Genomic DNA, 56653 nt, shown 5'->3' on the forward strand with positions numbered 1-56653 from the left:
CACGCGATCGCGCCATTTCCCTGGCCGTTGCCAACGCCCGCGAGGTAGCCCTGAAAATCGCCGGCGCGGCGGGACTGCGTATCGCCGGCATTAAGAGCATGGATTACGGCGGCGGACCGATCGAGCCGCAAACGATCGTGATGGCGCGAGCCATGCCGGCGCCCGCCCCAACCCCGCCGACCGAGCTCGATCAGTCGAACGTCAGCGTGACCGTCAACGTCAACGTCGTCTTCCTGGCCGTGCCGTAGGACGCGCGTTCCGAAACTTCCAAGCCGCCCCCGGGGTAGAGTTGGTACGACTATGAGCGCAAAGACTTGTGAAAGCTGCGGGCAACGGCCCGCTACGACGTTTGAGGGCGCGCGCGGAATCTGTGCCGGCTGCGCGCAACGCCACGCGCTGACGAGCGCACTTCCGTTTTTCGGGGCGGCAATCGCCGCCGCCGGTCTCATCGCCGGCAGCGCGCTGCTGGCCGAACGCATGCAGCGTCAAAACGAGGGCGGAAACACGCCGCTCGACGAGCTGAGCAAGCGTTTGCGCGGCGGTACGCCGACCTTGGCGAACTATTCGCGCGATCTCACCGAACTGGCGCGCAACGGAAAACTCGATCCCGTCATCGGGCGCGATGAAGAAATCGATCGCGTCGTCTCCATTCTCGCGCGCCGCAGCAAGAACAATCCGGTTCTCGTCGGCGAACCGGGCGTCGGCAAGACGGCCGTGGTCGAAGGACTCGCGCAGCGAATCGTGGCCGGGAAGTGTCCGGTCGCCTTGCGCAACAAGCGGGTGCTGGCGCTCTCGCTCGGCCCGCTGGTCGCCGGCACGAAGTATCGCGGTGAGTTCGAAGGCCGTGTCAAACGCATCGTCGACGAAGTCAAACGTGCGACGCGCGACGTGATTCTGTTTATCGACGAGCTGCACACGCTCGTCGGCGCCGGAGCCGCCGAAGGCGCGCTCGATTTGAGCTCGATGATCAAGCCGGAACTCGCGCGCGGCGATCTGCAGTGTATCGGGGCCACGACGTTCGACGAGTACCGCAAGTACGTCGAGTCCGATGCCGCGCTCGAACGGCGCTTCCAACCCGTAATGGTCGAGGAGCCCACCATCGAACAAACGATGGAAATTTTGCGGGGATTGCGCGATGGTTACGCGCGCCATCACCGTGTCACGATTACCGAGGAGGCGATCGAGGCCGCCGCCCAGTTGTCGGCGCGCTACATCGCGGACCGGTTCTTGCCCGACAAGGCGATCGACCTCATGGACGAAGCCGCTGCATCGGTTGCGCTGCAAAACAAAGGCGCCGTCGAGTTCCCCGCGGTCACCGCCGATCACGTGGCGGGGGTCGTCACGCGCTGGACAGGAATCCCGCAGGCTTCGTTGAGCGAATCGCAGGCCAACGCACTGCTCGATTTGGAACGCGTGCTTGCCAAGCGCGTCGTCGGACAGGAACGCGCCATCGCGTCGGTCAGCGACGCGATTCGCCGCGCTCGCGCGGGGTTGCACGACCCGCGCAAGCCCTTGGGAAGCTTTCTGTTCAAGGGTCCCAGCGGCGTCGGAAAAACGGAACTGGCCAAAGCGCTCGCCGAGGCGCTGTTTGGCAGCGAGGCGGCCCTCGTTCGGGTCGACCTATCGGAGTTCACCGAAGCCCATTCCGCTTCGCGTTTGCTCGGCGCGCCCCCGGGATACGCCGGCCACGACGAGCCCGGACAGCTGACCGAACCGGTGCGCCGCCGTCCGTATTGCGTCGTGCTGTTCGACGAGCTGGAGAAAGCGCACCCCGACGTTGCGGCCATCCTTCTGCAGATCCTCGACGACGGACGAGTAACCGACGCGAAGGGACGCACCATCGATTTTCGCCACACGCTCATCATTCTCACCACGAATCTCGAGGACGACGAGGTCTCGTTCTCGCTGCGTCCGGAGCTGCTCAACCGCATCGACGACGTGGTGTCGTTCGCCGAGCTGCGCTTGCCGCAGATCGAAGCGATCGTTACGATTCACGTCGACGCCCTCGCGAGCCGGCTCGGCGCGCGTAACGTGACGTTACGATTGAGCGACGAAGCGAAAAGCTACTTAGCTCGCGTTTCGATGGCAGCCGGAAGCGGTGCGCGCTACGTCGCGCGTACCGTCTCGCACTACGTCTCGACGCCGCTCTCCACGTCGATATTGCGAGGCGAGCTGCGCGAAGGCGGCTGCGCCGACGTCACGCTCGACGGCGACGAACTCCGAGTAAAGGCGGCCTGAACCGCGCGTCAGAACGTCTAGGGGATGCCCCGGACCTTCCATCTGCTGAGCGCGTGCTCGCTCATCGCGCTGAGTGCGTGCAACGCTGCGTCGACCTTTTCACCGCCCAACGCGCGGTCCGCCGCATTTTCCTACGGGCCGGCGGCGGCGACCGCTTCGAGCCGTCTCAAGCACGTCGTCATCATCATTCAGGAAAATCGCAGCTTCGATAATCTCTTCCACGGATTCAAAGGCGCCACGTACGCGACATTCGGTAAAACCAGCACCGCCGGCAAGGTGCCGCTGCACGCGATCTCGCTAAGCGGTGTCGACGTCGCGCACCATTGGAACGACGCCATGACGTCGTGGGATCATGGGGCGATGGACGGCTTCGATAAGTTGCTGCTGGCCAACGGCCAAAAGGCGAGCGCCTATCCGTACGCGTACGTCGCGCCGAAATACATCGCGCCGTACTGGACCATGGCATCGCGATACGTCCTTGCGGACCACATGTTCCCGACGATGTTCGGTCCCAGTTTTACGGGACACCTCGATCTGATCGCCGGTACGACCAACCTCAATCCCTCGAGCGCGGAAGTCGACAACCCCAGCGCGTCACCGTGGGGCTGCGACGCTCCGTCGGGAACGTTTACCTACGTGCTCAACGTTGCGCGGGTCATATCGCGCGGGCCGTTTCCATGTTTCACGCAGTTTCACACATTAGCCGACGTGCTGGACGACGCGCACGTTTCGTGGCGCTATTACGCGCCGCCCGTGAGCTCGCCCAACGGCGGCATTTGGTCGGAGTTTGACGCCATCCACAACGTGCGCTACGGAAGCGATTGGAAGAACGTCATCTCACCGCAAACCCGGGTCATCACCGACGCGCAGAGCGGAAATCTACCCTCGGTGGCGTGGGTCGTTCCCGACGCGGTCGATTCCGACCACGAGAGCCAAAACGACAATGGCGGACCGTCTTGGGTGGCGGCCGTCGTGAACGCGATCGGTCGAAGCCGCGACTGGAAGTCGACCGCAATCGTCGTCGTTTGGGACGACTGGGGCGGATGGTACGACAGCGTGCCGCCGCCGCAGCGCGACTTTCGCGGACTCGGCATACGCGTGCCCTGCATCGTCATTTCGCCGTACGCAAAGGCGCATTACGTGTCGCACACGGTGTACGAGTTTGGAAGCATCGTCCGGCTCGTAAAAGAAGTCTTCGGTTTGTCGCCGTTGGGAACGCGCGGCGCAGGCTACACCGATACGCGCGCCGCCAGCATGTTGGACAGCTTCAACTTCAACCGAAAACCGCGCCCGTTCCACGTGATTCCCGCAACGCAGCCGGCGTCGTTCTTCCTCCGTCAGGCGCCGTCATATCAACTGCCTGACGAAGAGTAACCGTCAGAGGCTCGTAGCCGGTGAAAGCGCCAGCGCCTGCGGGTTGACGATGCCGTTGTTGATCGTCAGCCACGAAACGCCACCGTACGGCGGCGCGTACATCGTTACCGAGTTGTTGCCGTAATTGGCGACGAATAAGTTGCCGGTCGCATCGATCGCAAGCGCGATCGGCTGGCTTTGACCGCCTTTGATCGTCGTCGGAGCCCCGCCGTAGGGCGCGGCATACTCCGTTACCGAGTTGGCGCCTTGGTTTGGAACGAACAAATTCGCGACGGCGTTGACCGCGATCGCGCCTTGCTCGCTGACGCCGTTGGTGATCCACGCCGCGGGCACGCTGCTTTGCGCCAACGGCGCAGTGTATTCGAGCACCGCGTTGGGCGTGCTGTTGAGATTCGAGACGAAGAGGTTGCCGTGCTGGTCGAGCGCGACCGAGTTGGGGCCGTTGAGCCCGTTGGAAACCGTCGTTGGGGCGGTCACGTACGGCGGCCCGTACACGGTAACGGTATTGGCGGCGGAGTTTGCGACGTAGAGAGCGCCATTGGCGTCGATGGCCAGGCTCACCGGATCGTCGATGCCGGTCGAGATGGTCGCCGACGGACCGCCCGTGTACGGCGCGACGTACTCGGTTACCGTGTTGCTGCCGTTGCCGTTTGCGACGAAGAGATCGTTACGCGCGTCGACTTCCAACGCTTGCGGATGATTGACGCCGACGGCGATGGTCGTCGGTAAGCCGGTGTAGGGCGGTGCGTACTCGACGACGCTGCTGGGTTCGCTTGCGATGAAGAGATCGCCGTTGGCGTCGAAGACGAGGCCTTGCGGATTAACTAAACCGTTGGTCAGCACGAGAATCGGCGCGTTCTGCGTTCCCGCATAGAGCGTCACGGTGTTCGCGCTGGAGTTCGCGACGGCTAGCAGCTGCTTGACGTCGGCGGTCACGGAATCGGTGCAAACGGCGCCGGCTTGCGCGCAGGGGTTCGGTCCGGGTCCCGCCTGCGTCACCGCCAAATGGAACGCCGCGGTTGCCGTGGGGTTGGCCCCACCGGAATACGCAATCGTAAAAAGGTTTGGTTGCGAGGGCAGCGGCGGCGTTACCGTAAACGCGAGTTGTCCCCCGGCCGGCGCAACGTTATAGTTCATCGGCGGCCCACCGACGATGGCGTTTTGATTGGCGTCGAGCATCTCGAAGACGAACTGATGTTTTCCAGCGCCGTAGACGTCGATATTGCCCGACGCGTTCTGCACGGCCATGGCCGACGCCGGAACGAGCGCGAGGTCCGTGGGCGTCGTTCCGACCGCCAGATTGACGGCATTATTCGCTCCAGGCACGACCGTGAACGCGACCGTTTGCGCGGGTCCGATCGCGCTGAGCGGCGATGCATTCGCATTGTTGTAGAGCGTTATGCTCGCGGTGTACGTTCCCGCACCAAGTCCCAGCGCGGCTTGGCAGACCGAACCGGTCGCAGCCGCGACGCACGACGTAGAACTCGCCGACAGATTGATCGTCGCATTGGCCGGCGTCGGGCCGCTCACGTTGAAGCTCAACGCTTGAACCGGCGTGGAACTCGAGAGCGGTGCGGCGCTCAACGGCATCGGTATAGGCGTCGAGATGGCGGACGCGACCGGAGGCAGGACGCCGTTTCGCGCGGGCGACGGCGCGTTCGGAAGCGTCCAGGGTAAGTGCACCTTCACGACCGTGGCACCGCCGGGAACGCCGGGTACCGTCATCGCGCCGTTCCCCGGAAGCGAAGAGAACATCTGGCCCGCGCCTCCACAGCCCGCGAGCAGCGTGGCGGTGAGTACGAGCGCTAAGCGTTTGTTCAACGGAGCAGTTTCAAGACGTGGTCGCGCATGTCGGTCGCCGAGAGCTCGCCGACGACGACGTCGCGCACGACGCCGCTGCGGTCGATGAAGACGTGCACGGGCAAACCGTTGACGTCGTATTGATTGCGCAACGTTCCGTCGTCGACGACGGCCGGGTACGCAAGCTTGTGATCCGAGCGAAACTGCTCGGCCTTACGAGCGTTTTCCAAAACGTCGACGCCGACGACTTGCAAGCCGCGGGGCCCATATTGTTTCTGTAATGCATTGAGCGTGGGCGCCTCTTCGTTGCACGGCGGGCACCAGCTTGCAAAGAAGTTTAAATAGACCGCTTTCCCGTGGAGCGAGGCAAGCGACAGGGTTCCCGAAGGCACGGCCGGTTCGCTCCAGGCGGGGGCGGGCCGCCCCACGTGCGCGACGCTCGGGGGCGCGGATTGGCTCGAAGCGCCGTGCGCCGTCGAGGCGCACCCCGTCAAGAGGGCCGCCGCTGCCAATGTCGTGAGGCCGGCTCGTAACATCACACGTCCTTGTTTAGCCGTAACTGGGGAAGGCCACTGCCTGAAGATCCCTTCGCATCTGCTCCATCAATTCGTCAACGCTGCCGAAGCGCGCTTGGTCGCGCACGAAACGCAGTTCCCGCAACGCGACCTCGCGCCCGTAGATGGTTCCGTGAAAATCGCGCAGCCACGCTTCGACCGTCCGCTGCTTTCCGTCGAACTGCGGGTTGGTTCCGATCGAGACGAGCGCCGCGTAATCGCGTCCGTCGTAGCGCGCCACCGCCGAATACACGCCGTCCTTGGGCAACAACTTCGCCGGCGGACGAAGGTTTGCAGTAGGGAACCCCAGCGCGTGCCCGCGTCCCGCTCCGATTTCAACCGTACCTCGGATGCCGTACCCGGTGCCCTCCAGGAGGCGATCGGCGATGCCGAGTTCGCCCGCGGCGACGAGCCCGCGAATTCGCGTGCTCGAGATGCGCCCGTCGTCGTCGACTACGTTGGGCACCGAAACGAAGCCCACGTTGCGACGGCGAAAGTATTCTTCCATCAGGAGCGTGTCGCCGGCGCGCTTGTGACCGAAACGGAATGTCGAGCCCACCGCTACCGCGCGCGCGCCCAACTCGTCGACGAGCACGTCGAGAAAGGCCTGCGGCGAAAGGTGCGAGACGCGCTCGTCGAAGCGAATCCAAAAACATTCTTCAAAACCCGCCTCGCCGAACAACGCGATGCGTTCTTCGGGCGTGCATAAGAGCGGCGGCTCGTTTCCCGGACGCAACACCGACGACGGATGATTTGCAAACGTCAGGACGCCGCTGCGCCATCCCGGCTTGCGCGTGCGCAGCGTCTGTCGCGCGATCTCGCGGTGTCCCCGATGAAACCCGTCGAAGAAACCGATTGCCAGCGCGAGCGGCCGCTCTCCGCTGCGCGAAAGCTGATGGAGCACTTCCATCACACGAATACCTTGCGCGGAGCCAGCAGCGCCCCGTGCGCTTCGCCCACGCCGACGAGCGTTCGCGACTCGTCGCGAACGAAGACGTGGCGAGCCGCCGCACCGTCCGGGAGCGGGACGACGCGTCCGGCGCGAAAATCGGCGGAGCCCCGCAGATCGAGAACGATCGTCGGAAACGGAATGATGTGTTCGGGCGCGATCAAGGCGCGCTGCGGTTCGGCGGCGATCTCTTCCAGGGTGCGCGCTTCGTAGAGCACGAACGGACCCGATGCTTCGCGCACCAGCGAGCTCATGTGCGCCGGAACGCCCATCGCCTCACCGATGTCGTGGCAGAGCGTTCGGACGTACGTTCCTTCGCCGCAGGCAACGCGCAGGCGCGCGGTGGCGGGTTCTTCGGTACCGAGCACGGTGACGGCGTAAACGGTCGCTTGCCGAGGGCGACGCTCGACGGTTGCGCCTTGACGAGCCAGTTCGTAGAGACGCTTCCCCTCGTGATGCACGGCCGAAAACATCGGCGGGATCTGCTCGATTTTGCCGACGAATCGCGGCAACACGGCCTCGAGGCGCTTGCGCCAATCGCTCGGCACGTTCGCCGCCTCGAGCGTTTCGCCCAGCGCGTCCTGCGTTGTCGTCGAGCGCCCGAACGTTAGCGTACACGCGTACATCTTACGCTGGTCGGTGAGCATGGGTATCAAACGTGTGGCTTTGCCGACCGCAATCGGGAGAACGCCGGCCGCCTGCGGATCGAGCGTGCCGAGATGTCCGACGGCGATCTTACGATCGCGCGCGTAAATTCCGTACATTCGGCGCAGCCGTGCGACGACGTGCGCCGAGGTCGGGCCCGCGGACTTAAAGACGTTGACGAAACCGAGCATCGGCGCGTTCCGCCGCTATCCGAGCCGCAACTCGCGCCGCAGCGCCCCGACGATGCCGATGGCCGCTCCGGCACCGAGCAGCGCCGCACCGGCAACGCCGATTGCGAGAACCTTCAGCACGCTCCAGATTAAGAACAGCACGCCGCTGGCCGACATCACCGCGTAACCCACGCGCAAGAATTTCGCCGACGGAAAGCGCGTGGTCAAAAACCACGCGCCGGCCGCACCAAATACCGTCAGAAAAATGCCGGCTAGTATCGTCGCCGTCACAACCCTTCGGCGGTCAGCGCCGCATCGACGTCTGCGATTCCCTGCTGCAGCGTTCCGCGACACGTTAGGCCCGACGCGCGGAAGTGGCCGCCGCCTCCTAGACGCGCGGCTGCGGCCTGCACGTTCACGCGGCCGCTCGATCGCAGGCTCACGCGAATCTCGCCGTCGATCGCTTTAAAGAGTGCGGCGACTTCGACGCCTTCTTGCCCGCGCAGCACGTTGACCACGTCCTCGGTATCCTCACCGTCGGCGCCCGTCTGTTCCAGCATCGCGTCGTCGACGTACGAGTAACAATAGCGTCCGTCGTGACCGAACTGCATCGCATCGACGATGCGGCCGAGGAGCCGCGTTGCGGCAACGCGTTTCTTGAGGAATACCTCTTCGGTGATCTCTTCTTTGTTCGCTCCGGCCCGCATGAGCTCGGCCGCCAGCTCCAGCGCGTCGGGGGTCGCGTTGGAGTGCATGAATCCGCCCGTATCGGTCATGATCGTCGTAAGGATGCACGTCGCGATATCGCGATCCATCGGAACGTCGAGAGCCCGAAGGAGGTGCATCACGACCGTGCCGGTCGAACACTCTTTTTCCAGCACGTAGTTGAGCTTACCGAACATCGAGTTTCCGAGATGGTGGTCGATGTCGAGCATGTTCTCGCGCTGCATCGCCGGCAAGAACTCACCGGCTCGCTTGTAGTCGCTCATATCGCAAAAAACGTAGAGCGTATCGGGCGGCAAGTCGGCCGGCAGCTCGCGTGCGACGAGCTCGCTATCCGGAAGGAAGCGCAAATTCCTCGGCACGGGATCTTGCTGGAAGTACGCAACGCGTTTGCCGATTTTCTTGAGCACCAGCCCGAGCGCGAGTCCCGCGCCCAGCGTGTCGCCGTCCGGCTTCACGTGACTCACCATCACGAACGCCGGACGCGCGCGCAGCTCGTCGACGACCTGCTGCGTAGTGGAGGCGTTGGCTGTGCTTTCGATCATTGGTGCGCCTCGGCGTCCTCGCGCAGCGTCTTCGCCAATGCGATGGCGCGTTCCGCGGAACGATCTTCAACGAAGTTCAATTCGGGCGTGTGGCGTAAGTCGATCTTGCGGCCCAGCTCGCCGCGCAGAAACCCGCTCGCGTGCGTAAGCGCGTCGAGCGACTTGCGCGCCGCGTTGCGGTCGCCGATCACGGAGACGAACACCTTGCAATGCCGCAAATCGTCGGTCACCTCGGCGCGCGTCACCGTGACGAACGCGAGCCGCGGATCCTGCAGCTCCTGCGAAATCAGCGTCCCGAGTATCCGCTGAATTTCGTGATCGATCTTCGCCAATCTCTGCTGCTTCATTTTAAAGGCGCTCCGGCCCAGCCTCCGCGCCCCCCACGCTTCGCGCGGGGGCCCCCAACCATGGGGCGCAAAAACACACTGGCTGGCAACGATTCCCCTAGGGCGCCCCAAACAAACTCGGGTAGCGCTGCAGCGGTTCCGCGGGACCACGTCGACGCTGTCATGCTCTAACCAGTTCCGGAGCGACGTGCTCCATGGCGTAGGCCTCGATGACGTCGCCTTCTTTGAGGTCTTGGAAGCGCGCGATTTGGATGCCGCACTCGAAGCCCTCGGCGACCTCGCGAACGTCGTCCTTGAAGCGGCGCAGGCTTTCGACCTCGCCGTCGAAGACGACCGCCGCATCGCGAATCACGCGCGCCTTGGCGTTGCGCGTGATCTTTCCGCTCGTGATGTAGCAACCGACGATCGTGCCGACCTTGCTGACCTTGAAGACTTGACGCACTTCCGCGCGACCGAGCGTGACTTCGCGCTCGATGGGCGCGAGCATGCCGCGCATCGCCTTTTTGAGATCTTCTTCGATTTCGTAGATGACCTGATAGAACCGCAGATCGACGCCTTCGTTCTCGGAGAGACGCCGCGCCGTTTCGTCGGGCCGGATGTTGAAGCCGATGAGTACGGCGTTGGACGCACTGGCCAGATTGACGTCGTTGGGCGAGATCGCACCCACGCCGCCGTGAATGACGCGAATGTCCACGTCGTCGTTGCTGAGCGATTCCATGCGCGCGCGCAACGCTTCGAGCGAACCTTGCCCGTCGGCTTTGAGGATGAGGTTGAGCGTCTTGCGGCCTTCGACCGGCATCGACATGAACGTCTCGAGCGAAACGCGCTGCGAACCCGTCGCGGAAATACGCACGTCGCGGCGCCGCGTCGCGCGCTTCTCGGCGGTTTCGCGAGCGACGCGGTCGTCGCTGACGACCGTCATCGTGTCCCCCGCCGACGGAACGTCGGAAAGACCCATGATCTCGACGGGAATCGACGGACCCGCCTTCTTGACTTGCTTGCCTTTGTCGTCGATGAGCGCTCGAACTTTGCCGTAGGTGCCGCCCACCACGACGATGTCGCCGACGCGCAGCGTGCCGTTCTGCACGAGTACCGTGGCAACGGCGCCGCGCCCACGGTGGAGCGCCGATTCGATGACCACTCCGGTCGCGCGGCGATTCTTGTTCGCGCGCAGCTCCCGAATGTCGGCTTCGAGCAGCACGGTATCGAGCAAATGGTCGATACCTTCGCCGCTCCTGGCCGACACCGGAACCATTTCGATGTTCCCGCCCCAATCGACCGGCTGCAGACCCTGTTCGACGAGTTGCTGCTTGACGCGGTCGGGTTGCGCGTTGTCTTTGTCGATCTTGTTGATCGCGACGACGATCGGAACGTTCGCGGCCTTGACGTGCGCGATCGCTTCCTTCGTTTGCGGCATGACGCCGTCGTCGGCGGCGACCACGAGGATCGCGACGTCGGTGACTTTCGCACCGCGCGCGCGCATCGCGGTAAACGCTTCGTGACCCGGCGTATCGACGAAGGTGATCTTACGATCGTTGCGCTCGACGGTGTACGCGCCGATCTTCTGCGTGATGCCGCCCGCTTCGCCGGCGGCCACGTTCGCGACACGAATCTTGTCGAGCAGCGACGTCTTACCGTGATCGACGTGACCGAGCACCGTAACGACGGGCGGACGCGCCGTCATCATCTCGGGCTTGTCTTCCTCTTGCTCGACCGTGACTTCTTCGCCGGCCTCTTTGACGACCGCGTTGAAACCGAATTTCTTGGCGACTTGCGTGGCAACGTCGCTCGAGATGTTTTGGTTGATCGTCGCCATCGTGCCCATCTTGATGAGCTCGGTAATGACGTCTTTAACCGGAACGATCATCGACGTCGCGAGCTCTTGCACGGTGAGCAGGTCGGGAATCTCGATGGTCTCGAGCGCCCGCGGCGGCGCGGCCGGCGCGGCGTGTTCGCCCTTCTTCTTACGGTGGCGCTCTTTTTCGAGCAGCAGTTCTTTTTCGCGATCCTTTTTCGCCGCCGCCTTGTCTTCGTGCGTGCGTACGTGGCCGCCGGGGCGGCCGCCGGTCGACGGGGCGGGCGCATCGGTTGCCGCAACGCCGGGATGGGGCGCAATCGGACGCGCGCCGGGAGCCAGCGGCCGGAACGGACCGTTGCCGGCATGGCGACGGCCGGGTGCGACCGCCGGAGGCTGTGCCGGACGCAGCGGGCCGGCCGGAGCTTTGCCGCCCTGTCCGGGCATGGCTTGCCCGGGGCGCGGAGCGACGCCGGGACGGCCGGGCAATCCGGTTCGCGGACCGGGCGAAGCGGAAGCCGTGGTGGTCGGCGGCGGGGGCTGACGCCGGGCAATACTGGACTGGCCGGCCGGAACCGGACGTAACTGCGGAATCGGCACCTCGGGTGCGGCAGGCTTCGGCGGAGCACGTCGCGGCGCAGGCGGCGCGGCAATGGCGGCCTCCGGAGGCGCGATCGAAACGGCAGCCTGTTCGGGAATCGGAGCGGCCGCCGGCGTCGCGGCCGGGCGCGCTGGCCGGGCTGCGGGCGTTCCGGTCACGGGACGAAGCCGGGGAATCGGCGCTTCAGGTGCGGCCGGCTTACGCGCGGGCGCCTTCTTAGCGGGCGGATGCGGGGCTTCGACCGGAGGCTCGGCAACGGCGGCTTTGGCCGGCGCCTTCTTCGCGCCGGCAGTGGGTTTGAGTAAAACGCTGCGAACCAGATCGGCGATCTGGTCCGGGACGACACTAAGCTGATTCTTGGCTTCGAAGATGCCGCCAAGACGCTGATTGAAGAGCTCGATAAGCTCTTTTGACGTGAGGTTCAGCTCTTTGGCGAGCTCGAAGATCCGTACTTTTGCCGTAGCCAGTTTTCTCCACAGCGCGCAGTGCGCACCGAGGGCTCCATCAAGTGGTGGGCGGAGCCCCCAACTTGACGGAAGTTGGCCCCGCTAAAGGATCAATTGAGGGTCCTCATGCTAGAGGACATGATTTCTACGCATCATTTTTCATAGTTTTCGAACTACTTATTAAACCATATTCCGCGGCCGCCGTTGCAAGCCCCGGGTACCGTTTGTTTTTGGCAACCGCCGCGAAGCACCGCTCCGAGCAGAGGTACGCTCCCCTACCCGGTTGCTTGTGCCGCCCCGGCGGATCGGGCTTCCAGCCGTCCCGCCCCCGAACGAAACGAGTTTGGTCGCGCTGGGGCAGCCGCTTGCGGCAACCCGCGCACTGCCGGATTGGGGCCCCCATTAGGCTTCGTCGGTGGTGAGCCGTTCGCGGCGGAACTCCTCGAGTTTGCGGATGAGCTCCGGATCGATGTCGACGTCGAGCGCCGAAACCGGTTCGGCCGTCTCTTCGCCCGGCGTTTCGGCCATGCGTTCCGCGCGCTCGGCCATGTAGCGCTCGCGCGCTTCGGCCGATTCGGTCTCGCTGGTGATGTCGAGACGCCATCCGGTCAACCGCGCTGCTAAGCGAACGTTTTGACCGTCGCGGCCGATCGCCAGCGACAACTGATAATCGGGAACGATTACCAATGCGACGCCGTCGTCTTCAAACAACTCGACGCCGATGACCTTGGCGGGCTGCAGCGCTTGCATGATGAAGTTCGACGGATCGGACTCGTAGCGAATGATGTCGACCTTCTCCCCGCGCAGGTTGTCGGTAACGTTGGCGATGCGGCTCGACTTCGGTCCGAGACACGCGCCGAGCGGATCGACTTCGGGGCGATTGCTCTTCACCGCAACCTTCGAGCGGCTGCCCGCGTCGCGCGCGATTGCCATGATTTCCACGGTACCGTCGGCGATCTCCGGAACTTCGAGCTCCAGCAAGCGCTGCACGAGCCCCTCGGCCGAGCGTGACAGAATGACTTGCGGTCCCTTCGGCGATTTCTTGACGTCGAGAACGTACGCGCGAATGAAGTCGTTGATCCGGTACGACTCTCCGGGAACTTGCTCGTCGAGGTACATCACGGCTTCGTCGCGGCCTTCGAGCGTGATGTACATGTTGCGCTGCTCGTACCGCTGCACCGTTCCGGTGACCAGATCGTTGAGCTTACGCACGTACTTGTTGTACACGGTGTCGCGCTCGGCCTCACGGATCCGCTGCACGATGACTTGCTTGGCCGTCTGCGCGGCGATGCGGCCGAAATCTTTGGGCGTGACCTCTTCGTCGTAGAAATCCCCGACTTGATACGGCGCCTTCGCCTTTTTTACCGCGATCTCGAGTTTTGGATCGGCGACCTCCTCGACGACGGTGCGGCGGTGGTAGACGCGATAGGCGCCGGTCTGACGATCGACCATGACGATCGCGTTGGACTCGGTGCCGAAGTGCCGTTTGTACGCCGTTAACAGTGCCGCTTCGAGCGCCTCGAGCAGCATCTCGAACGAGATGTTGCGCTCTTTGGCGATCGAGTGGAGAACGTCGATGAGTTTCTCGTCAGTTGCCGTGTCTGTTGCCATGTGCTTTCCGTTCGCGTTTATCGCGCTGTAAGTCGGCGCGAGGATCGTATTCCAAGTTGGCCGATTTGATGGTGGTTAGCGGCAGGGGAAGTTCGCCGCCCTCGGTTTCGAGAATCACCGCGTCGCCGCGCACGCCGCGCAACGTACCGCGATGCGTCTTCCCGCCGTTGACGGTAAGCGTCGTAACGACGCGCACGCGATTTCCTCGAAAACGCTCGTAGTCGCCCGGACGCACCAGCGGGCGCTCCAATCCGGCCGATTCGACCTCCAGCGTGTACGGGTCGTCGAACGTCTCGAGTTGGGCGTTGATGCGCGAGGCGACGCTTTCGCAAAGCTTCACGTCGACGCCGCCGGGACGATCGACCGTCACGCGCAGCTCGGTAGTACGGCGCGCCGTACGCGCGTGGTGCGCGACGATCTCTACGCCGTCGAACGCCGCATCGTGCGCGATCGCATCGAGTTCGCGCTCAAAAGCCAGCTGCAAATCGCTTGCCAAAGATCTCCCCTACAACAACGAAGCGCGGGACCTGCCCACGCTCCTTGTAATGACCGACACTAAGGATACAGAAAATAGCGACGGGCCGCAACCCCACGTGGACGCGACCCCTCGCTCTGCTTTACGTATTTTGCGATTTTGCGCACCGCCGGTTGTTCGTCCGGCTCCGTGGGCGCGCTGCAGGCGCCCGTTACTCGGCGCGACTATCGCGGGCTCTCTGGCCCGGTGGATCTTGCGGTTCCAACCGCCCTCCTTCGTTTTTGACGAAGATGCCGTTATCGGCACAATTGAATTCTAGTGCGACGTAAGTCGGAGTTCAAGCGGGAATGCAGGAGGGTCATGGCGACGAAGCGGGGGACCCAGCGTACGGCTCGAGCAGACGGCCTTCGCACGCCTCGGTAACGATGCCGTCGACCACCGGCGGCAGGTAACCGCGGCCCGCGGCGCCGCCTACCGACATCGACATCCCGTTAGCCGGCCCGATATCCGTCGGGTGAAGCGTCCCGGCGCCCGCAAGCTGCGGCGTCGCGTTCACCGGATACCGAACGAGCCAGCCGGTGCAGGTGGTGGTGACGCCGGTTCGATGCGCGTCGGTCACCCACATCACGACGCGCTCGTTTCCCCGGTCGGAACGGTAGATGAACTTCGTCCTGGCCAGCACGTCGGCGGGTGGCGTCGGCTCGACGTGCAGGCTGAGGTTCGGGCGGTATTGCTTGGTCGTCGGATTGACCGGATTGTTGGGCAGCAGCGCGCGCAGCTTTGCGTTGAGGTTTCCAAGCCCGGATTTCGGTGACGGCGTCGGTCCCGGCGTCGGCGTCGGGAGCACGCGAATCGGACGCGCCGGCGCGGCCTGCGCCTTGGGTCCCTTCCCCGCCTGCGGCCCTGGAGAACCCTGACCCTTGGGGCCCGGACTCGGCGCGGTCCCCTGGGCCTTCGCCGGAGCGTTGGTGGGACTCGGGCTCGGCACGCCGGGCGACGCGGTCGGAGCCGCGCTAGCGTGGACCGCGATCGCGGCCGCCGTCGGGGCGGCACTGGGCACGGCCGGACCTGGTGTCGCCGGGCGCGCGCTCGGAGACGCCGTCGGCGCCGGCGGTTTCGGCGAAGCCCGCGCGGTCGCCGCCGCAGTCGGCGCCGGCGACGGAGCCGCCGTAGCGAGGGGCTTTATGGCAACCGCGATCGGCGCGACGGTCGGCACGCTCACCGGCGCGGCGGGCTGCTCGTTTTGCGGCCGCACTTCATAGACGTTTTGCGTCGGTTGCGGATTGGGTTGCGGCGTCTGCTGCGGAATCGGACGCGGATTGGGCGGCGCGCTCGGCGCGACGCGCGCCAGCTCGTGACGGTTCTGCGGCAACCGCTGCGCTTGCGGCTGCACGAGCGGTGCGTGACGAATCGGCGCAATCACCGGCGCGTGCGGAACGGGCGGTGCCGGCTGCGGAGCGGCCGGAGCGTTCGCAATGGTAACGGGAGCGCGCCGTTCGATCGTCACGATTTCGCCCGTCGTCGTTTCGGTCGCGCCTTCTTCTGAAGAACTCGTGAGAACGGAAAAGAAGAGCAATGCGAAGAGCGCGTGCAACAGCAGCGATACCAGACTGCTTGCGGCCAGACGCTCCGGGTAGCGCCGGTCGCGGGGATCGCGCTCCCAACTCATGCGACGCCTTAACTGCGCTTAAGGCAGCGCAGGAGCCTGCAAGCGCTATGCTGACATAGTTTTCGGTAATGGAACCGGTTCTTCAAAAACGCACCAAAATCGTCGCCACCATCGGGCCGGCCTCGCGCGATCCGGAGATCATGCGATCGCTGTTCGTCTCGGGTGCCAACGTGCTTCGCCTCAACTTCTCGCACGGCACACCCGACGAGCACGCCGAGGTCATCGCGAACGCCCGCGCAATCTCCGACGAACTCGGCATTCATACGGCGGTTCTGCAAGATCTGCCGGGTCCCAAGGTGCGCACCGGGGCGTTTGCGGACGGAATCGGGTCCGTGGTGCTCGAGCGCGGCGCGCGCTTTGAGGTCACTACCGAAGAACTGCCCGGAACTGCCGAGCGCGTCAGCACGAGCTACCGCGACTTGCCCGCCGACGTGGCAATCGGGCACCGCCTCTTCTTGCAGGACGGACAGATCACGCTGCGCATCGTCGACAAGAGCGCCACGCTGATTTCCACCGTCGTCGAGTTCGGCGGCGAGCTGCGCGGCAAACAAGGCATCAGCTATCCCGACGGCACGCTCAACCTCCCGTCGGTCACACCGCGCGATCTCGAATTCTTGGCATTCGGTCTCGACCACGGTGTCGATTACGTCGCGGTGTCGTTCGTGCGATCGGCCGAAGACGTGGAGCGGGTCAAGACGTTTATCAGCGAACGCGGCAAACGCGTTCCGGTCATTGCCAAGATCGAGAAGCACGAAGCGCTCGCGGATCTCGATCGCATCGTCGCGGCGGCCGACGGCATCATGGTAGCACGCGGCGATCTCGGCACCGAAGTGCCGATCGAGACGGTGCCGATCATTCAAAAGCGTTTGATCGCGCAGTGCAACCGCGCCAGCAAGCCGGTCGTTACCGCGACGCAGATGCTCGAATCGATGATTGGTTCGCCGCGTCCTACGCGCGCGGAAGCTACCGACGTCGCCAACGCGATCCTCGATGGCACCGACGCCGTCATGCTCTCGGGGGAGACCGCGCGCGGACAATATCCGACGGAAACCGTGCGAATGATGGCCGAGATCGCGCGTGAAGTCGAGAAAGAGTATCCGCATCGCGCGCTGCGCGACCGAAGGCTCGAAAACATGGCACCGACGATTGCGATGTCTATCGCCGAAGCCGCTACTCAGTCCAGCGACGAACTGAACATTCCGTATATCGTTACGGGCACGACCACCGGCAATACCGCGCATCACATCGCTGCATTCCGGCCGCACGCGCGCATCATCGCGCTCACGCCCGACAAGGCGGTCGCGCGACGGCTCTCGCTGTTGTGGGGGACGGAGTCGCTGCTCATCGACACCTACGCGTCGATCGACGTGCTGCTCTACATGACCGAACGCCAAATGGTACAGGCGGGTCTGGTGAACTCCGGCGACTCCATCGCGTTTACCACCGGCATGCCGGTCGGCGCCGGCGGCACCAACGTCTTAAAGATCCACCAAATCCCGTGAAAAGGCGCTCCGCCTCCGGCTGCGCGCCCCCCACTTCGTGGGGCCCCCGGGCCATGGGGCGCTTGAACGTACTGGTCCGCACGACATTCCCCTAGGGCGCCCCAAACCTACATTTCGGCGCGGGCCTTGTCGCAGCGGGACTACGCCGAGCTCTGCGGGACTACGTCGAGCTTAGCCGGCGCGCGATGCGAGCAGGGCTCTCGCGTGTTGGAGGGCGGCGTCGTGTGTTTCGCCGGACAGCATGCGCGCTAGTTCTTCTTCGCGTTGCGAGGGTGCGGCGATCTCGCGAACCGAGATCGTCGTCTCGTTTTTCGTTTCGCTCTTTTCTAATACGTAATGACGATCGGCCCAGGTTGCGAGCTGCGCCAAATGGGTGACGCAGACTACTTGCCCGTCTTCGGCAAGCCGTCCGATCCGCGCGCCTACGGCCGTTGCGGTCGCACCGCCGATGCCGGCATCGATTTCGTCGAATACGAGCGCGTTTGCTTCGCCGCGAGCGCCGGCGAGCGCGACGACGAGAGCCAGCAATACGCGCGATAGCTCGCCGCCCGAAGCAACGCGCGACAGCGGCCGCGCCGGTTCACCGGCGTTTGCCGCAAACAGAAACTCGACGCGTTCGCCCCCGGCGGCTCCGATGGCATCGAGTGTCGTAAACTCGGCGTCGAACCGTCCCGAGGCGAGGGCAATATCGGCAAACTCGCCCGCGACGCACTTCACCAGCGTGCTCGACGCTTTCTTGCGCGTTGCGGTCAACGCCGCCGCACGCGCCTGAAGTTCCGCACGCGCCGCCGCATTGCGCCTCTCCAGCTCGGCGAGCCTTCGATCGCGTCCTTCGTACTCGTCGGCGACGACGCGCGCATCGTGCGCGTACGCCTGCACCGCATCGAGCGTTCCGCCGTATTTTCGCTTGAGCCGGTCGAGCACGTCGAGTCGCGCGTTGATCGTCTCGAGCTCGCCGGGATCGAACTCCGTCGCTTCGAGCGAGCCCGCGATGGTTGCAGCCAGATCGACCGCGTCGCTCTGCAGGGCCGCCGCGCGGTCCGCCGATTCGCGCAGTTCTTCTCCGACGTCGCGGATGCCCGAAAGCGCCGCCGATGCGCTGCCCAAGCCGGCAATCGCGCCGGCTTCCTCATGAGCCAGCGATTCGTGCGCGGCGCGCAGCGCCGTAGCGACGCGCTCGACGTTGTCGAGATAGTGACGCCGCTCTTCGAGGCGCGCGTCCTCGCCGGGCTGCACTCGCGACTCGTCGATCTCGCGCAGCGCAAACGCGGCGTCTTCGTAGCGCGCCTGCGCCGTGCGATCGTCGCGCTTGGCCGCGTCGAGCGCGCGCGCAAGCTCGGCGGCCTCGGAAAACGCCCGCGCGACGGTTTCGCGCCGTTCGAGCGCTTGCGCTCCCGCAAAGCGGTCGAGCAGCTCTAGATGATAGGCCGGTGAAAGCAGCCGTTGAGCTTCGTGCTGACCCACGATTTCGGCGATGCCGTTGGCAAGCTCGCGGGCGTAGCCGGCGGTCGACGGACGACCGTTGACGCGCACCGCCGAGCGACCGCCGTCGCTCATCTCGCGAGCGATGGTGCACTCCTCGCCCGGATCGACGCCGAAACCGTCGGCTTCGAGGCGCCGCGTAAGCTCGGGCGACGGCTCGAACGCGAGCGTCACCGCCGCGCGGGACGCGCCGCGGCGCACGACGTCAGCGCCCGCGCGCGCTCCCAACACGAAGGTGAGCGCGCCCAGCAGCATCGTCTTGCCCGAGCCGGTTTCGCCGGTAAAAATGGTCGCACCGGAAGCAAAGTCGATCCCGGCGCGCGCGATTAGCCCGTAGTTTTCGATCTCTAGTCGCCGCAGCATCAGCGGAGTACGTTACCGACGAGGACCTTTGATGGAAACACCCCACAGCATCTTGCCTTCGAGCCGCTCGAAGAAGTGCAGCGGCGTGGTGCGTGCAAAACGCACGGTCTTGGGATGTCGCCGTACGGTAACGCACGATCCGGGCTCGATGTCGCACAACACGTCGCCGTCGCACTCTAAATGCGCCTTGGCAATTTCCGAATCGCAGCTAATCTCGATTCGCGACGACGCCGGCACGATGAGCGGGCGCGAAAAGAGCGTGTGCGGCAACAACGGTACGACGCCGAACGCGTCAACGCTCGGCGCGATGAGCGACCCTCCGGCCGAAAGGAAGTACGCCGTCGATCCGGTCGGCGTCGCGACGCAGATGCCGTCGGCGGGGATGAGCGTAAACTCTTCATCGTCGAACCGCAGCCCGAAGGGCACAAGCCGCGAAAACTCGCCTTTGCGGACGACGACGTCGTTGAGCGCGAAGAAACGCCGGCCTTCGTACTCGGCCTCCAGGGCGCTGCGCTCGTCGATGTAGAGCCCGCGATCGATGAGTTTGGGGAGTTCGGCCACATCGAGATCGTCCTGGTCGATCTCCGTCAAAAATCCAAGGCGCCCCGTGTTGATGCCCAGGAGCGGAACGTCGCCCTCGATGGCGATCCGCGCCGCACGCAGCAGCGTGCCGTCGCCGCCGACGGTGATCAGCAGCGCCGACTCTTCGGGAGGCGTTCCATCGCTGTCGATCTTCAGCACGTCGCGCTGGCCGAGGCAGAGCGTCACCCCGAACCCTTGCGATCGAAACTCGGCGGCAACGCGTGCCGCGATCGAGCGTGCCGATTCGCGTTCCACGTCCACGTAGAGCGCGATGGTTTTCCTAGCGATGGCGAGCGTTGCAGTCATCGAGCCGGTAGTTCGTCAAGGACCGCGTCGATTCGTGCGTCGTCGATCGAATCGGCGCCGCGACGGAGCTCGGCCAGAAACTCTCGGTTGCCGGCCGGCCCGTACAGCGGCGATCCGGTGAGTGCTTTTACGCCTAATCCGAGCGCCTCGAACGCACCGCGGACCTCGCGCAGAATCGCGCGGTGTACCTCGCCATCGCGCACGACACCCCCCGAACCCAAGCGTTCCCGGCCCGCCTCGAACTGCGGTTTCACCAAGACGACGATCGACCCCGAGGGCCGAAGATACCGCTCGGCACGAGCCACGATCGTCGCCGACGAGATAAACGACGCGTCGACCACGATGACGTCGAACCCGTCGGGAAACGCGTCGTCGGGGAGCAGCCGGAAGTTCGTGCGCTCCATCACCGTCACGCGCGGGTCGTTACGCAGTCGCCAATCGAGCTGACCGTATCCCACGTCGACGGCGGTCACGTGCGCCGCGCCGCGCTGCAGTAAGCAGTCGGTGAACCCGCCCGTCGACGCGCCGACGTCCAGCGCGCGCCCGCCGCCGACGGCCAAACCGAACGCATCGAGCGCATGCTCGAGCTTCTCGCCGCCGCGACTAACGAACCGGCGGGGAGTTTCGACTTCGATTGCGGACTCCGCTCTGACGTTTTGTCCCGCCTTGGTCGCGACCGACCCGTTGACGCGCACGCGGCCTTCCATGATGAGACTGCGCGCTTGCGACCGCGAAATGCCGGCGCGTTCGGCTACGGCACTATCCAGGCGGATCGAGCGTTTGCTCATCGAAATCACGGTTCTATGCCGGTGCACCTCAAACCGCTCCATCCGATCGACTTCCTGATCCGGAGCGCGCACGTGTATCGCGAAAAAACGGCCGTCGTCGACGGCGAGGTACGCCGCACGTATCCCGAGATGCTCGATCGCGTCTATCGCTTCGCGCGGATATTGCAGCAGATGGGCCTCAAATCCGGCGATCGCGTAGCCGTATTGGCGCCCAACGTTTCGCAGATGCTCGAAGCGCATTTTGCGGTTCCGCTCGCCGGCGGCGTTCTGTGCACGCTGAACATTCGCTTGATGCCCGGCGAGATCGCGTACATTTTGGAGCATTGCGGCGCATCGTTCGTGTTGTACGACGCCGAGCTCGAAGTGCTCTTAGCACGGTACCACGGGAGCGCGCGATTGACGAGCTTCGGGGATTTCGAGCGCGAGCTAGCCGCAACGCCCAACGATCCGGTGGTGCCGAATCTTTCCGACGAAGACGCCACCATCGCGATCAACTACACCAGCGGCACGACCGGGCGCCCTAAAGGCGTCATGTTCAGCTATCGCGGTGCGTACCTCAACGCCATCGCCGAAGTCTTTCACGCCGGCCTGCGTCCGGAGAGCGTCTATCTTTGGACGGTTCCGATGTTTCATTGCAACGGCTGGTGCTTCACGTGGGCGGTGACGGCGGCCGGCGCCACCAACGTCTGTTTGCGCAAGATCGACTACGGGCGCGTTCTCGAACTGATCGCGAAAGAGCGCGTCACGCACCTCTGTGCCGCGCCGACGGTGCTGGTCGGGATTGCGAATCATCCCGAGGCAAAACCGTTCGAACGGCCGCTGCACGTCACCACCGCGGGCGCACCGCCTTCGCCGCACACCATCCTGCAGATGGAAGAACTGGGCGCGACCGTAACGCACGTCTATGGCCTGACCGAAACGTACGGCCCGTTCACCGTCTGCGCTTGGAAAACCGACTGGGACGCGCACGAGCCGCAGGCGCGCGCAAAGCTCAAGTCGCGCCAGGGCGTTCCGTTCTTTACCGTCGGCGTCGACGATCTGCGAGTCGTCGACGAAGCGATGAACGACGTGCCCGCCGACGGCGCGACGCAAGGCGAGATCGTCATGCGCGGCAACAACGTGATGAAAGGCTACTATAACGATCCCGAGGGGACCGCGAAGGCGTTTGCCGGCGGCTACTTTCACTCCGGCGACGTTGCGGTGATGCATCCCGACGGTTACATCGAGATTCGCGACCGCGCGAAAGATATCATCATCAGCGGCGGTGAGAACATCTCGACGATTCAAGTCGAGAAGACGATCATGGAGCATCCGGCCGTGCTGGAATGTGCGGTCGTGGCCAAGCCCGACGAAAAGTGGGGTGAGGTTCCCAAAGCGTTCGTGTCGCTCAAACCCGGCGCGGCAGCAACGGAGGACGACATCATCGCCTTCTGCCGCGAGCGGCTGCCGGGATTCAAAACGCCCAAAGCGGTCGAGTTCTGCGACCTTCCGAAGACGTCGACCGGAAAGATTCAGAAGTTCGTCTTACGCGACCGCGAATGGGCCGGCCGCGAAAAAAAGGTTAACTAGTCGGCGGCGCGATCTTCGAGCAGGTCTTCATTAATGGCCATTGCCGCGCTAGCTCCGCTGGCGGCTGCCAACACGAGTTGATGGGCTGTCGTGACGGCATCGCCTGCGGCGTAGCAGCCGTGCACGCTCGTGCGGCCACAATCGTCGATTGCAATTGCGCCGTCGTCGCGAACCTGCAAACCGAGTGCGTCAACGAGCGGATAGCGTAGACGCAGGGGTGCCGTAAGGAAAATCGCATCGCACTGCCTGCGCGATCCGTCGCGAAGCACGACTTCCGGGCAACCGCCCTCCTCGATGTGCGTAACGGAGTCCTGCTCGCACACGCAAACATCCTGACTCCATTGCCGCAGCTCGGCCGCGAGTTCTTCGGCGCGAGCACCTTTCCCGATGACGGCAAGTGATTTACCTCTGTACTCCCACGCGTCGCAATAGGGACAGACGAACGCCTTATAGCCCCAAAGCTGCGTCAATCCCTCGATATCCGGTAACTCGTCATACATTCCGGTAGCCAACAGCAGCTTTTTCGTGCGGTAGATCGCTCCGGAGGCGTCCGTTAGTACGAAGCCCCGCTCCTCCTCGCGTGCGTCGGAGATGTAGGCATCGGCAAAGGTCACGGTGGGGTAGACGGCAATTTGCTCCCGCGCGATGCGAAGCAGTTCGCGGGGATCGATTCCTTCGCGCGAGAGAAAACCGTGAACCTCGCGCGCCAGTACGTTGCGCGGTCGGCCTTCGTCGCAAACGAGCACATGACGCCGTGACCGGCCAAGAATAAGCGCGGCGCTCAAACCCGCCGCGCCGCCGCCGACAACGATGACTTCGTATTCCATGGCGCTCTTTGCCCCGACGCGAGCGCCGCCTAACGCTAACCTTTCTTGCGTGCGGCGATTGCGGTGACGGGAGTCGGCAAGAGCGGCCGATCTTCGACGTCGCCGAAGCCGGCGGCGGCGAGCATGCGCTCGAGTTCGGTTCGCGTGTACGCGTCGCCGGCTTGCGTGTTCGCGAGCATCGTAAACGCAAAACGCGCCGCCATCGGAGGCGTAACCCGATCGTCGTTGGGCACGAACTCGACGATCACGACTTGACCGCCCGGTTTCAGCGCCCCCGCCACCTTGCGCAGCAGCTTGACGTTGGTCTCTTCGTTGAAGTGATGCAGAAAGTTCGGAATGAGCACGACGTCGTAGTCGTTGCCGAATGCGACGTCGAACGCGTCGCCCGGCAACTCCTCAAATCGATCTTGCAAACCAGCCTCCTTTGCGCGCTCGCGCGCAACGGCAAGAACCGGCTCCCAGTCCAGCGCGACGATGCGCGCTTTGGGAAACCGGCGCCCGACGGCAAACCCGAACTCGCCGTGACCGGCTGCGATGTCGAGGACTTTGGCTTCGGCGTTCGGGTCAACGCTAACGACTTGCGCGGTCAGCATGGCCGGAAACGCCATGAACGATGCCATAGCGCGCGCGAATAGCGGCCACAGGTCGTGCTCCGGCGCCATAGTAGCGACGTCGGACGTCGTGCCCGCACGAACGGCCTCGACGGCCGCCTGCATCAGCTCGATCGATTTCGGTGCGGCAAGAAACTCTAAGGCCGAACCCAGGAACGCCGGCGACTGCCGGTCCAAGAACATCGCAGCATCGGGCGACAGCGCGTACGCCGAAGCGGTCTTCGTCAGTAGTCCGAGCGTCGTCAGGAAGTCGCAGAGAATTCGCGCGCCGCGCTCTGAAATGTCGCGCGCCTTGGCAATCTCCGGCACGGTAGCGTGCCCCTGGGCGATTGCCGTGAAGACGTCGCACTCGACCGCGGCCTTCAGCGCGAACGTACGCTGATACGCAAATGCCGTATCGATAATCGCCGCCGGCGATGGGGCTTGACCGGTGGCATCGGAAGGTGAAGCGGTGGCGCTCATGATTTCTCCTCGTTCGAGTGAGTAGCGGCGAACTTTGGATGCTTCGCGCAGTACCCGCTCCAAGTCTCTTTCAACCGCGGAGGCGCGAGCGAAACTATCGCACCCGTGTCGTTAACGAGTCGATAAATGCGGTCGCGACTCCGTCTTTCGTTCCGACACCCACGACGGCACCGTCCTGCGTAAAGCCATAGGCGGCTTCGAAGTGCCAGCCGGGCGTGGGCGTTAGCTGATCCAATAAGCGCAGGCGGTTGTGATCCCAGAGGAACGCGTAATGCCGGCCGTCGCGGTCAATGATCGAGCCGGCGATGCGGTGAGACGCATCCGTCGAGTACGCTACGCCTCTGACACCTTTTGGTGCTAAGTGAAGTTCCTCGCCCGCAGCCGTCCAGGCGACCGGATGGGGCGTGCAGCAACGATACATCACGTTACCGATCCCAAATGATTGGTCGAACGGCGGCGCATCACTTCCAACGGTAAATCCATCGGGTGCGACGTCGAACGCCTCTCCCACTCCAAGCTCGCGCACGCGTCCGTCATGACTTGAAACGGCCTTGAACGTCTGCTGCGCGGTATCGATGCCGATCGGAACTATCCCGCCGTGCAAATACCCTCGATATCCCACCGCGTAAGCGCCCGCAACCGCGCGCAAGTTAAACGTGCCAAGGTGGTCGCATCTCGAACCAACGATGCGCGTTGCCTCCGGAGCGTACTCACTCGTCCCCACCTCATCGAAAAATACGTGGCTCGAATGCTCGTAGCTTACGTCGAGCGCACCTGACGGTTCGATCCGCAAAATATGCCCCGCGTATCCCTCATTCGGACGACATTTTTTTAAGTCAACGCGCTTCCAGGCCGCGCCTGCGAGCCGGAACGCATCGTAATCGATACCAATATCCGCACCGTCGACCGGTTGCACGAGGTCGACGAACGGCACGCCGGCGGGCGACACCACCCCGAGCGCCAGGAAGGCGTGTTCGCTTCTCGCACTGGGGGGTTGCTCGGGCAGCGCGACCGCCGCGCCGTTTCGCCAGATTCGTAACGTGCCGTAGTCCGGAACCCCAAACGTGACGTCCGCCGCAATGACGTCACGACCGATACTGATCGGGACGCGATCGCTGTCGATTTTGTCGATGCCCAGAATCGTACCCTGGGCGGGCAGTGAAAGCGCCTGAACCAAAGCGAACACCAGCGTCTTCAGAATGGGATTTGATCTCCGGCGTCTTTTCCGGCGGGATGCGACGTTTCGGACGTTGCTTGTTCGATCTGTTCCTGCGCGTTCTTGAGAAGTACTTCGCACTCGCGCGCAAGCGCACGCCCCTCCTTGAACAACGCGATCGCCCGGTCGAGGTCGGCGCCCGCCTCGAGCTCTTTGACGATTGCGTCGATACGATCCATCTTCTCTTCGAAGGTCTTGGGTACGCGGTCAGGCATCGTCGTTCACCTTTTCGACTCGGGCCGTGAGGCTCCCCACGAAGAGCCGGGCTTCGATCTCGTCGCCGGGCGCGGTCTCGCGCGCGTCGCGCAAAGCGCGCCCACCCTTCGAAACGATCGCGTATCCGCGTTCCAACGGCTGCAGCGGATCGTTTCCGGCAAGGCGTGCTTGTGCGCGCTCGAGCATTCGCGCGCGATCGGAGAAGTATCGGTCGCTCGCGCGTGCGAGACGTTCTCGGCCGACCGCGAGTTGCGTCACGCGGCGCTGAACACGGTTCGATGGATTTTGCGCCAGGAGTTTGCGCGCGAGAACGTTGAGGCGATCGCTGCGCTTGACGCGCCAACGCTCCCAAGCGCGCACCAGGGAGTCGGCGGCAACGTCACCGCGTTGCGCGGCGCGCGTGATGATCGACGACACGGCGCGGGTCAATCGACCGCGTTGATCCACCAGGCGCCGCGTCACTTCCGACCACGATCCGGCAATGTACTCCGCTGCAGCCGTCGGCGTTTTGAAGACCGCGTCTGCCGCTTCGTCGGCGAGATGCCGGTCGCCGGTGTGCCCGATCGCCGTAACGACCGGATAACGCGAACGAACGATCGCGCGCACGACCGGTTCGGTGTTGAACGGATAACGATCTTCGTACGAACCGCCGCCGCGAAGCAGCACGATCGCGTCGACGCGTTCGCGAGCAGCGCGATCGATCGCATCGGCGATGTCGATTTCCGCACCTTCGCCCTGTACGCGCGTTTCGACGAACGTCACGACGACGTTCGGCGCCTTCTCGCGCAAGGTCGTTTCGAAATCGGCGGCGCCCTTGCCGCGCGCCGACACCAATGCGACGCGGTGCGGAAATCGCGGAAACGCGCGCTTGCGCGACTCGTCGAACAATCCCTCAACTTGCAGCTTCTTACGCAGCGCTTCCACCTTGGCGGCTAAAGCGCCGACACCGAACGGCGCGAGTTCCATGACGCGCAGCTGATACTCGCTGCGCCGCTCCCAAATGCCGACCGGTCCCGTCGCCACCACCGCGATGCCGTCGCTTACCGCGGGGAACGTCTTCGCTTCACCGGCAAACGCAAAGCACCGCAGCACGGCGCGATCGTCTTTGAGGCTGAAATACACGTTGCCGTTGTTTTGCGGCTTCCAATCCGAAATTTCACCGACGACGGCAATGCGGCGTAACGCCGGTACTTTCTGCTCGACCAAACGCCGAAGACGATCCGAAAACTGCGAGACCGTGAGTTGGAGAATCGCCGGCGCTTCGTTCATTACGGCGGATTGATCGGCGAGGTTGGCGCCGCGGTCGCGACCGGCGGCACCGGTTCGGCCGAGCCCGCCGGCGAGTCTCCCGGCGACGGTTGCGGCGAATCGACCGTCGCCGCGTTTGGATCGGCCGCACTGCTCGTCGGCACCGGCGTCTCCTCCGGCGGAAGCGTCGGCTGCCCCGCACTGGGCAGCGACGGCGTCTGATCCTCGACCGCGTAGTTGGTCAGGGTCGATCCGCAGGGCCCCTGCGGCTCCGTGCCTTTGACGTAATACTCGGTTCCGCGCCCGCATCCGGCCATGCGCACGACGTCGTCGGGCATGACGAAATCGCGCGGCTTGGTTCCCTTTAGCGCCGCTTTCATGAACCGCGCCCAGATACGCGCGGGAATGTTTCCGCCGTACGATTCGTACATGCGCGTGTAGTCGTCGTTGCCCAGCCACACCGCCGTCACCAAGTCGGGCGTAAAGCCGACGAACCACGCGTCGCGGAAGTCCGACGTCGTTCCGGTTTTCCCGGCGGCCGGGCGTCCGATGATCGCGTTGGGATAACCGGTGCCGTGATTGATCACGTCTTCGAGCATCGTCGTAATGACGTACGCCGTGCCCGAGCTCACGACGTCGACCGACTGCGGGTACTGATCGTCGAGCACGGTACTGCCGAACGAGTCCTTGACGATGCGGAACGGCGTCGGATCGACGTGCAATCCTTGATTGGCAATCGTGGAGTAGCCGCTGGCGTGTTCGAGCGGCGTCACCACGCCCGAGCCGAGCGCGAGCGAGAGATTGGCCTCGAGCGGCGACTGGATGCCCATCCGATGCGCGTAATCGATGACTTTGTCGAGCCCGATGCGATCGGCGACCTTCACCGCAACGACGTTGCGCGAAAGGGCCAGCGCTTCACGCATCGTGATCTGCCCGAGATACCGGAAGTCGTCGTCCTGGGGAGACCACAGCGTGCCGTCGCCCATCGGATAACTCACGGGCGTATCGCCGATGAGAGTGTTGGCCGGCATTCCCGTGTCGACGGCGGCGGTGTAGACGTAGAGCTTGAACGACGATCCGGGCTGACGATGCGCCTGCCACGCGCGATTGAACTGATTCTTTAACGAAAAGCCGGTTCCGCCGACCATCGCAAGGATCTCGCCCGTCGAAGGGCGCAGCGCGACCAGCGCCGCCTGATGCGCGTTGATGCCCTCGGAGATCGCACTTTGGACGCCCCAGTCGATGGCATCTTGCGCCGCCTGCTGCATCTTTGGATCGACGGTCGTGTAGACTTGCAGGCCGCCTTCTTCAACGGCATCGTTGCCGAAAAGATGCTGCAGCTGCGCGATCGCGTACGTCGTGAAGTACGGATAACGATATCCTTGCAAGCCGGGCGGCCGTTGTGCGATCAATCCCAGCGGGCCGTCGTACGCGGCATCGGACTCGGCCTGCGAGACGTATCCGCTTTCCACCATGCGATCGAGCACGTGCCGCTGGCGGTCGCGCGCTAAATCGAGATTCGCAAACGGCGAGTAATCCGAAGGCGCCGCCACGACGCCCGCGAGCATCGCCGCCTGCGCCAGGGTCAGCTTGTCGACGCTGCGGCCGAAGTACGTGTGAGCGGCGGCGTCGACGCCGTACGCTCCGGCGCCTAAATAGATGATGTTGAGATAACGCTCGAGGATTTCATCCTTGGTGTAAAAGCGCTCGATTTCGATGGCCAGCAGCGCCTCTTGGATCTTCCGCGAGATCGAGACTTCGTCGGTCAGGAAGAGACGACGAGCTAGCTGCTGCGTGATCGTGGACGCGCCTTGAAACTGTTGGTGCGTGAAGTCGGCCACGGCGGCGCGCATGATGCCGCCGAAATCGACGCCGTGATGATAGTAAAAGTTGTGGTCCTCGTTGGCAATGAACGCTTCGCGAACGATCGGCGGAATGCGCGAGATCGGCACCCAGACGCGATTTTCTTTGTAGACCGACGCCAAGAGCGACCCGTCGCGCGCGAAGATCCGCGTCGAACTGGCGGGCTGGTAGTCGGCCATGCGGCTAATGTCGGGCAGGTTGCGCGCGTAGGCCGCCACAATGCCCGCGACGGTTCCCGCGCAGAACAGCACCAACATCAAAAGCGCGACGAAAATGCCGCGCCACACCTTGGAGATCTGCTTGCGTTTCTTAGGTCTTCGCATCTGCCTTGGCGACGGCGTTGAGGACGCCGTTGACGAACCTTCCCGAATCTTCGGTCGAGAACCGCTTGGCCAGTTCCACGGCCTCGTTGATCGCTACCGCCGGCGGCGATTCCGGCCGGCAACGCAACTCGAAAGTACCCATTTGCAACAGTAAACGGTCGATCGTCGGTAAGCGTTCGATCGTCCACCCCTCGAGCAACGGCCCGACGATGTCGTCGGCACTTGTCGAGAACTCGAGCGTCCCGAGGACCAAGTCGCGCACGAACGTGCGGTGTCCCGAATCGGCCTCGGAGCTGACGACCTCGTCGAGCGCTTCACCGGGTTCCCGTCCACCGACCGAGACCGAATAGAGAACCTGTAGCGCTTGTTCTCGTCCGAGACGCCGTGAAGCCATGGCGCTAAACTTTCGCTCCGAGCATCGCCGGGAGCGACCCGACGTCGTACCGCCCCGAGCGAAACTCCGCGGTCGCGAGCACCTCGCGACAAAACTCGACCGTCGTGTTGACGCCTTCGATGACCGTCTCGCGCAGAGCGCGCTCCATGCGCGCGATCGCCGCGTCGCGCGTCTCGCCGTAGGCGACGATCTTGGCGATCATCGAATCGTAGTACGGCGGAATCGTCGAGCCGGAGTGGACGTGGGTATCGACCCGAATGCCGGGACCTCCGGGGAAAACGACCTTTGAAACGCTGCCGGCTTGCGGGGCGAAGCCGTTGCGCGGATCTTCGGCGTTGACGCGACATTCGATCGCGTGGCCGCGCGCGACCAAATCGCGCTGCTCGTAGCCGAGCAGCTCGCCGGCAGCGATGCGAATCTGCTCTTTGACCAAGTCGATGCCGTATACCATCTCCGTGACCGGATGCTCGACTTGAATGCGCGTGTTCATTTCCATAAAATACACGTCGTTGCCGCTAGCGAGGAACTCGAGCGTTCCGGCGTTGGTGTATTTCGAATACCGGCAGGCGCGGACGGCCATATCGTGCAGTTTGGAGCGCATCGCATCGCCGAGGTTGGGTGCCGGCGCTTCTTCGACGAGTTTTTGATGCGACGGCTTTTGCATCGAGCAGTCGCGCTCACCGAGGTGAACGATGTTTCCGCTTTCGTCGCCGAGGACTTGCACCTCGATGTGGCGCGGATTGAGGATGAGCTTTTCCATATACACGCGGCCGTCTTTGAAGCTCGCTTCGGCCTCGGCCGTGGCGCTCGCGAACGCGCGCTCGAGCTCTTCGGGACGCTCGACCACGCGCATGCCCTTGCCGCCGCCCCCGGCCGTTGCTTTGAGTAGCACGGGATACCCGAACGACTCCGCGTGTTTACGCGCCTCTTTGGCGTTGGCGAGAATTCCGGTGCCGGGTGTCGTGGAGACACCCGCTTCGTGCATGATGCGCTTGGCGGTCGCCTTGTCACCCATGGCCGCGATCACCGACGGTTTGGGTCCGATGAACGTGAGGCCGTGATCGGCGCAGATCTCGGCAAAGCGCGCGTTCTCGGCAAGAAATCCGTAACCGGGATGAATGGCGTCGCAGCGCGTGATCAGCGCCGTCGAGATGATATTGGGAATGTTGAGATACGAACGGGGTACCGGACCGGGGCCGACGCAAAACGCTTCGTCGGCCTGGCGAACGTGCAGCGACTCGCGGTCGGCTTCCGAGAAGATGGCCACCGTCGGTACGCCCAACTCTTGGCAGGCACGATTGATGCGCAGTGCGATCTCGCCGCGATTGGCGATCAAAACTTTCCGAAAAATCGATTTATCCTCGATCGACGAGAAACAGCGGTTGACCGTAGTCGACCGCCGCGCCGTCTTCGGCCGCGACCGACACGATCCGGCCACCGCCCAGACTTCGCACCGGATTGCGCATCCCCAACGCCTCGACGAAGGCCAGTTCGCGGTCGCCGTCGAGCAGTTCGCCTTCGAGCGGCGTGGGACGACTCAAACGGAAGATGCCGACGAGATCGGCCTTGATCGCATCGACGCGTAGCGGGGGCGGCTCCGGGGCGACGGCACCGTCGCTGGAGGCCACGGCGCCCACCGGTACGCCGGTCTTCCGGTACCGCGCGACTTCGATATCTTCATCGCCGCGCTCGACCCGCACGCGGACCGCGTCCGAGGCGGCGAGAAACTCGGCCAGACGGCGAACCCGGTCGGAGAGAGCATCCGCGTCGTTGGGCATGAGCTTCCCCCGTTCGCGGCGGCGGGCGCCGGACCTCGCATCGGGTGTTCTGGGACGAAGCGGCCCTTCTGCCGAAAACCTGCTTGTGGCCACTTTGCTCCTTCACAACAAGGAGACCGACCTCGGCGACCTAGCCGTCCTGCTAAATAAAGCTGGCGTCTCGGTATTGGAGGTCGATTTCGAACGACTCCAAGCGCGCGGCGGGCTCGAGTCTATCGGCGCACCGCCCGCAACGGCGGTCGTCATCGTTCCCGAAAACGATCCTTCGCTCGCGTGGCTGCTCGACGATCCCGAAACGGCCGCGGTGCTGCACCCGCCGGTCTCGCGGTCGTCACTCATCGTCGCGCTGCGCACCGCCGGGCGCGTCGAAACGATGCGCGCCTACCAGCGCATGGCCTACGAAAGCGACGAGCTGCTCACGATCGCGCGCGCGCTGTCGTCCGAGCGCGACTTACCCGCGCTGCAGCGGCTCATCGTCCACAAGGCGCGCCAACTCACCAACGCCGACGCCGGCAGCCTGTACGTCATCGAAGAACGCGATGGCGAGCGGCAGTTGCGTTTTGCCGTCGCGCAGACCGGTCCCAAAGACGAGGGTGTGCTTATTAACGCGCTGCTTCCGCTGTCGACCACGTCGATTGCGGGTTACGTCGCAGTAACGGGCAACGTCGCGCGCATCGCCGACGCTTACGCACTGCCCGAAGACGCGCCTTATCGTTTCAACCGGGGTTTTGACGATTCGAACAACTATCGGACGAAGTCGATTCTCTGCGTGCCGATGCGCAACATGAGCGGCGAGACGATCGGCGCGATTCAACTCATCAATCACAAACCGTTTTTTGGTTTGGTCCTCGAATCGCCGCAACATACCGAAGACGTGGTTACGCCGTTTGACGACCACGAAGAGAACGTATTATCGGCGCTGGCTTCGCAAGCGGCCGTCGCGATGGAAAACGCGCGCTTGGTCGATGCCATTCAGAATCTGTTCGAACGCTTCGTGCATGCGTCGGTCAAGGCGATCGAAGTCCGCGACAAATCCACGCAAGGTCACTCGGAACGCGTTGCGGCGCTCACGGTCGCCCAAGCCGAAACGATCAACCGCATCGATGCCGGTCCGTTGCGCGAGCTGCGTTTCTCGCCGGATCAGATCCTCGAGATTCGGTATGCGTCGCTGCTGCACGATTTCGGCAAGGTCGCCGTTCCCGAATACATCTTCGGCAAGTCGAAGAAGTTGCCCGACGGGCGGCTCGACACCATTCGCTTGCGCTTTCTTCTAGCCATCGAGCAAGCCGGCAACGACATCGACAAGGAAGCGTTGCGCGGGCTGTTGGCCAAGCTCGAAGCCGCCAACGAGCCCAACGTCGTCGGCAATCGCGGCGACGAAGCACTGCTCGACGCACTCGCTCGGCGCTATCAAGACGTCACCGAGCCGCGGGCGCTGCTCGACCCCGCCGAGTACGAGTATCTGACGATCCCGCGTGGATCGCTGTCCGACGAAGAGCGCGACCGCATGCAGGAGCACGTCACGCAATCGTTTCTGTTCTTGCGCGAGATCCCGTGGCAAGAAACGCCATGGCGCGGCGTCGCCGAGCTGGCGTACGGCCACCACGAGCATCTCGACGGTACCGGCTACCCGCGCAAACTCGCGGGCGATCAAATCTTGCCGCAGGTGCGCATGATGACGATCAGCGACGTGTACGACGCGCTGACCGCGGCCGATCGCCCCTACAAGAAAGGCATGCCGACCGATCGCGCGCTCGACATTCTGCGCAAAGAGTTCGTGGATCGCGGCAAGATCGACGGTCTGCTCCTCGACGTCTTCATCAACGAGCGGCTCTTCGACCTGACCGCAGCGCAAAAGGCCAGTTGAGATGTTCGCCGACGCGGCTCAAGCTGCGCGCGTCGCCATCATCGCGTATGCCGAAAACGCCGGGCATCTCGGCGCTGCGCCCCTGGTCGAACCGGTTGCCGTCGTCGATGATTACGCCTTGGCCGATTGGACCGCCGGAGTCAAGCAAGGCGAAGCGCTGCTCGTGCTGCGCGACGGAAAGTGGCACGTCGTCGCGTTCGAAAACAGCTCGCTAGCCGACGCGCACTATCTCACGATTCGGTATAAGGTGCCCGAAGCTGAAGCCGCGGAACTGGTCAAGACGCTGCTCGCCGCTGAAAAGAGCGAAAACATCCGGCCTTAAGGGAGACGAACGATTCCGCGGCGCTCAGATGCGTCCAACGCGTCACGTAGGGGCGCATAACCGGGATCGATTTCGGCCAGCGGCACCAGTACGAAGCCGCGGCGATGCAGCTCGGCGTGCGGAATGTGGAAGTCCGGTTCGTCGATCGTTGCGTCGTCGTACGTCAAGAGATCGAGATCGATAACGCGCGGCCCCCAGCGCTCGCCGGGCGTCCGCCCCAAACGGCGCTCCGCGGTTTTGAGCGCCTCGAGCAGCGCGCGCGGTGCCAGCGCCGTTTCCAACAGCGCGACGGCGTTGACGAAATCGGGCTGATCGGTTTTTCCCCACGGCGGCGTGCGATAGAGTGACGAGCGAAGCAAAACGATGCCCAGCGCGCCGAGCGCATCAAAACCGCGCCCGACGTTGCGCGCCGGATCGCCGGCATTCGAACCCAGCGCAATGTACGCGCGGCTCATCGCCGGCGCTCGAGCGTTACCGACGGCGTCGCGCCGGCCAGGATCTCGGGCTTTGCAATCGTGAGCTGCGCGAATCGCACGCGCTCGTCTTCGAAGACCGCGTCGAGCAGCTCGCGCGCCAACCGCTCGAGCAGCGCAAACGAGGTGCTCGCGACCACCGTAACGAGCCGGCGGTGCAGCACCGCGTAATCCAGCGTGTCCGACAGCGCATCGCTGCGCTCGGCGGCGCTCGTATCGAGCTCGACGAGGAGATCGATGTCGAAGGGCTGTTCGCGTTCGCGCTCCCCGGGATCGGCGCCATGCCGCCCGAACGCGCGCAGCTTGCGCAGCGCTATCGTTCCCATGCGTCGGGCCTCCAATCGCGAACGATCGCGTCGGCAACCGCGACGGCATCGCGTGCCGCCGCAACGTCGTGAACGCGCACGACGTCGATGCCCGCGTTCACGGCCAGCGCCGTCACCGCGACGGTGCCGAAGACGCGGTCGCGCGGCTCGCGTCCCGTGAGTTTGCCGATGGTCGACTTTCGCGACGCACCGATCAACGTCGGGAAGCCCAGACCGCAGAGGCGATCGAGCGAGCGCAGCACGGCGAGGTTCTGATCGGGCGTTTTTCCGAAACCGATACCCGGATCGAGAAGAATGCGTTCGGCCGCGACGCCGCGCAGCACCGCGCGCGTCGCGCAGTCGTCGAGGTACGCGAGCACCGCGTCGACCACGTCTGCGTCGTACTCCGTACCGTGCTGGTTGTGCATGACGACCAACGGCATGTCCAGCTCGGCCACCGCGTCCAACAGCGCGTCGGGCGCACCCCATACGCAGTTGACGATGTCGGCGCCCGCCGCGTGCGCGGCGCGCGCGACGCCCGGTTTGTAGGTATCGATCGAGATCGGCGCGTGCGGCAGATGTTCGCGCACTTCGGAGATGACCGGCACGACGCGCTCGATCTCGATCGATTCGTCGACCGGCTGATGGCCCGGACGCGTCGACTCGCCTCCGACGTCGAGCAGATCGGCGCCGGCGCCCCATTGGACGAACGCGTGCGCGACCGCGCCGCGCGCTTCGGCAATGCCGTCGCCGGAAAACGAATCCGGCGTGACGTTCACGATCCCCATCACGTAGGTGCGCTCTCCCCACACCAGGCGCGCATCGCGCAGCTGCAGCGCGCCGCGCTCACGCGATTCCGGCAACGTGCCCCGCAAACCGGCTGCGCAGCGTCGCGACCACGTACGTCGATCCCGTTACGACGACCACGTCGCCGGTCGCCGCGCCGCGCAGCGCCGTGGCAAACGCTTCGACCGGATCGTCGATCGCACGCCCGAACGTACCGAGCGACGCGGCGATCTCGTTCAAGCGCTGCGGTGCAATGGCGGGTCGACCGGCCGCTTCGAACGACGTCAACGTCATCGTTCCCGGAAGCGTCGCCAACGCCGCCAAGATGCCGCCGGCATCTTTGCTTTCGCCGATCGCGACGACGTAGTGCACGCGGCTGCGATCGAATCGTTCGCGCAGCGCCGCGACGAGATGCTGCGCTTTCTCGGCATTGTGCGCGATGTCGAAGACGACCGCCGGCGACCCCTCGACGATCTCCATCCGCCCGGGAATCGAGAGCGTGGCGAATCCTCGCTCGACGGCATTGGCCGGCACGCGCAACGGCGGCTGCAGCTGCTCGATGACGGCGATCGCCGTGGCGGCGTTGATCCGTTGAAACGCTCCGGCAACCGGCGTACGAATGCGATAGCGCGTACGAGCGGTCACCACGTCGAACGTCTGCAGATTGCCGGTCGGCTCGACACGCGCCCAATCGGCAACGCGTACCAAACGCGCCCCGGCCTGTGCCGCACACGACTCGATCGCTACGTAGGCTTCCGGCGGGACGTCGGCAACCACCAAAGGTACGCCGGATTTGGCGATGCCGGCTTTTTCGCGCGCGATCGCATCGAGCGTTTCACCCAGAACTTCGGTATGATCGTAGCCGACCGACGTGATTGCCGCCACCTCGGGCTGCAGAACGTTGGTACCGTCGAGACGTCCGCCCAGGCCGACTTCGACGACGGCGGCGGCGACGCGTTCCCGCGCAAAATACGTCAACGCCAGCGCGAGCAGCGTTTCGTAATACGTCGGCCGGCCTAAATCATCGGCAATCACGCACTCGATGGCGGGCATCATTTCGTCGAGCAGCGCCGCGAATCGCTGCCGGTCGATCGGCACGCCGTCGATGCGCGCGCGCTCGGTCGGATCGTGCAGATGCGGTTTGGTGTGCAGGCCGACGCGCAAACCGCCGGCGCTCAGCGCAGCGGCGATCATCGTGCTGGTCGATCCTTTGCCGCTCGTTCCGCCGACGTGAATGGTCGGATATGCTAGATGCGGGTCGCCCAACTCGCGCAGCAGCGCGCGAATGCGATCGAGTTTATACGACGTTCGCGGCGAAATCGTTTCGTTGATCGTTCCGAGCAAATACTCGTTCGCGCGTTCGTACGCGCCGCTTTCGGTCACGCGTGGCCGGCCGTGCCGGCCAAAAGCTCGAGCGCGTGCGGCAGCACCGTCGCAATGACGTCGATCGACTCTTCGACGGCTTTGGGGCTTCCGGGAAGGTTGACGATCAGCGTGCGATGACGCACGCCGGCAACCGCGCGCGACAGCATCGCCGTCTTCACGTGAGGAACCGACGCGGCGCGAATGGCCTCGGGAATTCCCGGTACGTGGTAGTCGAGGATCGCCGCGGTCGCTTCGGGCGTGCGGTCGCGGGACGAGAGTCCGGTTCCGCCGCTGGTGAGCACGAGCTGCGCAGCCCCCGAGTCGGCGATCTCGATGAGTTCGGCTTGCAGTGCGGCCGCGTCGTCGGGGAGCACGCGTTCGCGAACGACGTCGTACGCGTCCCCGAGCCGTTCCTTCATGACGGGAATGCACGCGTCTGCCCGCTCTCCGCTTGCCGCCCGATCGGAAAGCACGACGAGCGCTACGGAAAATTTCATTCGAGGCCTTTACGTACCCAGCGCCCCGATTTTCCTCCGGTCTTCTCGAGCAGCACGACCGATTCGATTTCGATGCCTTTGTCGACGGCTTTGGTCATGTCGTAAACGGTCAACGCCGCGATCGACGCCGCGACGAGCGCTTCGAGCTCCACGCCGGTTCGTCCGACGGTTCGCGCCTCGGTTTCGATCCGCAGCGCGCCGTCGGCAGTCCACTCAAAGCGGACGTCGACCTTAGCTAGCGGCAGCGGATGAGCGAGCGGGATCAGCGTGCCCGTCTGCTTGGCCGCCATAATCCCTGCGAGCTGCGCGGCGACAAACGCGTCGCCCTTTGGAAGCGTGGCTTCGCGCAGCGCTCGTTGCGCTTGCGCGCTCATGCGCACCAATGCTTGCGCCCGAGCGGTTCGCGCAGATTCGCCCTTGTCGGAGACGTCTACCATGGAAATGCTGCCGTCGGCGGCGATATGTGAGGGTTTCGGGTCGGTCATGAATAATCGGCTTGGACAGATGACGCTCTTCCAGAACACGGGCGGCGATCCTCGGGCCTCTGCCACGCGGCTTGCTGACGTGCTCGCGGTTTATGGCGCGATCGGCGACGCCGCGTGCGGCAATCCGCCCGGATTTGCGTTGCGTAAAGCCGCGGCCGCCGTATCGCTCGCGCGACTCGCCGGAACCGAGGCCGAAGAGTGCGACGCGATCTACTTCGCGGCGGTCATGCACGCAGTCGGTGCCATAGGAAATCCAGCCTACCGCAAAGGCGAGCGCCTTTCCGAGCGGCTCGCGCGGATGGAGAGCTGGGACACGCCGGCGATGGGCGCCCGCGTCTGTGAGGAACTGGCGCCGTTGCCGCGCCCCACCGCAGACCTCGTCCGGTGGCAGTGCGAATGCTGGGACGGGACCGGTTACCCCGACCAGCTCCGCTGGCATGGAATCCCCCAGGGCGCGATGGTCCTCGCGGTCGCCGATGCGTTCTGCCGGGCAGCCGATCCCGAAGAGACGCTTGCAATCGTGGCGATGCAGAGCGGACGCGCCTTCAGTCCGGAGGTCGCCCGTTCGTTTACGATGTGGTTTCACACCTCCGGCGGAGAGGCCGAGCCGGCAGACCCGCCGATTCACGCGCTCGTCAACGTGACTCCCCAGACCGTCACCTCGCTGGTCGATGCGATTGCCGATCGCGTCGACGCTCACAACGGCGTCGAGGGACGCTGGCGGCGCGTCGAGCGCCTGACGCAGCATGCCGGCACAATCCTCGGCATCGACGCCGCGGAAACGACGAACCTTTCCATCGCGGTGCGCTTTTACGGCGCGGGTGAAATCGCCGAGGACGAACTTTCCGAAACGTCGTTCGATCCGCTCGCGCGGTTGGGAATCGACGATCGCGCGTCGCACGCGATAACGGCGGCCGCGCTGCTCGCGAACAATCCCACCTTGGGCGGAGCGTCCGCGGTCGTGCGCGCGCGAAGCGAGTGGTACGACGGTACCGGAAAACCGGACGGTCTGCTTCATCAAGCCATTCCCGCCGCCGGGGGCATTTTGGCGGCGGCGATCGCATACGATCATCTCGATCACAAGGATCGCATCGACACCGCGTCGGGAACGCAGTTCGATCCGCGCGCGGTGCGCGCCGTGCTCGAGGCCGCGAGGACGCGGGCATGATCGAGCTTCAAGAGCGCACCCGGCGAATCTCCCCGTCGCGAATTCACGAGATCCTCTTGCGCCACGGCTGTGCGAGTCTCGTCGATCCGTTCATGGGCCTGCCGACGCACCTCAACTATCTCAAACGGCACGGAATCGCGTGCCATGGCGGCGATCTGCTCGAATGGTTCGTGCGCGTCGGTGAAGGCATCGTCGTCAACGATCTCACGATCTTGCGCGACAGCGAGGTCGCCGAAATCGTCGAGATGCTGCCGGGGCGCATCTACTCGCTCGACATGTTCAAGGCGTGGGAAGGCGTGTTCTTTACCGAGGAACAGTGCGTCTATCTCGGCGTCTGGCACGATAACGTCCGCAACTTGCGCAGCGACGGACAAACCGGGCTCGCGATTCTGGGGCTGTGGCGCGCGTTTTGTTACTGGCTGCAGAAGACGCAGAACGCCGACGACATGCAGGACGTTCCGCCGTCGGAGCTGGCGTGGTCGTACATTCGTCAAACAGAGCAGTGGGTGATCGCCAACATGCGTCGCAACACGGTGCGCCAGACCGACGTGTTGACGACCGTCGGCGCGCAGAAAGCCGACGCGCTCTTCTTATGCCCGCCCGCGCGCAACTCGTTCCGCAGCGCCGACGCAAGAATCTGGATGTGGGAAGCGTGGTGGCAGGGGAACCCCTACTTCACGATCGAGCACGCGTACCGCGACTCGCTGTTCGGCGCGCGTGCCGTCGACCCGCCGTCGTACGCTCGCGCTTTCTCGAGCGTGCTGGCCGAAGCTGAGAACTATCCGCTGATCATCGTACAGACGACCGAACAGCGTTTGGGTGAAGTCGAGGGTCTCGTGCGCAACGCGCGTTCCAACGTCGAGATCCTCGCGCCGCACCCGTACGAAGTCTATTTAGTCGCGACCAAGTAGCGACGGTTTTAGCGTCGCGCTGGGGCGTTGCTTTGGAAGCGGGCCCAAATCAAACAGAGCAGTGCCAGTGCCCAACAGGCGATGAGATGCGTCGTGTGGTGCTCGTGCGCGGTGCCCGAGCGCGTAAAGAAGTTGATCGTGCCCATCCAATAAAGAATGCCGAGCACGAAGAAGACGAGTGCGAGAATCAAGGCGATGGGTTTCACGATATTACTCCCTTAAGTGCAAGAACGAAGCAGACGATGCCGGCGATCAAACAGTACCACCCGAACGGGCGCAGGTCGTTCGATCGAAAGTACCGCGTAAGGAATGCTACGGAAAAATAGGCGGCGATTCCGGCCGCCACACCGCCCACGATCGCTTGAACGAGCACCACGTGGGCGTCCGGTGCGAAGAGCTTGGGAATCTCCAGCAAGGCGGCCGCGAGAATGACCGGTGTCGCCAGCAAGAACGAGAATCGGGCGGCATTGGGATGGTCGAGTCCGCACAGCAGTCCGGCGACCATCGATGCGCCCGAGCGCGAGATGCCCGGAAGCAGCGCAGCGGCCTGCGCGAAACCGACGAGAACGCTCTGACCGTAGCTCATGGCCTCGATTGCATGCTCGCGCATCACTCTTCGGCGCAAGTACTCACCGAGAAACATGACCAGGCCGTTGATCGCGAGGAACGCCGCCGCCGGCGCCGGACTACCGAAGAGTTGGCGAACCGGGTGCTCGAGGGCGATGCCCAGGATGCCGACGGGGATCGTGGCGACGACGAGCCGCCAGCCAACCCGCTCTTCGGGATCGTCGCCCAGGCGCCCGCGAATCACGCTGGCGACCAGCGCCCGAACGATCGCCCACCACTCCCGGCGGTAAAAAACGAGGAGCGCGAGCGCCGTTCCGAGGTGCAGCACCACGACGAAGGCGAGAAACGAGGGCGCCGAGCGGTCGATGTTGGTCCAGTGCAAGACCGCCGGAACCAGGATGATATGACCGAGGCTGGAGAGTGGGAAGAGCTCGCTGACGCCTTGTAAGAGCGCCAGCAGCAGCGCCTGCATGAAGGTCACGGCGCGACGGTTACGCGGAGACGGTTTGCGCGGCCTTCTCGTCGCGGCGGGAGGATTGGCCTAGGGTGCGGACTAAGGCCGCTGGACTGTGGAGCAACTCCATCAGGGACGCGGCGACGTAGGTTCGCACGAAGACCGGCGCTTTCAGCGCGTCGGCGATACGCTATTGGTTTCGTACAGCATCTCGGACGATTTCGCTCCCGAGTTCACCGAGACGTACGATATCGCGCTCGGCGGTATGGCCATGCTCACCAATGCCGAGTTAGCGCGTGAAGCACCGATCAGCGTGCAGCTCGAACTGCGCGGCGATTCGCAGCCGATCCTTCGCCTTCACGGCGTCGTCCGCTGGTCGCGTTACGATCCGCTGCTGCAACGCCACCGCACCGGCGTGGCGTTCCTCGAAGTCGACGACGAAATGCGCGCGCATTTACAGCGCTACATCGACACGCTGCATTTGCTCCGCGACATGGGGATGCTCTAACCCCTCTTCGCCTCGGCTCATCGCTACCAAGCGACGAACTTCACGCTGAACGAGTACGTTGACGCGACGGGTTTGCAGTCGTGCGTCGCGGGCGAGTAGGTTGAATCGCGAGCCATCCCCAAGGCGACGACGTCGAGCGACGAGTTGCCGCTGCTTTTCGAAACCGCCGCACCGGTGACGGTTCCGCGCGCGTCGAGCTTGACGTCGACCAAGGTCGTTCCGCTGGTGGCCTCCGAACGGGCGGCGACGGGAATGTCGGGCGGTGCCGGCGTGCTCAGCACGACCGCATCGATGTCATTCCTCGCACACGGATTGGGTGTGCCGGTCGCGACCGCCGTCGGCTCCGGTGTCGGTGCCGCGGTCGCGTGCGCATTACCACCCTGACCCCCGGTAGATTGCGTCGCTTGCGTTGCGCGCGGCAAGGGCCGCGAGGTCGCTGCGGGATGAGGGACCGGCGTACGTTTGGGAAGCGGCGGCGGCGTCGGCCTCGTCGACATCGTCAGTCGATGACGGATCGTCACCGTTTCGATCTGCGTTTCACTCGTCGGCAGCGTGCGGTGCACCAGCAACGCCCATGCCAAGTGAATGAGCAGCGAAATTGCAAAGGCCGCGAGCAACAATCGCCGCCCGCGGCCCCAGTTCACTGAGAGATCCTCCGGTTAATCCGGATTGAAGTCGGCGCGGAAGAGATAATCACCCTGCGTCGGGTCGCAGTTGACGAGCTTCGGCGAGTACGTCGATTGTCGCGCCGCGCGCAGCGCTGCTTGATCGATCGCCATGTTGCCGGACGATTTATACACGCTCGCGGTCATCAGGTTGCCCGATGGAGCGACCGTCACCTCGACCTGCACCGTAACCGCGCCAAGGCCCAGGTCTTTCGCCGAATCCGGATACTCCGGTGACACCGGATTGCTGACCGTTGCTTCCACGTTGGGGTTCGCACATGCGGGTTTGTTGGTCGCGGGTGCCGACGTCGGAGCTGCGCTTCCCTGACCATTTGGTACGCCGGCCTCCGAGCCTGACTTCGGCTGAGCAACGGTGTTCTCGGTCGTCGACGTCGCGGCGTTGTTGCTCGTCGTCTTCACCAAGTTCACTTTGAGCGGCTTGGGCTGCACCACTTCCTGCTTGGGCGGCGGCGTCTTCTCCGGCGGCGGCGTGGGCGTCGGCGGCGGAGTCGGCGTGGGCGGCGGCGGCGTCGGGATCTTCACCTGGATCTTCTTGCTCATCGTGACTTTTTCGACTTGCTGCTCTTCGGTGTGCTGATTGATGTTCGGCATAAACGCGCCCACGGCGAAATGAACGGCAATCGAAATTAAAAAAGCGATCCCGATGAAGTTCCGGACGCGCTCGCCCGTCGTGATGAAGCCGGAATCAGTTTTTGCCATGAACTACTGGGCCACCGCGCCTTCGGGTGTGCCTTGGACGTGATTCGCTAATCCGAAGTTGGTGAGATCCACCGACTTCGCAGCATCCATCACTTGAAGAATCGTGCCGTAGCTGGCGTGCGGATCGGCCTTGACGATGACGCTCGTGAACTTATGTCCGGTTTGATCCTGCAGCGTGGCAAACGCCGCCTTGGCATCGGACAACGCCACCGTATTCGATCCGATTTGAATGTTATTCTTTTCGTCGATCATCACGACGATCTGCGAAGGCTGCACCTTATCCTTGTTGTAGGCGTCGGGCAGCTTCGGCTCTTTGGTTACCGAGGCGAGAATGATGAAAATAATGAGGAGGACCAGCAGCACGTCCGTAAACGGCGTGATATTGATCGTCGACATCACCTCATCTTCGCCACCACCTGTAGAAACGGCCACGTTCCTCTACCCCTCCGCCTAAGAAGTGACGAAACCGACGTCCTCGAGCCCCGCCATTTTAGCGGCGTCGAGGATGCGAATGATCACGCCGTACGGCGCCTTGACGTCGGCCACGATGGCGACGTGGTGGCGCGGCTTCTTCTTCGAAGCGTCGTACATCACGCGGTAAACGCCCTGGTCGTTCGTTTTGACGCCATCGACGTAGATAACGCCCTTGTCGTTGACGTCGACTTCGATGTCGTTTTTGTTCTTGTTCTGGTTCGTGTTCGTATTCGGGTTCTTGTTCGGCAGCTGTTTCTCGAACCCGGGCGGCGCGACGAGCGCGGCCAGAATCATGAAGATAATCAGCAGCACGAGCAAAACATCGGTGAACGGCGTGATGTTGATCTCCGCCATCACCTCTTCGTCTTGCTTTGCAGATAGGAGACTCACGCGGTGTCCCTGTCCCTAACGAACTACTTGGCGCCCGTTTGCGAGGGCTTGTAGAGATCCGTGGGAATCGGCGCGCCGGTATTGTGGAAGTGCAGCATTTCGGCGAGCTGATTGGCCGCGACGATCATCTCCTGGTTGTAGTTCTTGATGCGCGACTTGAAGTAGTTGAAGAAGACCACGGCGATGACCGCGATGATCAGACCGGTGGCGGTCGTGATCAAGGCTTCCGAAACACCTGCCGCGACGACGGCCGGCGTCGAGTTGCCTTTGAGCGCGATGTCCTGGAAGGCCTTGATGATACCGAGAACGGTACCGAACAGACCGACGAACGGTGCGATGACGGCGATCGTACCGATGATCGCCAAGTTGCGTTCGAGCGCGTTGAGGTGCTCCATCAGCGCGATCGAGAGCGCGTCGGTGATGTCGGCGCGATTCTTCTCGCCGCGGCGAAGGCCGAACTCGAGAATGCGCGGCAACATACCTCTCTGCGCCTGGCAGACCTTCACGGCACCGTCGAGATCATCGACGGAAATCTTCTGACCGATCGTGCGCAGCAGTCCTTTGGTGTCGCCATGCTGCGCCGCAAAAAACACGAGGCGCTCGATGGCCACGGCTAGACCGACGACTGAGATGGCGAGCAGCAGCCACATGTCCCATCCGCCCTGCTGCATGAGTCCTATAAATCCCGTAAACACGGTATTCCGACCCCTCCCATTTCCGGGTGTAAAAGTGGTGAGGGCGCCCATTGGCCTACCCTCGTAGAAAGTCCTACTTGGAAACTCCTAGTTGCGTCACTGACTCGAGCCTCCGCCCCCGGGTGTGGCGTTCAGACTCTGTTTGATGAAGGTTTCAATCTGCAGCGACAACCCCTCGTTGCCCGACTGCTTGGCGAGCGAATCCGCTTTGTTAAGCGCGTCGAGCGCCTTCTTCTTCGTGGCATCGTCGTGCGATGCGCCCCATTGCCCCGTCAGCGCAACGCCCTCGGCGAAATTCGCCAGGGGATCGTTGGGCTTCAGTGCGATGGCCTTATCGGCATAGGACTGCATCTGCTTGTAGTCCGGCTTCTCCATCCTTGCGATGACTAACGCGGCCTGCGTGTTCGCTGTGACGGCGACGTCGGGATCACCCGTAGCGGCCGCCTGGTCCAAGTCCTTGAGCGCCTCGGGATAGTTCTTGGCCGCCGAGGCATCGACGCCCATCTTTAAGTAGCTGTTACCAAGCACGCGTCCGGCAAGGGTGCTGCCCGGATCGATCTGCTTGATCTCCGTCGCGATCGTCTGCGCGTCGGCAGTGTCATTGTTCGCCAGATACGCGCCCATGAGGCGTGCGTCGATGTTCTCGCGAGCGGTCTTATTAAACTTGGGATCGTTCATTGCCGCCGCGTGAACGGCCTTAAGGGTCGCGAGTGCGGCGTCGTTTTGCTTGTTGGCCAGCTGGGCGACGCCTAGCGCGAACTTCGAGTTCGTGCTCGGATCGATCGCCATCGCCTTTTGGGCGTAGGTCATCGATTGCGTGGGGTTCGAATCGGAGACCGACACCGCCGCCGCGGCGAGGCTCGCGGCCGCTGCCGGCTGGAACTGCTTGCCGACGTTATTGACCCGGTCGAACGCCTGCGCGGCCGTCGTCACGTCGCCGCTGTCGAACGCCGCAATGCCGAGCATCTCGCGCAGCGACTCGTCGCCGGGATTGCTGAGCAAACTCGCCTGCGCTTTCGCTTTGGCCTCCGAATACTTTTGGGCGCGAATCAGTGCCGCCACTTGCGCTGCCGCAGAGCTGATGCTGGCCGTGCCGCCCCCGGCGCCGCTGCTCTGAGATGCAACCGATTTGCCGTTAAACTTTAACGTGAAGTCGTAAAACGAAGGCACGGCCGCCGAACCGCGATGTGCCGGGCGATACGACGAGTTCTGCGCGATCTCCATCGCGGCGTCGTTGTCGCCGGAGTTGGTCGAGTGAATGACCTTGATCGCTTTGTGCGTGCCGTTCGGATTGATTTGAACCTGAACGACCACGGTGCCGGTGCCTGCGATCGCCGTGCTCGTCGTACCCTGCTTGAGGAGTTTGGCCGGCGTGAACTCGTTGGCGTATTGGGCCGCTGCCGGCAACGTTCCGAAGAGCAGTGCGGCCGCAACCGCTAATGCGGCGATTCCCGTAGTGCGTATCATCGATTACCTCAAAAAGTCTCTGCAAGAGTTGCTTACGGTGTAAACGTCGATTCGCTCCAAGCCGTTAGTACGGGAGCGAGCGCCCTTTTATACCACAAGGAAGCCGTCTGATAAACGACGGCCGGTCCGCCGGGCTCAGTCTTTCACCATCGGACGGCCGACGCCCGCCCGGCAAGGAGGCAAGCTTGGACCACCTTACCCGTCGCGGATGCGCCGCAGCGCGGCCAGCTCCCTCGCGGTGGCCGGCCGGCTTCGGCCTACCGGCAGATCGCCCAGCGCGATCGGGCCAAAACGCAGCCGCGTCAGCCCGACGACGCGATGCCCGAGCGCCTCGAACATCCGGCGTACCTGCCGGTTGCGGCCCTCATACAGCGTGAGGTCGAGGACGGAGTGATCGCGACGCGTCGCGACGACGCGCACCTTCACGCCGGCGGCTCGCTCGCGATCGTCGAGCGTAACGCCCTCCCGGAACTTCTGCACGTCCCCGGGGTCGAGACGTCCGGCGATCGTCACGCGGTAGAGCTTCTCCACTCCGAATCGCGGATGGAGGAGCCGATTCGCCATGTCGCCGTCGTTGGTCAGCAGCAGCACGCCGGACGTATCGTAGTCCAAACGCCCAACCGGAACGACCCGCGGACCGCGCGGCAACAGCTCGGCGATGGTCCGGCGCCTTTCCGGATCGCGCATCGTCGTGACCACGCCCACGGGCTTATGCAGAACGAGGTAGATGGACTCAGCGACGGGCTTTACCGGCGTACCGCTGACGTCGACGCGGTCACCTTCGCGAACGATCGTACCGAGCTCGCGCGTAACTTGTCCGTTGACGCGCACTTTTCCGCGCGCGATCAATTCGTCGGCACCGCGCCGCGACGTCACGCCGGCCTGCGCGATGTACTTGTTTAGCCGAACGCCGTCGCTCACACTAATTCCATTTCGACGCTGAGTCGCCGTTCTCGCGTTTGACGATTTTGTATCGCCGCTTGAGGGAACGGCTCGTATTGTATCCGACGAACAGCGCGATGATGACGATGCCCATCACGGCCGCCCAAAACGCATCCTTCGTCATCCAGAGAACCACGAATGAACGTTAAAGGGCCGCCAAAAGCGGCCCTTTAACGGCGATAAGAACGTGCACGCTTAGTACTTGCCGTTGCCGCCGTCTTCGTAGCCCCGCGACATTGACAGCGCTTCTTTGGTGACCGACTGCAAGAACTCTTCATTCGTGCGCGTCTGCGCCATCTTGTCGAGGATGATCTCGGTAATGTCGCCGGTGTTGAGAACCGCGGTCGCGCGGCGGAGCATCCACACCTTGCGCATCTCCTCGGGCGAGAGGAGCAGCTCTTCGCGCCGCGTTCCCGACCGCTTAATATCGACGGCGGGGAAAACGCGCGACTCGGCAAGCTTGCGCGTAAGGTTGAGTTCCATGTTACCGGTGCCTTTGAACTCTTCGAAGATGACGTCGTCCATCTTGGAGCCCGTTTCAACGAGAGCCGTTCCCACGATTGTGAGCGAGCCGCCCCCTTCGATCTTCCGCGCTGCGCCGAAGAAACGCTTGGGCTTGTGCAGCGACGCCGTATCGAGGCCACCGGAAAGCGTCCGGCCAGAGCTCGCGACGACCTGGTTGTAGGCACGGGCGAGACGGGTAATCGAGTCGAGAAGAATCACGACGTCTTTTCCGAGCTCGACGAGACGCTTCGCGCGTTCCATCGCAAGCTCGGCGACGGCGGTGTGATTCTCGGGATGCTCGTCGAACGTCGACGCGACGACTTCGCCGTCGATCGTGCGCTGCATGTCGGTGACTTCTTCGGGGCGCTCGTCGACCAGCAACGCGATGATGTGCGCTTCCGGATGGTTGACGGAGATGCCCTGCGCAATGTTCTTCAGAAGCGTCGTCTTGCCGGCCTTTGGCGGCGAAACGACCAATGCGCGTTGTCCTTTTCCGATGGGACAAAATAGATCGATGATGCGCGTCGAAAGCTGGGTCGAACGATTTTCCAGCTTGAAGCGCTCCTCGGGGAAAATCGGCGTCCCCTTTTCGAAGGTCGCGCGGCCCTTGATCGCTTCGGGATCGAACCCGTTGACCTTGTCGACGCGAATGAGGCCGAAATATTTTTCGCTCTCTTTGGGACGGCGGACTTGGCCTTCGACCATGTCGCCGCGACGCAGTTCGAATCGGCGAATCTGCGATTGGCTGACGTAGATGTCTTCGTTGCCGATGACGTAACCGCCGCGGCGTAAGAATCCGTAGCCTTCCGGCAGAATGTCGAGGATGCCGCTAGCCATCTCGAGGCCCGAGCGCGCGCTTTGCGCCTGGACGATCAGCGCGACGATGTCGTCTTTCTTCAGCTTGGCCGGAGCCGGGATCTCGACTTCGAGCTCTTTAGCGAGCTCGACGAGATCGGTCTTGGTTTTCTCCGCCAGTTGGGCCGCAGTGAGCATCGGCGGCAGCGATTCCGGTTGCGGAAATTGCTCGTGGTAAACGGCTTGGTGTTGTCCGAAGTGCCGGCGGCGCGAACGGCGGCGGCGGCCACCACCCCCTTGTTGAGGGCGCATGTCGTTTGTTGGACGTTGTTCCGTTTGCAGAGGAGTTTCTCTCTCGTAGAGTCGCACGCGTCTAACAGCGAGTTCGCCCGGCGAGGCTGCCTTGCGATCCGATCGGCGACGAATGCGTGGGGAATGTCAATGTGCCGCGGTTGTCAGTTCGAGCGAGCGAACCGCAACGCGACGGTCAAACTATACCATAGGCTTGCTAAGGCTTCAAGGAGGGCTCAAGCGGGCCGGCCCGCTGACGAACGGATTGCCCGTTTCGTAAAACCGCAACCGGCGGTGCGCGGCGCGGCTGAGGCCGATCCGCCGGCTGCGACGCACCCTCCCCTTGGGGTCGCCGGATTCGATCCAGAGGTTGCGTCCCGTAAAGAGCTCCGCTCCATCGAACGATCGATCGATGGCGAGCGCGGCACATAGACGCCCCGGCCCCCGGCACAGATCGCGCAGAAGCTCGGTGCCGCGCCGGCGCTGCATGATCGCCAGTCCTTCGACCGGCTCGAGCGCGCGCACCAGCACGCCGGCACCTTCGCCGTCGCTCTCGCTCGATAAATTGAAGCAATGCGACGTACCGTATATGAGGTAGACGTATGCGCGGTGCGGCGGCCCGAACAGCGTTGCGTTGCGGGCCGTCTTGCCGATATAGGCGTGACACGCGGGATCGCCCGGAAGGTAGGCCTCGGTTTCGACGATTCGTCCCGCGACAAGACCCTCGCGACTCTCGCGAACCAAGATACAGCCGACCAGCGACTCGGCCAGCGCCTGCGTTTCAATCGGGAGGTTCAATCGTTGAAAATTACGCTGCGGGCAGAAGTGCCACCTCGGCGCGCGCACGCTGGGCCAAATCGTTCGTTGGCGTCGCACTCACTCTGACGTCATCGAATCCATTGAGCGCGCACTTGAGGCGAACGTAGGGCAGCACCATCGGGGGCGGGACTTCGCCGCCGCTCAGACCGTCGACCAGGCCAGGGTCGTCGACGGCGAGCCGAACGTTCTTCAGCCGGCGCTTGCGCAGGGCGCGCGCGACGGCGGTTAGCGCGGCATACCCGACTTCGGCGTCGGCGAACTGGCGCGGCACCCTAAACGCCACGCGCAACAGCTGATCCGCCGCTCCGCCGCGGATCCGAGCGTAGGCGATGCCGCGGCCGCCGCTTCCGGCGCCAAAGCCGACCTCCACCTCCACCGGTATCATGAGGCAATTCTATATCGAACGTATGTTCGATGTCAACCTCGGATCCAACAACCCGGCCTCTCCCGGGAGCAGGCTCTCGTATAGCTCGAGCATTCGATCGACCTGGGCCGCGATCGAAAACCGCCTCGCCGTTCGGCGCGCATGATCGGCGATGTGGCGGTTCGGAACGATCGGGATCGCGGCGAAACCGGCCGCGAAGCCTTGCGCGGTCGGCTCGACGATCAGTCCGGCGTTGCCGACGACGTCGCGGTTGGGTCCCGCGTCGGCCGCGATGACGAACGCGCCGGCGGCAAGCGCTTCGGCCTGCACGAGCCCTTGCGTCTCGGTCATGCTCGGCATCACGAACGCGTCGGCGCTAGCGTAGAGATCGGGCAGCCGGACGCGATCGACCACGCCCAAGAAACGGATCCGGTCCGCGACTCCCGCCGCGATCGCGTGCGCTTCGAGCTCTTCGCGGGCGGGCCCGTCGCCCGCGATCGCCAGGCGCAATGCGGGATCCCCGGCCATCGCCAGCGCGTCGATCAGCGCGTCGATATTCTTTTCCTTGCCTAGGCGCGAGACGCAAAGCAGCAGCCGGTCCGTCGGCGCGGCGCCAAGTGCCGCGCGCAGCTCCTCGTCCCGCCGGCCGGCGCCGAAACGGGTGACGTCGATGCCGCTCGGCACGACCTCGATCCGTACGCTGACGCCGAGCTGACGTAGGTGCTTGGCCATCGCGGGCGTGGGAACGACCACCGCGTCGGCGAGATTGGCAAACGTGCGCGTGAGCTGCGACGCGGCAAACCGCGTCGCGTTCGGCTCGAACGGGACGTAGTGCGCGTACGCCTCGAGCTGCGTGTGGTACGTATAAACCAGCGGCATACCGTAGCGGCGCGCGTAGCGCAATCCCATCCACCCGGTGACGAACGGCGAATGCACGTGTACGAGCGAGAGCCGCTTGACGATGTTGTTGACGTTACGCCGGCTCACCAGCGGCAGGGTGAGTCGATAGGGCGTTCGCGTCGGCAGCGGCAGCGACGGCATGCGCAGCACGTCGGTCGCCGCAGGTTGCGCGCGGTCGTCGTAACCCGGCATCCGAGGCGTGAAGCAATACACCTGGTGCCCACGGCTCCCCAAGCCCTCGGCCAACGCCTCGACCGAGGCCACCACGCCGTTGACGACCGGCCGGTAGACCTCGGTAAAGAACCCCAAGCGAAGGATCGACACGTTTTCCACAGTTCGGTGCCGGGTATGTTTTGCCCATCGAACCGGCATGCGCGCCGCGGCTCGTCGCAAAAGGGCCTCCCTGCCTGATTGCGACTTTAGGCATATTCCTTCGTCTCAAAGCGCGTGCTATAGTGCCCGGGTCAAGCCTAGTTGCCTACCCGGCAACCCCGTGAACTGCCGTGTCACCCCATTTCGAGGGGGCGGTTCCCGACCGATTGGGACGTGCCTGATGCTCTACGGAGCGTCGCTAGGTCCCCGGATAACAACAAAATCGTTCGCGCGTAAGGCGCCTTGTACTCAGCTCTCGCACGCAAAGTGCGCGCCGGCTCGAGGCTTAACGTTTGCTTGCTTGATTGGTGTGCGGCAAACCGTTAGCCCGGACCGGGACGGAAAGGAACTCCTCGTTTTGATCGGCCGCGGCCCCGTTCGGCTGAGCGACGTCCTTGGCGTCGGTCTCCTCACAGCCACGTTCATTTGGGCCGGTTTCGTCACCCACCCGTCGGCGGCGTTTGCTTCGGCTTCCCCCGAAGTCAGCCCGGCCACGACGGTGGCGCATTCGATCACGCTCGACGCGAACGGTTCGTCTGCACCGCAGCAAACCGATGCGGCGACCGTCGGGGATTTCTTGCGCGAGCGCAACATCGTTGTAGGTCCGCACGACTACGTCTATCCTTCGATCGACGTTCCGATTTCAGATGGTTTACTCGTCGAATATCGCTCGGCCGTTTCGGTGAACGTACAAACCGCGCATCAGCGTATTACGGTGTCGTCGGCGGCCGACGACGTCGGATCGCTGCTCGAAGAAGAAAACATTGCGCTCAGCCGCGACGATCGCGTCACACCCGCGCTCGACCAACCGGTCCCGGCTAACGGCACCGTGCGCATCGTGCGCGTCGTCACGTGGGAGCACACCCGTCGCGTTCGCATCAAGCCGCAAACGATTGCGCGTCTCGACTTCTCGATGACGCCGGGCAGCAGTCACGTAATTTCTGCGGGTTCGACCGGTGAGCGCGAGGAGCGCGTGCGTTTCACGCAGCTCGACGGCGGCGCCGTTTCGCAACAGGTGCTCGCGTCACGCGTGCTGCGCAAGTCGCGGCCGCGCGTCGTCGCCGCCGGCGTCGACGAATACGAAGCGTTCGCGCAGTTCGAATCGCGCGGGATCGCGCGCACCGCGTTCATGGCGCAGAGCGCACTCGAGATGGTGGCCACGGCGTATACCGCCGAATGCTCCGGGTGCAGCGGCATTACCGCGATCGGCCGGCCGGCCGGCCACGGCATCGTCGCGGTCGATCCTAGCGTCATCCCGTTGGGAACGCGGCTGTTCATCCCCGGTTACGGTATGGCAATCGCCGGCGACACGGGCGGCGCAATTCGCGGTTACCGCATCGATCTCGGTTTCAACTCCGAACGCGACGCCATGCTCTTCGGCCGTCGCCAAGTCACTGTTTATAGATTGAAGTAGTGAGCTCCGAGCACCCGCGGGCGTTGCTCGCGCGCTGGGGCCTCCGTCCAAAGAAACGCTACGGTCAAAACTTTTTGATGGATGCGGGCGCCGCTGCGCGGATCGCCCGTCTTTGCGTTGCGGACGAACCGGGTGCGCGCGTCGTCGAGATCGGCGCCGGCACCGGAACGCTGACGCAAGCGCTTTTGGCCGAGGGTGCCGACGTTACCGCGATCGAAATCGATCCCGAGCTGGTCGAACTGCTGCGTTCGCGCGACGAACTGCACGGACCTCACATCGTAGAAGCCGATGCACTCGAGTTCGATTACACCTCCTACGCAAGGGCCGGGCCGTGGCGCGTTGCGGGTAATCTGCCGTACAACGTGGCGACTCCGCTGATTCTCCGTTTCTGCGAAATGGACGACGGTCCGCAATCGCTGACCGTCATGATCCAAAAAGACGTCGCGGAACGCCTTGCGGCAAAGCCGGGAACGTCCGCCTACGGAAGTCTCACGGTCGCCGTCGGTTACGCCATGCAGGTGCGACGCGAGTTTACGCTGGGTCCCGGTTCGTTCTATCCGGCGCCTAAAGTGCATTCGACGGTCGTGCGCATGGAGCGGCGCGAGCGCCCGCCGGTGCGGCCTCGCGACCTGACCCTCTTCTGGAAGGTCGTTCGCGGCGCGTTCGCGTACCGCCGCAAAACGCTCGCCAACAGTTTGATCCTGTCGCTCGGCTTCGATCGAGCGCGCGTCGAACGGGCGATTGCGACGATCCATCTCTCTCCGGAGCAACGCGGTGAACGACTCGACCTCGACGATTTCGCCCGCCTGGCCGACGCGTTGGCCGAAGGATAGTTTTCGCAGTCCCTGGACGTGGGTCGTTGCGATCGTGCTCGCGGCGATCTTTATTGCCGGGTTCTATGTCAACGCGAAAGCAAACACGGGCGGCGTTTCGTTCGCCAACATCCCGCCGTGGGTGATTTGGGTCTCGTTGTTCCTGACGGCCGCGCTCGAAGGCGTCTTACTGCTCGTCGTCCTGCTGTCGTTGCCTGCCCTTTCGAAGTTCTCACTTCGCGAGCTGGGGTATCGCGCGCCGACCCGAACGTCGGTCCTTACCGGTTTGGCGGGCGCCGTCGCGATGATCGTCATTGCCAACGGCGGGGCGACCCTGATCGACTACCTCGCGCACAGCAAACACGAACAAGGGGTCATCGAGCTCTTCAAAGGCATTCACGATCCGACGACGATCGTGATCTTCGTGCTTTTTGCGTGCGTCTTCGCGCCGTTCGCCGAAGAAACGATCTTCCGGGTCTTCTTCTTCAACCTCGGATTACGCTACGGCGGTTTTTGGGTGGGCGCCGTGCTCAGCGGCGTTCTCTTCGGACTGGCACACAACGATTTCTACGCGGCGCTTCCGCTGGCACTGGGCGGAATGATTCTCTGCTACGTCTACTATCGCTCGCGCAATGCGTTCTCGTCGATGATCTCCCATAGTCTGTTCAATCTCGTTTCGATTCTCGCGCTGCTGTTCACGCCGAACGTCACGAAATAACCGACTCGACGGCCGCGAGTACTGCGCCGGCCGGTACGTTCGGAGTTTCCAAATATTCGATGCGATGCGCGAGCGACGACGGTTTGGTCGTCGTCGCGGGGCGCCGGTCGAAACCGCGATCGCGAACGTAGCGGCCGATGAGGTGGACGGCGTGAGGATTGGGCTCGTCGTACCAGTCGGGGTGATGGGCGAGCCAGAGCCCGACGACGGGGATTCCCCCATGCGCCATGGCGACGTGCAGCGGGCCCGCCGGAACCGCAATCGCCAAATCGGTTCGCGTTAGCAACGCTTTCAAAACGCGTGCGAAGGGCTCGTCGACGTCACCGAACAGCGCACGAAATCCGGCGACGGCCGGGTGCGCCGTCTCTTCGTCCATGGAAATGAAGCGCCAGCGCGAGTCGCGCTGCGCGAGCGTCGCGGCGACTTGCGCGAACTCCGATCCGTCGCCCCAGTTTTTTCGCGCGGCCGTGACGCCTGCGCGCGAGACCAGCGCTACGCGCGATCCCGGCGAGGCAAATCGCGCCAGACGTTCGTCCACGCGGCGCTGCACGTCTTGCGACACCGAGAAATCGATCGTACTGGCCAGCGGCCGCGAGAGGTCGAAGCCCTGCAGCCGCTCGCGGCGCACGAGCAGCCGCGCGAGGTTGCGCGCCTTGGTGTGAAACGGATACGCGGTTCGTCCTTCGGTTTCGGGATAGTCGGTCCACAACAGCGCTTCGGGCGCAAAGCGCAGCGCTTCTTCATCGAGCGGATCCGGAAGCGCGAGCGACACCCGGCGGCCGTTACAGTCGTCCAGGGTCACGCCGAAATGCTTCGCGCCGCGCTCGCTGCCGTCGCCCGGTTTACGAACGCCGCTGCGAAGCGGCGCAAAGAAGCGGTTGCCCTCCATCACGCTGACGTAGTCGTCGCCGAAACGGGTGATGGCGTAGACGTTGCTCTGTTCGAGCAGCGGCGCTATCGCGCTGAGGTGCACCCAGTCGCCGAGGCCGTGCGGCCAATAGATGAGAACGCGCGCGCCCCGCAGCTCCGCGAAGCGTTCGCGGTCTTCGCGCATCGCACCGAGCACCGTGCGCGCCAGGCTCGGGTCGGCGTCGGGCGGGCGTCGCCTAAGCCGGCGTAAGAGCTTCATCACGCACCCGCGCGACGATCGCGCGCAGTCGCTCGATGAACCTAGGCGGTGCGAACGTTTCGGCGTGCGCGCGCAGCGCCGCCGGGTTAAAAGGCGCCGGATCGAAGGCTCGCAGCGCCGCTGCAAGCGATTCCGGGTTCGCGTTCTCGAAGAACGTGCCGGTTACGCCGTCGACGACCGTCTCCAACGCACCGCCGCCGCGAAACGCAATCGTCGGGCGTCCGCACGCCGCAGCCTCGAGCGGAACCAACCCAAAATCTTCTTCACCCGGAAGAACGGCGGCGCGCGCATTGCCCATGAGCTCGTTCATGCGAGCGTCGTCGACGTATCCCAGCATGGTCGTCGTCGTTCCCTGCGCTTCACGGCGTAGCGCCGCTTCGGCGGGGCCCGTCCCGGCGACGAGCAGCGCGACGCCGGCGAGCGCCGCGGCCCGAATGGCGAGATCGACGCGCTTGTACGGCAGCAGGCGCGACGCAACGAAAAAGTAATCTCCGCGGCCGCGGCCGACGCTGAAACGGTCGACCTCGACGGGACAGTGCAGCACGTCGGCGTCCCGTCCGTAGTACTTTTCGATGCGGGCGGCGACGTTGCGCGAGTTGGCGACGAAACGGGTCGGGCGCTGCGCGGCGCGGCGATCCCACTCCACCAGCCGGTCGACGATCGGACGCGCCAGCTTGGTGCCGACGTATTCGTCGTAGGCGAACGTAAAGCGGCTAACGGTATTGATGTAACAGACGTGCACGGCTCCCGGTGGAACGATCACGCCTTTGGCCCACGCCGTCGTCGAGCTGACGATCGTGTCGAATGCCGACAGGTCGAACGATTCGAAGGCGCGCGGATACAGCGGCGCCAGCGCGCGAAAGAATCGCTTCGAATACGGGACGCGCGATAAATACGATACGCGGACGCGCTCGGGCGAAATCAGGTCGCCGGTCGCCGCCGGATCGTAGAGCGCCGTGTACACCGGTGCGTCGGGCCAGCCTTGTGCGATCCGTGCGAAGACGCGTTCGGCACCCCCCCGCTGATTGAGATAGTCGTGTACGAGTGCGACCTTAATTTTGCAAGTTACCGGAACGCGGCAAAACGAGCGCGATCGTCGGTTTGCCCATGTACGTCCGCGCCACGCGCTGCACGTCTTCCGGGGTCGTCGAAGCGATCGCGCGCAGCGCGCGATCGAGATAGTCGGGTGACGTCCCGTCGCGAGCAAACACGGTGGCCAGCCACGCACGCGTTTCGAGCGTCGTCGCCGACGTTGCGAAGTCGCCTGCGGCCTGCGCTTTGAACTGATCGATCGACCCTTCCAGCCGCGTTGCCGCGAGGACGTTGACGACCGATAGCGCGGTGGCAAACGCGCGGCTTGGATTACCGATGCCGCCGTTGACGTACAGCACGAGCCGCGCCGGCGAACGATCGTACGAATATACGGCGCCCACCGCGCGCGACGCGAACGTCTCCGAGACGACGCCGGGAACTTGCGCGATGTCGGCGAGCGTCCGTTTCACGAACGCTGCCAGTACCAGCATCGGTCCGAAATCGCGGCTATCGACACCGGGTGCGTCGTACTGTGCGATGAGCCACGGCGACGCGATGTCGCGGTGAGTGACGATCTCGCGCGACGCGCCGTGCAGGGGCCTCACGCTCACGTTGACCACCGCGGTGTTCCCCTCGGGAAGCGCCTCGGCAATACCGCGCAACGCAGTGGCATCGAGCGTCTCCAACCGTCCGGCCGCGCTGACGTAACTGCCGCCGCGACGGTAATACGTGCGATAAAATGCCGAGGCGTCGGCGGATAATAGTTGAGCGAGCGACGCGGGCGTTCCCAGCGACGGCATGCCGGCATTTGCTTGGGACGACGAGGCCGCGTTGAGCATGTCGATGCCGACTTGGAGCGCGTACTGCTGCGACGCCGCAATCTGCGTGATGAGCGCGGCGCGTGCGGCGCGCATCGTCGTCGCGCTAAAATCCGGTGCTGCCAACGCGCGGCGAAACAGATCGACCACGG

At 64.0% G+C, this 56653-nt stretch carries 60 protein-coding genes (2 of these 60 cut by a window edge); 14 read left to right on the forward strand and 46 right to left on the reverse strand.

Annotated elements, in window-relative coordinates; translation table 11 throughout:
• The 3 genes in view from VGG89_17090 to VGG89_17100 are tightly spaced (at most 52 nt apart) and all read left to right on the forward strand, a layout consistent with a single transcriptional unit that may run on beyond the window.
• Positions 1–248: the 3' portion of an SIMPL domain-containing protein gene (locus tag VGG89_17090; protein HEY1978271.1), read on the forward strand. Its footprint begins 457 nt before the window's first position; 248 of the gene's 705 nt are visible here — the last part of the coding sequence; the start codon falls outside the window, past its left edge; its stop codon occupies positions 246–248.
• 52 nt (positions 249–300) lie between these two features.
• The gene (locus VGG89_17095) at positions 301–2238 is read left to right on the forward strand and encodes an ATP-dependent Clp protease ATP-binding subunit (GenBank protein HEY1978272.1); all 1938 of its coding nucleotides are present in this window, start codon (positions 301–303) and stop codon (positions 2236–2238) included.
• 24 nt (positions 2239–2262) lie between these two features.
• Positions 2263–3612 (forward strand): alkaline phosphatase family protein, encoded by a 1350-nt coding sequence (locus tag VGG89_17100; GenBank protein ID HEY1978273.1) that lies wholly within the window; start codon positions 2263–2265, stop codon positions 3610–3612.
• 3 nt (positions 3613–3615) lie between these two features.
• Here VGG89_17100 and VGG89_17105 read toward each other — a convergent pair whose 3' ends face one another.
• The 8 genes from VGG89_17105 to infB form a co-directional block, all read right to left on the reverse strand.
• Entirely contained in the window at positions 3616–5433 is a 1818-nt protein-coding gene (locus tag VGG89_17105) for a hypothetical protein (GenBank protein HEY1978274.1), read from the reverse strand.
• Positions 5430–5948 carry a TlpA disulfide reductase family protein gene (locus VGG89_17110; GenBank protein ID HEY1978275.1) on the reverse strand — a complete coding sequence of 173 codons (519 nt, stop codon included), beginning with the start codon at positions 5946–5948 and terminating at the stop codon, positions 5430–5432. The genes VGG89_17105 and VGG89_17110 overlap by 4 nt, the downstream gene beginning before the upstream one ends.
• A gap of 13 nt (positions 5949–5961) precedes the next feature.
• The gene (gene ribF, locus VGG89_17115; GenBank protein ID HEY1978276.1) at positions 5962–6876 is read right to left on the reverse strand and encodes a riboflavin biosynthesis protein RibF; all 915 of its coding nucleotides are present in this window, start codon (positions 6874–6876) and stop codon (positions 5962–5964) included.
• Entirely contained in the window at positions 6876–7751 is an 876-nt protein-coding gene (gene truB, locus VGG89_17120) for a tRNA pseudouridine(55) synthase TruB (GenBank protein ID HEY1978277.1), read from the reverse strand. Before truB ends, ribF begins: the two co-directional genes overlap by 1 nt.
• A gap of 15 nt (positions 7752–7766) precedes the next feature.
• Positions 7767–8021 (reverse strand): hypothetical protein, encoded by a 255-nt coding sequence (locus tag VGG89_17125; GenBank protein HEY1978278.1) that lies wholly within the window; start codon positions 8019–8021, stop codon positions 7767–7769.
• Positions 8018–8998 (reverse strand): bifunctional oligoribonuclease/PAP phosphatase NrnA, encoded by a 981-nt coding sequence (locus tag VGG89_17130; GenBank protein HEY1978279.1) that lies wholly within the window; start codon positions 8996–8998, stop codon positions 8018–8020. The genes VGG89_17125 and VGG89_17130 overlap by 4 nt, the downstream gene beginning before the upstream one ends.
• Positions 8995–9345: a 30S ribosome-binding factor RbfA gene (gene rbfA, locus VGG89_17135; protein ID HEY1978280.1), complete on the reverse strand. Its 351-nt coding sequence runs from the start codon at positions 9343–9345 to the stop codon at positions 8995–8997. Before rbfA ends, VGG89_17130 begins: the two co-directional genes overlap by 4 nt.
• A 160-nt stretch (positions 9346–9505) precedes the next feature.
• On the reverse strand, positions 9506–11740 hold the full coding sequence (gene infB / locus VGG89_17140; protein HEY1978281.1) for a translation initiation factor IF-2: 2235 nt from the start codon (positions 11738–11740) through the stop codon (positions 9506–9508).
• A 52-nt stretch (positions 11741–11792) separates the two neighbouring features.
• On the opposite strand from infB, the gene VGG89_17145 reads away from it, so the two are divergent.
• The gene (locus tag VGG89_17145) at positions 11793–12095 is read left to right on the forward strand and encodes a hypothetical protein (protein HEY1978282.1); all 303 of its coding nucleotides are present in this window, start codon (positions 11793–11795) and stop codon (positions 12093–12095) included.
• Positions 12096–12589: 494 nt separating this feature from the next.
• Here VGG89_17145 and nusA read toward each other — a convergent pair whose 3' ends face one another.
• The 3 genes from nusA to VGG89_17160 all read right to left on the reverse strand — a co-directional run bounded on the left by nusA (position 12590) and on the right by VGG89_17160 (position 15942).
• Positions 12590–13798 carry a transcription termination factor NusA gene (gene nusA / locus VGG89_17150; protein ID HEY1978283.1) on the reverse strand — a complete coding sequence of 403 codons (1209 nt, stop codon included), beginning with the start codon at positions 13796–13798 and terminating at the stop codon, positions 12590–12592.
• Positions 13776–14294 carry a ribosome maturation factor RimP gene (rimP, locus tag VGG89_17155; protein HEY1978284.1) on the reverse strand — a complete coding sequence of 173 codons (519 nt, stop codon included), beginning with the start codon at positions 14292–14294 and terminating at the stop codon, positions 13776–13778. Before rimP ends, nusA begins: the two co-directional genes overlap by 23 nt.
• A 337-nt stretch (positions 14295–14631) precedes the next feature.
• Positions 14632–15942 (reverse strand): hypothetical protein, encoded by a 1311-nt coding sequence (locus tag VGG89_17160; GenBank protein ID HEY1978285.1) that lies wholly within the window; start codon positions 15940–15942, stop codon positions 14632–14634.
• A gap of 68 nt (positions 15943–16010) precedes the next feature.
• Between VGG89_17160 and pyk the strand changes: the two genes are divergently transcribed.
• Positions 16011–17444 carry a pyruvate kinase gene (gene pyk / locus VGG89_17165; GenBank protein ID HEY1978286.1) on the forward strand — a complete coding sequence of 478 codons (1434 nt, stop codon included), beginning with the start codon at positions 16011–16013 and terminating at the stop codon, positions 17442–17444.
• Positions 17445–17615: 171 nt separating this feature from the next.
• Here pyk and recN read toward each other — a convergent pair whose 3' ends face one another.
• Genes recN through VGG89_17180 form a run of 3 tightly spaced genes read right to left on the reverse strand, consistent with a single transcriptional unit; the run spans position 17616 to position 21007 of the window.
• Positions 17616–19289 carry a DNA repair protein RecN gene (gene recN / locus VGG89_17170; protein ID HEY1978287.1) on the reverse strand — a complete coding sequence of 558 codons (1674 nt, stop codon included), beginning with the start codon at positions 19287–19289 and terminating at the stop codon, positions 17616–17618.
• Between the two features lie 12 nt (positions 19290–19301).
• Entirely contained in the window at positions 19302–20177 is an 876-nt protein-coding gene (locus VGG89_17175; GenBank protein ID HEY1978288.1) for an NAD(+)/NADH kinase, read from the reverse strand.
• Positions 20174–21007, reverse strand: coding sequence for a TlyA family RNA methyltransferase (locus VGG89_17180; protein ID HEY1978289.1), 834 nt, complete (start codon positions 21005–21007; stop codon positions 20174–20176). Before VGG89_17180 ends, VGG89_17175 begins: the two co-directional genes overlap by 4 nt.
• Between VGG89_17180 and VGG89_17185 the strand changes: the two genes are divergently transcribed.
• Complete coding sequence (locus VGG89_17185) at positions 20981–22534, forward strand: acyl--CoA ligase family protein (protein HEY1978290.1); 1554 nt, start codon at positions 20981–20983, stop codon at positions 22532–22534. The genes VGG89_17180 and VGG89_17185 overlap by 27 nt on opposite strands.
• Here VGG89_17185 and VGG89_17190 read toward each other — a convergent pair.
• From VGG89_17190 to VGG89_17230, 9 genes are all read right to left on the reverse strand, one after another.
• On the reverse strand, positions 22531–23361 hold the full coding sequence (locus tag VGG89_17190; protein HEY1978291.1) for an NAD(P)/FAD-dependent oxidoreductase: 831 nt from the start codon (positions 23359–23361) through the stop codon (positions 22531–22533). The two genes, VGG89_17185 and VGG89_17190, sit on opposite strands and share 4 nt — an antisense overlap.
• Before the next feature lie 35 nt (positions 23362–23396).
• Positions 23397–24434 carry a class I SAM-dependent methyltransferase gene (locus VGG89_17195; protein HEY1978292.1) on the reverse strand — a complete coding sequence of 346 codons (1038 nt, stop codon included), beginning with the start codon at positions 24432–24434 and terminating at the stop codon, positions 23397–23399.
• Positions 24435–24528: 94 nt separating this feature from the next.
• Positions 24529–25620 carry a hypothetical protein gene (locus tag VGG89_17200; protein ID HEY1978293.1) on the reverse strand — a complete coding sequence of 364 codons (1092 nt, stop codon included), beginning with the start codon at positions 25618–25620 and terminating at the stop codon, positions 24529–24531.
• A gap of 8 nt (positions 25621–25628) precedes the next feature.
• Entirely contained in the window at positions 25629–25865 is a 237-nt protein-coding gene (gene xseB, locus VGG89_17205; GenBank protein HEY1978294.1) for an exodeoxyribonuclease VII small subunit, read from the reverse strand.
• A complete protein-coding gene (gene xseA, locus VGG89_17210; protein ID HEY1978295.1) occupies positions 25858–27135 on the reverse strand; it encodes an exodeoxyribonuclease VII large subunit in 1278 nt (425 codons plus the stop codon). The genes xseB and xseA overlap by 8 nt, the downstream gene beginning before the upstream one ends.
• Positions 27135–29300, reverse strand: a complete 2166-nt coding sequence (locus tag VGG89_17215; GenBank protein ID HEY1978296.1) for a PBP1A family penicillin-binding protein — start codon at positions 29298–29300, stop codon at positions 27135–27137. The genes xseA and VGG89_17215 overlap by 1 nt, the downstream gene beginning before the upstream one ends.
• A complete protein-coding gene (gene nusB, locus VGG89_17220) occupies positions 29287–29694 on the reverse strand; it encodes a transcription antitermination factor NusB (GenBank protein ID HEY1978297.1) in 408 nt (135 codons plus the stop codon). Before nusB ends, VGG89_17215 begins: the two co-directional genes overlap by 14 nt.
• 4 nt (positions 29695–29698) lie before the next feature.
• Positions 29699–31030, reverse strand: coding sequence for an acetyl-CoA carboxylase biotin carboxylase subunit (gene accC, locus VGG89_17225; protein HEY1978298.1), 1332 nt, complete (start codon positions 31028–31030; stop codon positions 29699–29701).
• 19 nt (positions 31031–31049) lie between these two features.
• Positions 31050–31472 carry a hypothetical protein gene (locus tag VGG89_17230; protein HEY1978299.1) on the reverse strand — a complete coding sequence of 141 codons (423 nt, stop codon included), beginning with the start codon at positions 31470–31472 and terminating at the stop codon, positions 31050–31052.
• 85 nt (positions 31473–31557) lie between these two features.
• Between VGG89_17230 and VGG89_17235 the strand changes: the two genes are divergently transcribed.
• Positions 31558–33339 carry an HD domain-containing phosphohydrolase gene (locus VGG89_17235; protein HEY1978300.1) on the forward strand — a complete coding sequence of 594 codons (1782 nt, stop codon included), beginning with the start codon at positions 31558–31560 and terminating at the stop codon, positions 33337–33339.
• A gap of 1 nt (position 33340) precedes the next feature.
• Complete coding sequence (locus VGG89_17240; protein HEY1978301.1) at positions 33341–33661, forward strand: hypothetical protein; 321 nt, start codon at positions 33341–33343, stop codon at positions 33659–33661.
• On the opposite strand, the gene folK is transcribed toward VGG89_17240, so the two are convergent.
• Genes folK through moaC form a run of 6 tightly spaced genes read right to left on the reverse strand, consistent with a single transcriptional unit; the run spans position 33658 to position 37572 of the window.
• On the reverse strand, positions 33658–34116 hold the full coding sequence (folK, locus tag VGG89_17245) for a 2-amino-4-hydroxy-6-hydroxymethyldihydropteridine diphosphokinase (protein ID HEY1978302.1): 459 nt from the start codon (positions 34114–34116) through the stop codon (positions 33658–33660). The genes VGG89_17240 and folK overlap by 4 nt on opposite strands.
• A complete protein-coding gene (folB, locus tag VGG89_17250) occupies positions 34113–34460 on the reverse strand; it encodes a dihydroneopterin aldolase (protein HEY1978303.1) in 348 nt (115 codons plus the stop codon). The genes folK and folB overlap by 4 nt, the downstream gene beginning before the upstream one ends.
• On the reverse strand, positions 34448–35302 hold the full coding sequence (gene folP / locus VGG89_17255) for a dihydropteroate synthase (GenBank protein HEY1978304.1): 855 nt from the start codon (positions 35300–35302) through the stop codon (positions 34448–34450). Before folP ends, folB begins: the two co-directional genes overlap by 13 nt.
• Positions 35286–36608, reverse strand: a complete 1323-nt coding sequence (locus VGG89_17260) for a folylpolyglutamate synthase/dihydrofolate synthase family protein (GenBank protein ID HEY1978305.1) — start codon at positions 36606–36608, stop codon at positions 35286–35288. The genes folP and VGG89_17260 overlap by 17 nt, the downstream gene beginning before the upstream one ends.
• Entirely contained in the window at positions 36605–37087 is a 483-nt protein-coding gene (locus VGG89_17265) for a MogA/MoaB family molybdenum cofactor biosynthesis protein (GenBank protein ID HEY1978306.1), read from the reverse strand. Before VGG89_17265 ends, VGG89_17260 begins: the two co-directional genes overlap by 4 nt.
• On the reverse strand, positions 37084–37572 hold the full coding sequence (moaC, locus tag VGG89_17270) for a cyclic pyranopterin monophosphate synthase MoaC (protein HEY1978307.1): 489 nt from the start codon (positions 37570–37572) through the stop codon (positions 37084–37086). The genes VGG89_17265 and moaC overlap by 4 nt, the downstream gene beginning before the upstream one ends.
• Between moaC and VGG89_17275 the strand changes: the two genes are divergently transcribed.
• Both VGG89_17275 and VGG89_17280 read left to right on the forward strand, forming a co-directional pair.
• Positions 37571–38740, forward strand: a complete 1170-nt coding sequence (locus tag VGG89_17275; protein HEY1978308.1) for an HD domain-containing phosphohydrolase — start codon at positions 37571–37573, stop codon at positions 38738–38740. The genes moaC and VGG89_17275 overlap by 2 nt on opposite strands.
• Positions 38737–39651, forward strand: coding sequence for a hypothetical protein (locus VGG89_17280; protein HEY1978309.1), 915 nt, complete (start codon positions 38737–38739; stop codon positions 39649–39651). Before VGG89_17275 ends, VGG89_17280 begins: the two co-directional genes overlap by 4 nt.
• 8 nt (positions 39652–39659) lie before the next feature.
• Here VGG89_17280 and VGG89_17285 read toward each other — a convergent pair whose 3' ends face one another.
• Positions 39660–39857 (reverse strand): hypothetical protein, encoded by a 198-nt coding sequence (locus tag VGG89_17285; protein ID HEY1978310.1) that lies wholly within the window; start codon positions 39855–39857, stop codon positions 39660–39662.
• Positions 39854–40690, reverse strand: coding sequence for an undecaprenyl-diphosphate phosphatase (locus VGG89_17290; protein ID HEY1978311.1), 837 nt, complete (start codon positions 40688–40690; stop codon positions 39854–39856). The genes VGG89_17285 and VGG89_17290 overlap by 4 nt, the downstream gene beginning before the upstream one ends.
• Before the next feature lie 97 nt (positions 40691–40787).
• Between VGG89_17290 and VGG89_17295 the strand changes: the two genes are divergently transcribed.
• Positions 40788–41180: a PilZ domain-containing protein gene (locus tag VGG89_17295; GenBank protein ID HEY1978312.1), complete on the forward strand. Its 393-nt coding sequence runs from the start codon at positions 40788–40790 to the stop codon at positions 41178–41180.
• A 23-nt stretch (positions 41181–41203) separates the two neighbouring features.
• Here the strand turns inward: VGG89_17295 and VGG89_17300 are convergent, their stop codons facing one another.
• The 12 genes from VGG89_17300 to VGG89_17355 form a co-directional block, all read right to left on the reverse strand.
• The gene (locus VGG89_17300) at positions 41204–41824 is read right to left on the reverse strand and encodes a TonB family protein (GenBank protein ID HEY1978313.1); all 621 of its coding nucleotides are present in this window, start codon (positions 41822–41824) and stop codon (positions 41204–41206) included.
• Between the two features lie 15 nt (positions 41825–41839).
• Positions 41840–42565: a TonB family protein gene (locus VGG89_17305; GenBank protein ID HEY1978314.1), complete on the reverse strand. Its 726-nt coding sequence runs from the start codon at positions 42563–42565 to the stop codon at positions 41840–41842.
• 3 nt (positions 42566–42568) lie between these two features.
• Positions 42569–42997 (reverse strand): biopolymer transporter ExbD, encoded by a 429-nt coding sequence (locus VGG89_17310; GenBank protein HEY1978315.1) that lies wholly within the window; start codon positions 42995–42997, stop codon positions 42569–42571.
• 18 nt (positions 42998–43015) lie between these two features.
• Positions 43016–43429: a biopolymer transporter ExbD gene (locus VGG89_17315; GenBank protein ID HEY1978316.1), complete on the reverse strand. Its 414-nt coding sequence runs from the start codon at positions 43427–43429 to the stop codon at positions 43016–43018.
• A 23-nt stretch (positions 43430–43452) separates the two neighbouring features.
• Complete coding sequence (locus tag VGG89_17320; GenBank protein ID HEY1978317.1) at positions 43453–44100, reverse strand: MotA/TolQ/ExbB proton channel family protein; 648 nt, start codon at positions 44098–44100, stop codon at positions 43453–43455.
• A gap of 120 nt (positions 44101–44220) precedes the next feature.
• On the reverse strand, positions 44221–45591 hold the full coding sequence (locus VGG89_17325) for an energy transducer TonB (GenBank protein ID HEY1978318.1): 1371 nt from the start codon (positions 45589–45591) through the stop codon (positions 44221–44223).
• Positions 45592–45786: 195 nt separating this feature from the next.
• Positions 45787–46512 (reverse strand): pseudouridine synthase, encoded by a 726-nt coding sequence (locus VGG89_17330; protein HEY1978319.1) that lies wholly within the window; start codon positions 46510–46512, stop codon positions 45787–45789.
• A gap of 1 nt (position 46513) precedes the next feature.
• Positions 46514–46669: a hypothetical protein gene (locus tag VGG89_17335; protein HEY1978320.1), complete on the reverse strand. Its 156-nt coding sequence runs from the start codon at positions 46667–46669 to the stop codon at positions 46514–46516.
• Between the two features lie 59 nt (positions 46670–46728).
• Entirely contained in the window at positions 46729–48030 is a 1302-nt protein-coding gene (gene rho / locus VGG89_17340) for a transcription termination factor Rho (protein ID HEY1978321.1), read from the reverse strand.
• 318 nt (positions 48031–48348) lie between these two features.
• The gene (locus VGG89_17345) at positions 48349–48921 is read right to left on the reverse strand and encodes a DNA-3-methyladenine glycosylase (GenBank protein ID HEY1978322.1); all 573 of its coding nucleotides are present in this window, start codon (positions 48919–48921) and stop codon (positions 48349–48351) included.
• Positions 48922–48931: 10 nt separating this feature from the next.
• Positions 48932–49327 (reverse strand): hypothetical protein, encoded by a 396-nt coding sequence (locus VGG89_17350; GenBank protein ID HEY1978323.1) that lies wholly within the window; start codon positions 49325–49327, stop codon positions 48932–48934.
• Between the two features lie 9 nt (positions 49328–49336).
• Complete coding sequence (locus VGG89_17355; GenBank protein HEY1978324.1) at positions 49337–50530, reverse strand: glycosyltransferase; 1194 nt, start codon at positions 50528–50530, stop codon at positions 49337–49339.
• A 358-nt stretch (positions 50531–50888) separates the two neighbouring features.
• Here VGG89_17355 and VGG89_17360 point away from each other — a divergent pair, with 358 nt between their 5' ends.
• Genes VGG89_17360 through VGG89_17370 form a run of 3 tightly spaced genes read left to right on the forward strand, consistent with a single transcriptional unit; the run spans position 50889 to position 53522 of the window.
• Complete coding sequence (locus tag VGG89_17360; protein HEY1978325.1) at positions 50889–51992, forward strand: ubiquitin-like domain-containing protein; 1104 nt, start codon at positions 50889–50891, stop codon at positions 51990–51992.
• The gene (rsmA, locus tag VGG89_17365) at positions 51992–52825 is read left to right on the forward strand and encodes a 16S rRNA (adenine(1518)-N(6)/adenine(1519)-N(6))-dimethyltransferase RsmA (GenBank protein ID HEY1978326.1); all 834 of its coding nucleotides are present in this window, start codon (positions 51992–51994) and stop codon (positions 52823–52825) included. Before VGG89_17360 ends, rsmA begins: the two co-directional genes overlap by 1 nt.
• Positions 52767–53522, forward strand: coding sequence for a type II CAAX endopeptidase family protein (locus tag VGG89_17370; protein ID HEY1978327.1), 756 nt, complete (start codon positions 52767–52769; stop codon positions 53520–53522). Before rsmA ends, VGG89_17370 begins: the two co-directional genes overlap by 59 nt.
• Here the strand turns inward: VGG89_17370 and VGG89_17375 are convergent.
• The 3 genes in view from VGG89_17375 to VGG89_17385 are tightly spaced (each overlapping or abutting the next) and all read right to left on the reverse strand, a layout consistent with a single transcriptional unit that may run on beyond the window.
• A complete protein-coding gene (locus tag VGG89_17375; GenBank protein HEY1978328.1) occupies positions 53512–54651 on the reverse strand; it encodes a hypothetical protein in 1140 nt (379 codons plus the stop codon). The two genes, VGG89_17370 and VGG89_17375, sit on opposite strands and share 11 nt — an antisense overlap.
• A complete protein-coding gene (locus tag VGG89_17380) occupies positions 54629–55708 on the reverse strand; it encodes a glycosyltransferase (protein HEY1978329.1) in 1080 nt (359 codons plus the stop codon). The genes VGG89_17375 and VGG89_17380 overlap by 23 nt, the downstream gene beginning before the upstream one ends.
• On the reverse strand, positions 55704–56653 hold the 3' portion of the coding sequence (locus VGG89_17385) for an insulinase family protein (GenBank protein ID HEY1978330.1). It continues 391 nt past the right edge of the window; 950 of the gene's 1341 nt are visible here — the last part of the coding sequence; its start codon lies off the right edge, out of view; the stop codon is at positions 55704–55706. The genes VGG89_17380 and VGG89_17385 overlap by 5 nt, the downstream gene beginning before the upstream one ends.

It is taken from the genome of Candidatus Baltobacteraceae bacterium, from assembly GCA_036488875.1.
GTDB lineage: Bacteria > Vulcanimicrobiota > Vulcanimicrobiia > Vulcanimicrobiales > Vulcanimicrobiaceae > JAFAHZ01.

Coding starts and splice junctions, on each gene's coding strand:
- VGG89_17095 (HEY1978272.1), top strand. CDS start 301: ATGAGCGCAAAGACTTGTGAAAGCTGCGGGCAACGGCCCGCTACGACG.
- VGG89_17100 (HEY1978273.1), top strand. CDS start 2,263: ATGCCCCGGACCTTCCATCTGCTGAGCGCGTGCTCGCTCATCGCGCTG.
- VGG89_17110 (HEY1978275.1), bottom strand. CDS start 5,948: ATGTTACGAGCCGGCCTCACGACATTGGCAGCGGCGGCCCTCTTGACG.
- ribF (HEY1978276.1), bottom strand. CDS start 6,876: ATGGAAGTGCTCCATCAGCTTTCGCGCAGCGGAGAGCGGCCGCTCGCG.
- truB (HEY1978277.1), bottom strand. CDS start 7,751: ATGCTCGGTTTCGTCAACGTCTTTAAGTCCGCGGGCCCGACCTCGGCG.
- VGG89_17130 (HEY1978279.1), bottom strand. CDS start 8,998: ATGATCGAAAGCACAGCCAACGCCTCCACTACGCAGCAGGTCGTCGAC.
- rbfA (HEY1978280.1), bottom strand. CDS start 9,345: ATGAAGCAGCAGAGATTGGCGAAGATCGATCACGAAATTCAGCGGATA.
- VGG89_17145 (HEY1978282.1), top strand. CDS start 11,793: ATGGCGGCCTCCGGAGGCGCGATCGAAACGGCAGCCTGTTCGGGAATC.
- nusA (HEY1978283.1), bottom strand. CDS start 13,798: ATGGCAACAGACACGGCAACTGACGAGAAACTCATCGACGTTCTCCAC.
- VGG89_17160 (HEY1978285.1), bottom strand. CDS start 15,942: ATGAGTTGGGAGCGCGATCCCCGCGACCGGCGCTACCCGGAGCGTCTG.
- pyk (HEY1978286.1), top strand. CDS start 16,011: ATGGAACCGGTTCTTCAAAAACGCACCAAAATCGTCGCCACCATCGGG.
- recN (HEY1978287.1), bottom strand. CDS start 19,289: ATGCTGCGGCGACTAGAGATCGAAAACTACGGGCTAATCGCGCGCGCC.
- VGG89_17175 (HEY1978288.1), bottom strand. CDS start 20,177: ATGACTGCAACGCTCGCCATCGCTAGGAAAACCATCGCGCTCTACGTG.
- VGG89_17185 (HEY1978290.1), top strand. CDS start 20,981: ATGCCGGTGCACCTCAAACCGCTCCATCCGATCGACTTCCTGATCCGG.
- VGG89_17180 (HEY1978289.1), bottom strand. CDS start 21,007: ATGGAGCGGTTTGAGGTGCACCGGCATAGAACCGTGATTTCGATGAGC.
- VGG89_17190 (HEY1978291.1), bottom strand. CDS start 23,361: ATGGAATACGAAGTCATCGTTGTCGGCGGCGGCGCGGCGGGTTTGAGC.
- VGG89_17195 (HEY1978292.1), bottom strand. CDS start 24,434: ATGAGCGCCACCGCTTCACCTTCCGATGCCACCGGTCAAGCCCCATCG.
- xseB (HEY1978294.1), bottom strand. CDS start 25,865: ATGCCTGACCGCGTACCCAAGACCTTCGAAGAGAAGATGGATCGTATC.
- xseA (HEY1978295.1), bottom strand. CDS start 27,135: ATGAACGAAGCGCCGGCGATTCTCCAACTCACGGTCTCGCAGTTTTCG.
- VGG89_17215 (HEY1978296.1), bottom strand. CDS start 29,300: ATGCGAAGACCTAAGAAACGCAAGCAGATCTCCAAGGTGTGGCGCGGC.
- nusB (HEY1978297.1), bottom strand. CDS start 29,694: ATGGCTTCACGGCGTCTCGGACGAGAACAAGCGCTACAGGTTCTCTAT.
- VGG89_17230 (HEY1978299.1), bottom strand. CDS start 31,472: ATGCCCAACGACGCGGATGCTCTCTCCGACCGGGTTCGCCGTCTGGCC.
- VGG89_17240 (HEY1978301.1), top strand. CDS start 33,341: ATGTTCGCCGACGCGGCTCAAGCTGCGCGCGTCGCCATCATCGCGTAT.
- folK (HEY1978302.1), bottom strand. CDS start 34,116: ATGAGCCGCGCGTACATTGCGCTGGGTTCGAATGCCGGCGATCCGGCG.
- folB (HEY1978303.1), bottom strand. CDS start 34,460: ATGGGAACGATAGCGCTGCGCAAGCTGCGCGCGTTCGGGCGGCATGGC.
- VGG89_17265 (HEY1978306.1), bottom strand. CDS start 37,087: ATGAAATTTTCCGTAGCGCTCGTCGTGCTTTCCGATCGGGCGGCAAGC.
- VGG89_17275 (HEY1978308.1), top strand. CDS start 37,571: ATGAATAATCGGCTTGGACAGATGACGCTCTTCCAGAACACGGGCGGC.
- moaC (HEY1978307.1), bottom strand. CDS start 37,572: ATGACCGACCCGAAACCCTCACATATCGCCGCCGACGGCAGCATTTCC.
- VGG89_17280 (HEY1978309.1), top strand. CDS start 38,737: ATGATCGAGCTTCAAGAGCGCACCCGGCGAATCTCCCCGTCGCGAATT.
- VGG89_17290 (HEY1978311.1), bottom strand. CDS start 40,690: ATGCAGGCGCTGCTGCTGGCGCTCTTACAAGGCGTCAGCGAGCTCTTC.
- VGG89_17305 (HEY1978314.1), bottom strand. CDS start 42,565: ATGGCAAAAACTGATTCCGGCTTCATCACGACGGGCGAGCGCGTCCGG.
- VGG89_17320 (HEY1978317.1), bottom strand. CDS start 44,100: ATGCAGCAGGGCGGATGGGACATGTGGCTGCTGCTCGCCATCTCAGTC.
- VGG89_17325 (HEY1978318.1), bottom strand. CDS start 45,591: ATGATACGCACTACGGGAATCGCCGCATTAGCGGTTGCGGCCGCACTG.
- rho (HEY1978321.1), bottom strand. CDS start 48,030: ATGCTCACTGCGGCCCAACTGGCGGAGAAAACCAAGACCGATCTCGTC.
- VGG89_17350 (HEY1978323.1), bottom strand. CDS start 49,327: ATGATACCGGTGGAGGTGGAGGTCGGCTTTGGCGCCGGAAGCGGCGGC.
- VGG89_17375 (HEY1978328.1), bottom strand. CDS start 54,651: ATGAAGCTCTTACGCCGGCTTAGGCGACGCCCGCCCGACGCCGACCCG.